This window comes from Kribbella sp. NPDC043289, from assembly GCF_056436705.1.
In genome coordinates this window covers 1,286,846-1,344,516 of record NZ_JBWKCB010000002.1, presented here as the reverse complement: position 1 = coordinate 1,344,516, position 57,671 = coordinate 1,286,846, and the positions used below count along the sequence as shown (strand labels likewise).

Genomic DNA, 57,671 nt, shown 5'->3' with positions numbered 1-57,671 from the left:
GCAGCGCGGTAGGTGGCGGGATCTGGTCGGCCGAGCGGGCGAGCGCAACCTCGACTGGCCCGGCCAGGTCAGCCGGGATCCGCACCGCGGGGGGCTCAGTTCGGCGACGAGCCAGAGGCATCCCCGCTCCACGGCCTCCGAGGGCCGAACGGCGGCCACACCACCGTCACGACACGCCGCACAGTGACCGAGGTGTCGCGGTGCGGGCAAAACCGATGGACTGGCAACGAGTACCTATTTGAAGTGTGCGGTATTCCCTCACTCCTGGGGCGATCGGAGCTCGAGGTAGGACGGCATCAGGTCCGGGCGGATCGGGACGAACCTCATCGCGTAGCAGTTGCTGAGCCGGGTCACGTGGTGGAGTTCCTGCGCGTCGACCCCGCGCCCGAGAATCACTCCCGCCTCCATGCTGCTGATTGGACCTTAGCGCCAGGTATCTCCAGGGGTCCGGACGTAGCGGCGCCAGGTGTAGCGCCAAGGGATGACGGCCAGGACGACGACGGCGAAGGAGCAGTTGAAAAGCACGTCGCGCGCTTCGGCGTTCAGGTTGTTGGAAACCAGGCGGGGAATCGCGACGGCGCCGACCCAGATGACCTTCCAAGCCACCTCGAACAGCAGGATCGGCAGCATCCGCACCGGGTATCTGAGCCCGAGGAATGCCAGTAACGACATGGCTGTCAGCAGGCAGGCAACAACGCCTTCCATCACCGGGAGCGATCGAGCGTCCTGAACCACAACCGGCCACTTGACCAGCACCAGCCCCACCCCCATGAATGCGTACCCGAACCGCATGACATTCAGCCGACGGGTGGTCAGCTCCCGATCGTGGCGCGGGCTGGATGTTCGTTCGTCGCGGACGGTAGTGGTGGTGTGTGCGCTCATGGCGTGCAGTCCTTTTCTAGTGGTTGCGTCAGAAGGCGTCGGCGCAGCCGGTGCAGCTGCGGCATCAGCCCGTAGATCACGATCGGTACGGCGATGGTCGCGAGGACGAACGTCCGCTCGACCGGCGTCAGCGTGCCGAGCCAGTCGCCGAGGGCGAGGTTGAGCGGTGAGGGTCGGGAACACGGCCAGCCAAATCATCAGGGCCAACTGGTGCTTGGTCGGCGGTCCAAGTACAGCGGGCCGCGACGTCGGGACGGGCTTGGAGTCCGACACTGTTGTGGTCATGTACCAAGGCTGGCGGCGGGTGGGGCGTTCGGCTACGAAGGTTGCGGTTTGTGGGAAATGAGCGTCAGATGAGCTGGTGGAAGACGCCTCAGCGGCGGAGATTGCCGCAGTGCTCGAAGGGGTCGGAGGACGGCTCAAGCGAGTGCGCGCGCAGCGCCGAATGACGCTCACGGCTGTTGCGACGGCTACGGGGATCTCGAAGAGCACGATGTCGCGGCTCGAGACCGGACAGCGGCGGCCGACCCTGGAACTGCTGCTGGCGTTGTCGCATGTGTATCGGGTGCCGCTCGACGACCTCGTCGCCGCGCCGGTGCAAGGCGATCCACGCATCCGGCTCAAGCCCAGTCGCGTCAAGGGCCGGATGGTGATCCCGCTGACGCAGCAGCCAGATGGCACGCAGGCGTGGAAGATCGTCATTCCGACCAACAAAATCACCCCGGAGCTGAGGGCGCACGACGGCCACGAATGGATCTACGTGCTGTCCGGCCACCTGCGGCTCGTCTTCGGCGACGAGGACTGGGTGCTCGGTCCCGGCGAGGTCGCCGAGTTCAGCACCGACAAGCCGCACTGGTTCGGCAGCACCGGCAGCGAGCCCGCCGAGATCCTCAGCATCTTCAGCCGCCCCGGCGAACGGATGAATGTCCGAGGAACGACTCCGCATGCGTAGCGAAGGTCGGGGCGCATGAAGAGGACCTGGTCGAAGACCTTGTCGCCGGGATCGCGCAGCGGGGATTGGTAACGGGCTCGAATTCGAAGTGTCCGGACGTCACGGGACCAATCTCGCCGCGCACCTCGAGGTCAGTGGCCGCCGCCGTGCCCGCCACCATGACCGCCACCATCCGAGCCGTGCCCGCCGCCCTCGTGACCGCCCGCGCCGTGTCCACCCTGCCCGTGTCCGCCGCCGCCGTCGTGGCCGCCGCCTCCGTGGCCCCCGCCCCAGCTGTCGCCCCAGGCGCCATGGCCGCCCGACTGGCCATCAAAGCCGGACAGCGGAATGAAACTCGCGCCATCCCCGCCGCTGGCGAAGTAGCCCTGACCGTATGGGGCGAAGGCCCGGCCGGCTTCCCAGTACGGCACCCGACGCGAGCCGAGCTGCACATAGCGGATCTCGGGCTGCTCACCCGCACCGACGCGGGCGGCGTCCTGAGCACAGGCCGGAACTGTGCGGGTGCCGTGCCGGGGCCGGGTCCACATAACGTCGCTGGTCGACGGACCGTGCTGAGGATTGAAGAAGCAAGGCACTCGCCGCACGGGGACGGCAACGCCCGCGACCCGGGCGCGAACACAGGTCACGGCATAGCGGCCGGTCGCCAACGTGTCGGTGATCATGCTGATCGCCTCGGCGGACCGCAGGCTCTTGACGGTCAGCTGGGCGGAGTCGTAAGCATCGAGCGCGGACTGATAATCGCGTCGGGTCGCGGCGTCGAGCTCGTGGCCCGACACGTCCACACCGAGCCGCGACAACTCCTCCCCGAGCAGCGTGATGTCCTCGTCGGCGACCTTCTTGATCTGGCGCAGATCGACAACATCCTCACGGCGTGCCGCGCGACGATCCCACACCCGTCGGGCGGCGAGCGCGATACCGCCGCCGATCGCCGCGAACAACAACCACTCCATTCCTTGACGGTACGCCGGATACGCCCAGCCGGCGCGACGAGCGGCCCGGTCTTCGCGCCGACACGTTCCCACGTTCTGACCGGTCCACGCGCGACAGCGCAGAGAAGGTTCCGCTTACCCTGCGCAGTGTTGCATTTGATGCAATTCCTCCCGTTTGACTGGAAAGGAGTACATATTCGAAGTGTGCGCTCTTCGTCGGTTCTGCGTTGAGCTCGGCTAGTGTCCTGCTTCTGAAATCCGTGACATAAGTTGATCGCGGGCGGTTTGCCCGGTGATGCGTTGGAGGTAGCGGCTGAGGGAGTCCAGGATTTCCTCGGCGGTCTTCTTCCAGATGAACGGTTTCGGGTCGTCGTTCCAGGATTTCACCCAGGCGCGGATGTCGGCTTCCAGTGCCTGGACGCTCTTGTGGGCTCCGCGGCGGATCTTCTGATCGGTGAGGTAGGCGACCAGCGTTCGACCTGGTTCAGCCACGACGAGCCGGTCGGGGTCAAGTGCATGTGGAAGCGGGGGTGTTTGGGCAGCCAGGCCTTGATCGCGGGGGTTTTGTGGTGCCGTAGTTGTCGGCCACGATGTAGACAGCACTAGCGCACCCTCGGCGCCGCTCTTTGTGCCAGAATCGCTCGCCCCCGGGGAGTTGCGCGTCGAGAGCCGACTGATTCGGCTGGGGGTGCAACTAACCGCTGGTGAGCGAGCTCGCGAGACCGTCGAGGACGATGCCGAGCCCGAACTCGAACTCTCCGCCGAAGTCGTAGCCGGGTTGCATGATGTGCTCGACGGAGAACTCGACGAGGTGTGGGTAGTCGTCGGCGGCGTACTGCGCCATCATCTGCTCAGCGACCTCGGGGATGGTGTCTGGGCCGTTGATGGGCCGCCGTTGGTTCGGCGGTGACGAGGTTCGCGGTCGGGGATGAGGTCTACGGCATGTCCCGGGTTCGTTCGCTGAGTACGCGGCGGTGCTACAAGACAAACCTGCCCACAAACCGGCCGGGCTGTCGTTCGAGCAGGCTGCCGTCGTTCCGATCTCAGCAGCTACCGCCATCCAGGCCCTGTGCGACGCCGGCCAGGTCCAGCCCGGGCAGAAGGTGCTGATCCTCGGGGCGTCCGGAGGGGTCGGCAGCTACGCCGTGCAACTGGCCAAGGCTGTCGGAGCCGAGGTCACCGGCGTGGCAGGCACCGCGAAGCTCGAAACGTGTCCAAGAACCAGGGTCGGGGCCCTTGTTAGGTCAGGCTTGCCTCATTTATGCTTCGCACGCTTCTTTCCTGTCACCCATCGGAGTGCGCAATGTCCAGCCCGCAGATCGCCCTGCTCGGCGCTATTGCCGGATTCACCATCTATCTCGGCCTGCCGATCGGGCGGTTGCGTAGTCCCGCGCCCCGGCTGAGGGCAGGTCTGAACGCGGTCGCTGTCGGCGTCCTGATCTTCCTGTTCTGGGACATCCTCCAGCACGCATGGGAGCCGATCGACGGATCGCTGGCCGACAAGCGCTGGGGGGCGACGCTAGGCAACGGCGTGGTGCTCAGCGCGGGCCTGGCTGTCGGGCTGCTCGGGCTGGTGTACTACGACCGCTGGATCGCCCGCCGCCGTACGGTCCGAGCCAGCCTCGGGCCGGGAGCCGCCGCGAAGACCGATCCCGCGCTGGCCCCGCGGATGACATCGTCCGCGGCCGGGGGCCTTGCGGTGATGATCGCGACCGGTATCGGTTTGCACAACTTCGCAGAAGGGCTGGCGATCGGCAACTCGGCTGCCGCGGGTGAGATGTCACTGGCCGTGCTCTTGATCATCGGCTTCGGGCTGCACAACGCCACCGAGGGATTCGGCATCGTCGCGCCGCTGGCCGCCGCAGGCGTGCGGCCATCCTGGTCGGCGCTCGCATTGCTAGGGCTGCTCGGCGGCGGTCCGACGTTCGTCGGAACACTGGTCGGGCAGCGGTTTGTCAATGAGACGGTGTCAGTGGCGTTCCTCGGCCTGGCCGCGGGCTCGATCCTGTACGTCGTGATCGAGCTGCTCGCCGTGGCTCGCAAGGCCGGATTCAAGGAGCTCACCACCTGGTGCGTCCTGTGCGGCCTGCTGGCTGGTTTCGCGACGGACGCGGTTGTGACGGCAGCCGGCGCGTAGAACAGCGACTAGCCTGCTACTCCCGAAGTGACTTGGGTCTGCTGCACGAGTAGGTGACAGTTTCGGTCACGCGATCTGACTGGCCAGCGTGGTCATGATTGCTTCGTATTCGACGGGGGTCAATCGGCCGAGTGCGGCTTGTCGCCTGCGGCGGTGGTAGGTCCGTTCGATCCAGCCCACGATCGCGATCCGGAGCTGTTCGCGGGTATTCCAGGGCTAATGCCGAAACCCAGGCGCCTCATCGGCTCCCGCAGCGCCTCCGGCCTCGCTGGCGTCGTGGCTCCATGCAACCCAGTTGTGCACTCCTCATGGACGGCCGCGATCCGCATCGCCCTGTGGCCAGGAGGCGATCGAGACCCGAGACTGCCCGAGCAGTCTCACTCCAGGTGGCGAGACTACTTGGGCCGCTCTATCGAGGCCGGCACCAGAATTGTTTACACCTTTTTACGCACCCCAATCGGCGCGAGAGGACGGTCAGCGACGTGCGCGGCAACCTCGTCCTCTGCAACGGCGAGGACGCGAGCGTAGCTGCGTCGAGCGTCCGCACGCTTACTGTGGGGCATGGCGCTACCTCCATTCTTGCCAAAACGGCGTGGCTGCCGTGTCGTACTCCAGCAGCAGGACAACCCATTCCGCTTCTGAGGTCCTACGACTGGCAATCATGGACCGGTCAGTCCATTATAGGTACTCTGAGTGTGTGTCGCGTCCACGTCAGTTCGATGAACAGCGCGTCCTGGCGGCCGTGCAGGCGGCGTTCTGGGACAACGGGTACGCGGGCACATCACTCGAAGACCTCCTGGCAGCCAGCGGGCTGGGCAAAGGAAGTCTGTACGGGGCGTTCGGGGACAAGCGGACCTTGTTCCTGCGCGTGCTGCGGCAGTACGACGAGGCCAACGATCGGATGCTGCGCACGTGGCTGGAGCAGGCCGACCACGCTATCGATGTGATTCGCGGTTTCGTGACCGGACCCGTCAGCGATCCTGGCGGCGAACAGGCCCGTCGGGGTTGCTTGCTCGCCAATACAGCGATGGAGCTCTCCGTGAGCACCTCCGAGGTGGCGGCTGAGGCTCGGCGCAGCTACGCCGCGACCACTTCTGTGCTGGTGGACGCGATACAGCGAGCGCAGCGCGAGGGAGACATCGCGCCCCATGTCGACCCGGACGGCGCCGCCCATGCGGTGCTGGCGGGTCAGCTCGGACTGATCGTCCTCGGTCGGGTCGGCCAGGATCCGGCTGCCCTGTTGATCATGGCCGAGACCCTGCTCGATGGTCTATTGCCCAAGTCTTGAGCGTTTCCGGAGGGGGCATGAGGTAGATCACCGACCAAGTTCTTGACCGATCAGTCCATATCGGATGATATGGACTGATCGGTCAAGAATCTAGGGAGATGGGAAGCCACCATGAAGGTTCTGGAAGACAAAGTCGCGGTCGTGACCGGAGGTAACGCGGGCATCGGACTGGCGATCGCGCGGGCTTATCTCGACGAGGGTGCCCGGGTGTTCGTCGCCGGCCGTCGCCAGGCGCAGCTCGACGAGGTCGAGGCCGACCTCGGTCCCGGGGTGACCGGGGTCCGCTGTGACGTGGGCAGGCTCGAGGACCTCGACGTGCTCTATGCGACGGTCGCCGAGCAGGCGGGTCGGATCGATGTCCTGGTCGCCAACGCCGGGATCGGGATCGTGGCGCCGTTGGGCGAGATCACCGAGGAGCAGTTCGACGCCATGTTCACCACCAACGTCAAGGGCTCGCTGTTCACTGTGCAGAAGGCGCTCCCGCTGCTTTCGTCGAGGGCGTCGATCATCCTCACCGGATCGACGGCGGCCTCGCGGCCCGAGCCGTACCTGCCCGTGTACGGGGCCACCAAGGCCGCCCTCCGTAATCTGGTGCGCGGGTTCGCCCACGATGCGGGGGAACGTCAGTACCGGATCAACATGCTCTCCCCGGGCGGCACTCACACACAGGGTTTGGTCGACCTGATCTCAGCTGAGACGGTCGCCACCGCTGGGGCGTCGGTTCCACTGGGTCGGTTGGCCGAGCCCGAAGAGATTGCCGCGGCGGCCGTCTTCCTCGCCTCGGATGCGTCCAGCTACGTCAACGGTTCCGAGCTTGCTGTGGACGGCGGCGCCGCCCAGATCTGAGCCGTGCAGGCGCATCCCGCCCGGCCGGCAGGAGCTGTGGAATGCCCGAGTGAACGGCACTGCTCGCCAACGAGCCGGAAGGAGCGGGTCCGAGACAGAAGCATTGCCCGATTCCGGTGGCGCTGAGTGTCAGGTTCTGAACGGACACCGCGGGACGGCCACTGCGGGACATCGGAGGCAATGGCTGTGATCTGCTCGTACCTGACCGGCCTGGAATCCGCCTACCTGTAGGACGTCAAGTCGCGACACGCATCGACCGGCAGCTTCTCGACGGCGGTGACCCGAGGCCGCTGCATCAGGACCACGAAGGGCGACAGTGCTCTCCAGCAGCCAGACCTTCGGGAGCATGAGCACAGAGGGCGAGGAGTTGGCGTACGACGTTCAGGCGTTGAGACCCGCCATCTTGATCGGCGACACGACCGGGAAGGCGCCCACCCTAGACGCTCGAGATGGCCGACGTTCGGGAGGCGAGGAGCCCAATGGCGTCCAGTGTGCGAAACGCTCGGCGAGCCAGACCAGCTGGCCGACCGGCGAATCGGTCAGGGCGTGACCGATAGTCTGCGGGGTGAGCGCTTGCAGAGCCTGGCACGGCGGACGATTCGCGATCAGCTGCCTGATCTTGTCCAGCGGGCTTCGTCGATCGCGCGGCGTGAGCTCCAGCCGCGCTCGCGGGTCGGCCCGGAGAGCAAAGTGAATGTTCTGACTCTCGATCTCCGTAGTGACGTCCCCAACGTCGCTTGATGAGGCACTAGGTCGCCTGAGCGGGCTCCTCGAACGCACGAGCCCCAGGTCGCCACGGTGGTCAACCTCGTCACGGATCCACACCGAACGCGGCGTTGGAACGCCGCTGCTGGTGCTCCTCGGCAACGAATCGGGTCACCAGTCAGGGCTCCAAGTCCCAGAGCGCGCTGATCGGCATGGCGCGCAGTTTGGGCCCGAACGGGAGAGTGTGCTGGCCCGTGTGCAGGACCAGACCGGCGATGAAGTCATCGCCAAGTCGATCCTGGAGATGCCGCAGGCCGCGGAAGTCGTCGGAGCGTGGGGTCGATGACGCCTTGATTTCGATTCCCACCACCCGGCCGCGGCGGTTCTCCAGGACGGCGTCGACCTCGACCTGGTCGCGGGTGCGGTAGTGATACAGGTCAACACGCGTGTCGTTCCAGCCCTGCTGCCTGGCGAGTTCCATCAACACAAAGCCTTCGAGCAGCGGCCCAAACGCGCTCCCCGGCCGCTTGAACTGGGCTGTGTCGGCTCCCACTAGGTTCGCCGCGATCCCCGAGTCGGTCACGGCGACCTTCGGAGTGCCGGTGACTCTGGTGCTGAGGTTGCGCGACCAGGCAGGGATCAGCTTGATCAAGAAGATCTCCTGCAGCAGGCTCACATAGCGCGCGACGGTGTGATTCGCCAGGCCCGCCTTGCCGGCCAGCTCATTGATCACCAACTGTCCGCCGGAACGTGCGGCGATCAACCGGACGAGCTTCTGCATCTCGCCGACCTTCTCAATCTCGCCGACCTGGCTGACATCGCGCGTGATGAGATTGCTGACATAGGAGTCGAAGAACCTCTGCCGCCGGCGCGGCTGATCACGCGCCACCGCCTCCGGAAAACCACCCCGAACCACACGATCGGCATAATCGGCACGCTCGAGATCAGACGCGTGCCGCAGGTCCGGGCCGTGGGTGAAGATCGCATCGATGAACCGATCCGGTCTGCCGTCGATCTCACCTTGCGCGAACGGCCACAACTCGATCGTCTCCATCCGCCCAGGCAGCGCATCCGGCAACGTCCGCAGACCCAGAACCCGCGCCGACCCCGTCAACAGAAACTGACCAGGCACCGGCCGCTCGTCAACCCGCGCCTTGATCGAAAGAAGCAGCTCCGGCAGGCGCTGGATCTCGTCAATGATCATCGGCTTCGAGCCCGCCACGAACTCCCGGGGATCCTCGCGGGCCGCCTCACGAATATCGGTCTCATCGAAGGTGTACCACTCCGCGTCCACCGCGGCCCCGACCAGCCGCACGAGCGTGCTCTTGCCGCTCTGCCGCGCACCATTCACCAGAACAACCCGGGTATCGGCCATCGCCTCGTCTATCAGCGCACGCGCATGGCGTGGCAGGACGCGCCCCAACGGCGACTCGGGCTCGGCCCGGGGTTCCAGATCATCGCTCACCCTGCGAGTATGCCACTGACTGCAAATCTGCCGCCACCTCATCTGCAAATCTGCCGATGGCTGGTTGCAAATATGCCGACAGCCTGGCTGCAGATCTGCCGCTCCTGGGCCCCAGCGTGCCGGGGAGGCAAGACGCGAGTCACGCCACTTCCGGGGCAGGTGTCGCCCCGGATCCGACGAATTGTGTGAGACTCTCGGCAGCGGATGCGGGGGACGCGATGCCTCCTGGAGGAGCGGCAATGGATATCGGGGACGTGGCCCGGTCCGGAGCCGCGAGTACGACGTGCGCATGGCCAATTGGAAGCGGCTGGGCGCCTACTAGCAGACCGATCACGAAGAGTCGGCGGCCGCGATCGTGTTCCAGCTCCTCATTCGTGTGGGGGTCGCTGAGTGGAATGGCAGCGGGCGCAATGGGCGACCAGCATCCACGACCCAGCGGGTCTCGAACAGATCATCGGTCTGCCCGTGGCCGATCCTCTCGCGCAGACCGAGTGGTTCGAGCTCGACGCGGATCAGCTCGTCTCGCCGGAAGGCACGACGATGATCTCGAGTACGCCTGCCGGACGACACCGATGACCGTTCCGCCGTCGAACGACGGTCGCCGAGGATCCAGGAGCTGCTGCGCGGACCGCGTGCACGCGAGGTCTCCATCGTCATCCCCACACCGGTCATCGCGCAGATTGTCTGGTAGGGCGGACGGCAACCCGACCGTCGGCGCTTCCTGGCCGACTCGTACCTGCTCCATTGGCCTCGAGATCGGAGCCCTGCTCAGCCGGAGCGGCACCGCGAACGCGGTCGATGCCTGTGTCGCGATCTGCACCCGCACCTGGACCACTGCCCGTGGTGACGTCCGATCCGGACGACCCGCGAGAGCTCGATCCCACCCTCCCTCTCGTCACGATCTCCGCGCCTCCGACTCACGAACTGAGTCAACTGCTCGACGCTGACGACCGCTTGTCACCCGTTGGCCCGGTCTAAGGTTCGAGCAAGGACTGAGGTCTCCGCCAGTTGCAGTATGGCGCTGAAGCCTCCGTCCACCGCGGCGGCCCCCACCGGCCTCCGGCTAGCTCGTCAGCAATCGATGCACCCACCGCTCGTCCAGCCGATGCCCACACTCGTCGTCCATCCTCAGCGCACGCCGACGACACGACCGGACGAGGCCGCAAGCTGGCTGGAGTGACGTGGAGTGGTCGCGGACCGTATGCTCGACGGGATGGCTGAGGGTCATGAGTTGCCGGAGGGCGCCGAGGGGGCCGATCCGTGGTCGGCTGTTCTGCCCGGGCAGGAGCTGGTGCCGGCGTACCTTACGTCTCCACTCGCCGCGCAGTACCGGGCGATCGTCGAGGTTCTCCTCACGGAGCAGGACACCAGCTTGACGGGCTTGTCGTACGACATGGTAGATGAGGGAGTACGTGCCTACCTTGCCGAGCGAGTTGCCGCTGACGTTGCCGGCCGGCTGCTGGATCCCGCCATACTGCACCTCGATGCCCGCCTCGAGCGGCTGGAACAGTGGCAGGTCATCACCCGCTGGCAGGAGCCGGCCCGCAGCGGTGAGGATTTCCTGCGGCGACGCGACCGATACCAGCTCACGCCCCGAGCGGCGAGCCTGCACACGTTCTGGGCCTCGGCCGATGACGTCGAAGAGACGGCCGGCGATCTGACGCTCGCGCCGCGGGCGATCCACGACCGGCTGATCGCGTTCGCCGGTGCAGTGCGGCGTGAGGTCTACACAGAGGCGGCCACCGAGTTCCAGCAGATCTCCGCGCTGCACCTCGCGATGGCAACGGCAGCTCGCAGCTGGCAACGCACGCTCGCCCACGCCCTGTCCGGTGGACCTGATCCGGCCAAGCAGGATCTGCTGTGGAACACGTTGCGCGCGTACGTCGGCATGTGGGGCGAGCAGGTCGACGTCCACAGCCCGGGCATCGCGGAGCAGATGCACCAGGTTCGTCCGCTGCTCACACCCGAGGTTTGGCGAGCCTGCGTCCGCGCGGCCATCGACACCGACGTCGACGATCAGGTCGTCGCGGATCAGGCGCAGCGGTGGGCGCACACCTGGGACGCACTCTCGGTATGGTTCAGCGGCGAGCACAGCCAGGCCCGCCGCCTCCGCCGGCAGCTCCGCAACCTGGTTGCCCCCTGGGCGCGGAACATGAACATCCTCCTCGACACCGGTGGCGCGGTAACCCGCCGGGCCGAGCTGCTGCAACTCGCGGCAGCGATCGAGCGAGCGCCGGACGACGAGGCCGCCTGGCAGATCTGGGACACCGCGGCCGGGCTCTTCTCTGCTCGGCACCTGCTCCTGATGCCCGAGTCCGCCGATGACCACGGCCTGAGCTGGCTCGACGCTCCAGCCGCGCCGGTCACCGCGCGGTTCCGCGAGCACGGACAGCGAGCCGCGGTGGGACAACGCACGAAGGTCCCGAACTACGAGTTGGGCAAGAAGGCTGCCCGGCGTGCGCGGCTCGCGGCTCTGGCCGCTCGCAGCGCGGCCGAAGCCTCACTGCGGCAGCGTTCCGGAACGAGCTTGTCGACGTGGGGCGAGATCAGCGAAGCGGAACTCGATCTGCTGCTGGAGTACGTCGGTGTCGCGCGGCGATCTCCGGCGAACGTCTCAATAACCGGTGACGGCCGCTGGCGGATCAGCCTGCGCAAACCACCAGAGCCCGCGGACACCACGGTGATCCTGTCGGCGAGCGGCCGCCTCGCCACGCTCGACTGGCACTTCGAGATGGACCCGGCATGATCCGCGACAGTACGGCGAGACAGGCCGCCTTCACGTCATTGCTCCGTTCCCCGGTGCTCGACCGGCGTACGCACCCGGAGATCTGGCCACTTGTCCGCGCGAACCGGAACACTCTGACCGAATGGTTCGCACACCGGCTCGGCTACCGACTCGTGGTGACCGACTCCGCCGCCCGGCTGTTCCGCCTGCCGCTGGACGGAAGCGTGCTCGCCCCCAACCGCTTCCGGCCGCCACCACGCCGAGTACTCGTACTGGCGATCCTCGCCGCGGCCGCCGCGGAGGACGCCGAGGACATCACCACCACCCAGGACCTGTCCGATCGAGCGCGCGCACTCGCCGCCCACGACGACGTGGCGCTCCAGCCGTACGATCCGGACCGGTTCGCCGAACGGATGCTGTTCATCAAGGCCGTACACATCCTGGTAGACGCGGGCGCCCTGCGGCCGACCAACCGCGATGACGAGGAGCAGCGCGAGGGCTGGGCACACCACAAGAACTCGGTCGGCGGCGCGTACGAAGTACGGCGCGAACTCCTGCTCCGCATGGTTGATCCTGAGTCCCTGCGAGCAGCACTCGGTAATGAGATTGGAGTACCCAACGAATCCGGTGCGCGATTCGGTCTGATGCGCAGACTGGTCGAGCTCCCGGTTCTGCTGTACGACGACCTGACCGAGGCGGAGCGCATCTACCTGAACAGTCAACGCCATCGAGTGCTGGCGTGGTGTACGGAGATGACCGGTTGGACCGCGGAACAGCGAGCCGAAGGCATTGCGCTCGTGGCGGCCGGCGAGGACGAGACCGATCTTGCGTTTCCGGGACTGCGCGCAACAGACTTCTTCGCGCTCGTGGTGCTCGACGAGCTCGTCCGGCGGCACGGCATCGGCACGCGGTTCGATGAGGGCGACCTCACGACGGCCGCCGAAGATGTCAGGACGCGTTTCCCCAAAGCCCTCACGAACGAGCTCAAGCCGCCCGGCGCGGTCGAGGCGACAACCTTGGAGATCCTCCTCGCCCTGGATCTGGTCCGCAGCGCGGAGACATCTTGGTTCTTGGCACCACCCGCCGCGAGGTTCCGCGACCCGACGATCGTCGCAGTGACAGCGCGGCTCGACGATGGAGGTACGGAGTGACGTTCGACGGCCAGAGCGGCGCGCGTTGGCTCAGTGCCGCATTGTCCGGCGACCTGCCCAGCCCAACGCGAGAGCGCTGGCAACCGCTGCGCGTCGGAATCGTCAACCTGTGGGAGTACGACGATGCGGAGTTCTGGTTCGCCGACGGGCGGCTGGTGCTGCGCGGTGGCAACGGCGCCGGCAAGACCAAGGTGCTCGAACTCACGACTCTCATGCTCTTGCGCGGCGAGATCCAGCCGTCTGTCCTCGATCCGTTCGGCTCGCAACACCGCACGATGCGGTTCAACCTGCTGCCCAGCGATGACGACGACGATCCGCGACCGCCCTCCGACGCAGGTCTCGGATACGCGTGGGTCGAGTACGGCCGCATCGACGAGTCCGGCCAGCAGGCGTACTTCGTCTGCGGACTCGGTCTGAGCCTTCGGCGCGGGAGCGGTACGTCGTCCCCTGCCCGCTGGCACTTCGCCACCGAACTGCGCCCGGGTCAGGACTTCCGGTTCGTCACCGGGCAGCGGCCGCTGGACAGGAAGGATCTACTCAAGATCCGCGGCATCGAGTATCTCGACAGCGCGACGAAGTACCGGGCCAAGCTTGCCACCGAGCTGTTCGGTCTCGGCCCCGACGGCTTCGACAACCTCACCGAACTGCTCAAGCAGCTCCGTCGGCCGAAGCTCGGCGAGAGGCTGAACCCGGTAAGCCTGGCCGAGACGCTGCGGGCCGCGTTGCCGCCGTTGGCGAACACCGAGATCACCCAGCTCGCCGACGGCTGGGACAACCTCGAGAAGCTGCGGAAGTCGGTCGAGGAGATCCGTACGGCGGCCACCCGGGTCGCAACGTTCACCCGCACCGGTTGGCTCCCGTGGGCGCGTACGGTGGTGCGGCTCCGCGCGGATGCGTTCACATCGGCCACCACCAAGCTGGACAACACGACAAGAGCGCGACGTTCAGCCGAGCAAGCACTCGAGGAGGCGCGGAAGCTCGTAGGTGACCTGAACGAGGAGCTCGACAAGACGAAGCGCCGACGGACGGACCTGTCGACGGAGCTTCGCGAACTGCAGGACAGCCAGGCCTATCAGGACGCGGTCAGCGCAGCCGATCGGGTGCGCTCACTCCGCTCGAGCCTCGGTTCGATCAACGAGCAACAGACCGTCGTCGACAGCCGTCGGGAGGACGAAGAGGGTGAGCTGGCCGAGCAGGCGGAGGTTGCGGCGGAGGCAACCGGTAAGGCCGAGAAGGCCGAGGGCGCGGTCGACGAGGCAGCCGCCGGGGTCGCGGCCCTGGGCCGGCCGATCGGGCTGCAGGACTCCGCCGGACGCCATCTGCCCGCCCGTGACCTGGCCGGACTGCGTTCGGATCTGACGGTTCGATCCGAACGGTTCGGCAGACTGCGAGCCTTGGGCAACAAACATGCCAAGGCCGAGAGCGATGTCGATCAGGCCGCCGAGCTGCTGGAGAGCCGACTGAAAGACGTTGGCGAGGCCAACGACGCACTAGTGGAGGCGCAACAAGAGCTGGACAACGCTGTGGACGCGCTCCGCACGCAGATCCGGGACTGGAATCTCGGCACCACCATCAGCACAGCAACCGACGAAGAGGCCGAGGATTGGTGCGATCTGGTGTCCCAACTGGTCGACTCCGGCGACAAGGTGACACCGGCGACCGCCATCAGGCGGCATCTCGACGAGGCCAGGGAGACAATCCGTGGGCGACGGACAAGCCTCCTGCACCAGCGCACCGGTCTCGTCGACGAACAGGCCAAACTGAACAGCGACCTCTCGAAGGCACTCGAGAACGTCGAAAATCCGCCGAACCCGCCCGCGCTCTGGCAACGACGCGAGCGCCCCGACACCCAGCAAGGCGCTCCGCTCTGGAAGTGCGTACAGCCTCGAGCCGACTTCGATTCCCATCAACTCGACCGGCTGGAAGCAACGCTCGCCGCGGCTGGTTTGCTCGACGCCTGGCTGCTGCCCGATGGAAGCCTGCTGTCCCCCGACGGCATCCCGACGGACACCGTGCTGCTCGCCGGTCCAGAGCCGGGCACTTCCAACCTCGGCCAGATCCTCGAACCCACACCAACGGGCGGCGTGACGGAATCAGCTGTCAACAAGGTGCTGGCAGGTATCGGTTGGTTGCCAACGGCCCCCTCTGATGAAGATGTGACGCGGACCTGGCTCGCTGCGGACGGCACCTGGCGCTGGGCATCGCTCGCCGGCCGCGCCGAGCCGATCCAACCGGCGTCCTATCTCGGAGCCACGGCCCGCGAAGCCGCCCGGCAGCGTGAGATCGCCCGGGTCGAGGCACGGCTGGGTGAGCTCGACGTACTTCTGACCGCGATCGACGAGCAGCTTGGAACAATCGCCACAGAGCTGTCGACCTTGCAGGCCGAGGCGGACCGGATTCCGCCAGAGCTTCCAGTCACCAACGCAGCTGAACGGGTCCGTGAGCGCGAGCGGCGGGTCGCTGACTGCGATCAGAAGGCAGACGGAGCCCGACGCCAGCACGAGAAGAAGCAAGTCGATCGTGACGGTGCCTGGGCGGAGTTCACCAGGTACGCCGGAGACCACGCGTTTCCGGTGCACCACCTGGACAGCTTCGCCGAGCATCTGAGCGGCTACCGCACCGCTGTGGACAGCCTGGCCGCGAAGGTCGAGGTTCTAGGTGTCCTGCAGGAGCAGCGGAATCGTGCCGACGCAGCTGTCGGCACAGCGCAGCGGCGGCTCGAAGGAACCCAGAAGGAACTTAACGGTTTGCGCGACCGGCTGAGACAGATAGAGGTCAGGCTGCGCACCGCAGAGGAGGCGTTGGGACTCGACGCAAGAGCGCAGCTCGCCCGCCGGGACGAGCTCGACGAGTTGCTGACCAAGGCCGAAAACCTGGTCGACGAGATCAACACCCGGGTCGCGGACGCGCGGGTCGAGGCAACCCAAGCCGAAGAGACCCTCAATCGGCATGAGGAGAACCGGCAGGCCGCGGAACAGGTACGCGACGCCGGCATGGCGGCGTGGTGGGAGACGTACGACGCCGGCCTCGCGGGCCCTGCCGGGTTGCCCGAACCCGAACGCCGAACCGTCGAATCTGCGCGTGAATCCACCAGAGCAGCGGTGCGCGAGCTGAGCGTCGCCGGCGACCCAGACCGAGCCTGGCGTTCGTGCGACCGTGCACTCGACGCGCTTCGGCAGGACCTGCTCCCCAACCGTGACGCGCGGGTGATGGAGTCCGACGTCGACGGCGCTCTACCGCGGGTCATGATCCTGGCCGACAGCAGCTCGAGCTGGCAGGAACCATTCGCGGCCGCGGATCTGCTGGCAGACCAGGTACGGCGGCAGGAGGAGTCCTTCGACGCCGAACAGCAGCGCGTACTCGCTACGCTGCTCGGCTCGACGTTCATCGAGCACCTCAAGGACCGGCTCGACTACACCGCGCGGACCTTCACCAGCATCAACAGACAGCTCGCGAGCCACCCGACCCGGCATGGCAACGCCGTACAGCTCAAGTGGGATCCGGACCCGAGTGACCAGGACACCGGGAAGGTGGTGGAGGCGCTCACCCAGGGGTACCACCTTTTGACCCCCGAGAAGCAAAACGACGTACGGGCGTTCCTCGCACGGAAGATCGACGAGGCCCGGGACGACGCGTCAGCCGACGGTACGGCGGACTGGCGGGAGCAACTGTCTGCCGCGCTGGACTATCGGAGCTGGCTGCGGATCTCGTTGCAGTACAGACCTGGCGTGACCAGCAAGTGGATGCCGTTCGATGCAGCCAAGCACGGAGCGAAGTCCGGTGGTGAGAAGGTCGTACTCCTTTCCCAGCCGTTGTTCGCAGCGGCAGTCGTCGCCTACAACGCCGCAGCAGATCACGCGCCACGCTCCGTCTGGCTGGACGAGGCGATGACCGGCGTCGACGAGGAGATCAAGGCCTCGTTCATGGGGCTGACGGTGAGCTTCGACCTGGACGTGATGCTCACGGCGCACGACGAGTGGTGCAAGTACCCGACCGTAGCCGCGGTCGCCGTCTACGACCTCGCGCGTCACAAGGGACTGCCTGGCGTCGACGCGATCCCGTATCTGTGGTGCGGTGGCGAGTGGACAGCTGTCGACGTCGGTACGGCCGATCCTGCCGCGGACGAGCTGTTGGTCGAGGACGGGCTGTTCGCGGACGTGGACGATTGATGAAACCGCTACCTGCCGCGCTCGCCGACTGGGTACGCCGTCCCGGACCGGCCGCCGTACTGAGCGCGATCGTCGTCAGGGCCCGACGCGGTTTCAAAACCGAGGAAGGCTCTCTCGGCACCGTCGTCCTGACCGAGACGGAACGCCGCGACGTCGCTCTTCTCCTCGGCACGCCATGGGAGGTGTCGGGACGACCGGTCCGCCTTCAGGATCTGGCGGCGCGGCTGGGCGAGCACGGTCTGTCGGTGCGTGAGCTCGCGGAGGCATCCCAAGGCGGGGCCATCGAGCCGGACAGTGCGGGACGGGAGCGTGCAGCCTCCGCGGCGCGGCGGGAACGCTCAGCGGCCACGTCGATCCTGGCGGACGCCGGAGTCGATCCATCGATCATCGACCAGTGGCTGGACGACCGAGGCCTGCCGAGACCGGGGACCGGCGATCTGCTCGCCCTCGCAGAACAGGTTGTCGCCGTCCTTGCGCAGATCCGGCGTTCCGGCCGCCGAGTCTGGCTGGCGCAACTGGCAGCGGATGTCTTCAACAATGCGCACAAACTCGACGCCGACGAACCCATCGGCCGAGCTGTCGCACGCCTCGCCGCCATCATCCACGAGCTTCCCCGTCCCCAACGCGCGGGCCGCGACTGGCGTGCCGCCTGGGCGAGCATCGGAGTGACGTGCGACGCGATCTCCTCCCGGGTGCTGGTACTCAATTTGCCCCTCGAGGGCGATTCCTCCGCGGCGCAGCTCGCCGCCGGCGAGCCGAGCTGGCTGACGCTTCGCGCACTGACAAGCGACTGGCGCGTACGACGTACACCAACCGTCTTCGTCTGCGAGAACGTCACCATCGCCCAAGCCGCCGCCGACGAACTCGGCCGCAACTGCCCACCCCTGGTCTGCACCGACGGAATCGCCTCCGGAGCCGCCCTCGACCTCCTCGCCGGCCTCTCCACGTGCGGCTGCATCATCAAAGCCCGAGCCGACTTCGACCAAGCCGGCTTCACGATCGCCGACCAAGTCCTGTCCGTCGCCCCCAAGGCACAGTCCTGGAGGTACGACGCCGAGACGTACGCAACTGCCTGCGGCCACCCCCAGCAGCCGTCGACAGCCCAAGATCTCGCCGCGACACTGCCCGGACTCCGCGCCCGCTACGACGAGCTCCGAATCAAGATCCACGAGGAACGCCTGCTGTCCGGCCTGTTGACGGACCTCGCCGCGGCCAAGTCAGCTCAAAGCTGAGGCGGTCGCGCGACGTACTACGCACGGCGATCGCGGGGTGCGCTCGATCTCGCCCAGAGCCGTGCAGCACCCTGCCTGCGGGTGATCTGGAGGACCCTACGCGCGTTCGACGCCGGCCCCCCAGTCGCATCGTACGGGCACTCAACGCACCTCCCTACGCACCTCAATCAGCGCGAGAAGATGGTAAGCGGTGAGCACCGGTGCGCACGACACCACCCATGAATCCATTACCAGCAAGGGGCGTCGCGCATCATCGGCAAACGGTGATCAGCCTCAGCTGGAATTCAGCGGGTTCGGGGTTCGAGTCCCTGGCGGCGCACAACAGCCCAGGTCACCAAGGTGTCCTGGGCTTCTTCATGTCTGTAGGTCGACCTTTTGCCAGAACCGATCGTCAAGGCGAATCCGGACCGCCAACCTGCGACCTTCATCTGATCGTGACTGTGCGTCACATCACATCTGTTCGCATCGTTCCCGAGATCCCAAGTTCTCCGCGGTGTGCACCGTTGAGCAGCCAACCGTCATCCCGGTTGGAGGCATAGATGTCCAGACCGCCACTACGGCCGCCGAGCAAGCCTTGCTCAAGAAGTTTCGGGACCGGACCAGGACCAGTCAGTCCGGCGAGCGGCTTCGGCCGCGGCGTACTCGCGGCCGGCCTGGTCGGTGCGGGTCCGGAGCTCGGTACGGCGCCGCTTGGCGGCGGCTGCGGTCTGCGGGCGCGTGGTGGCCTTACGTGCTCGTGGGGTGATGGCTTGTGGGGTGGCGGGTTGGGTGCTGCGTACGACGCGGGGTTTGACGGGTGCGAGTTGGGCGGGTTCGCCGTACTCGTCGACGACCCCGAATCCGACGTGCCGCAGGGCGCTGGTGAGCTCCCGCACCGTGCGGCCGTCACCGGCGTCTTTGGCCTGTTGGCGACCCGGTTGCGGGCTTTGGTGAACTCCTCGGGTGGCGCACAGATCATCCGGCCTCTTCAGCAGTTCGTCCACGGGTGAAGGGATTCGAGAACAGCATCTCCTCGAACTCGTTGAGGGCGAGACGCACCGCTCCCACGGCGGCCGCGCTCTCGCCCAGAGGTGAGACGACGACGCGCGGTTCGAACATGCACACGCGGGCGAGTCTCGAGCGGATCGCCTCCGCCGCGATGTCACCGGCGACGACCACGCCACCGCCGACGACCACCACCTCGGGATCGACGGTGATCACGAGGCCTTCGATGGCCTCGGCGAACTCGTCCGCGAAGTCGACGACCGCCTTGCGGGCGTCGGCCTCTCCTCGCTGTGCCGACTCGAAGACTGTCAGCGGATCGATCCCGAGCATTTCGTCGCGCGGGAGTTTGTCGACTCGTACCCCGGTGAAGCTCACGAGCTTGCGGTAGGCATCGACCAGCCGGCGCCCGGACTCCGGCGGAATCTCCCCCGCGGCCCCGTGATGCCCCAGCGGTGAGACCCCATCGATGAGGTACGACGATCCGATGCGTCGCCCCACGTGGAGGTACACGGCACTGCTGCAGCCCACAGCTGCGCCGGTCCAGTACTCGGCGAGGACAGCAGCGCGCATGTCGTTCGCGACACGGACCGGGACGGGGACGAACGCTCCCAGCATCTCGGCGATACTGCGCCCCTCCATCTGCGGGATGGTGGAGCGCACCACCTGACCGTCGGCGCGCGCGATGCCGACCGTCGCAGCGGCCGCGGCGAGGATCTGTGCAGGACCCCGATCGGCAAGGCGTAGCGCTTCGGTGATCGTGGTGCGTGCCCCAGCGCTGCGCTCCGCCGCGCTCGCGCCGTCAGCCACGGGATAGTCCGCGCGCCCGATCACTCGTCCCGCCAGATCCGACACGAGCGCTCGCACCCAATGCCGGGCGAGATCGACCCCGACCACACATCCGGCCTGGGAGTCGAACGTTATCGTCCGAGCGGGACGGCCGGCCGAACGACGGCCGGGCGCCGCCGGCTTCGGTGCCGCGGCAACCAGCCACCCGTGCTCGACCAGAGCGTCCACCACGTCCTCGGCGGTCGGACGCGAGATACCTACCGTCTGCGCGATCTCGGTCACCGTGTACCGGTCGCCCGCGGTGACCTCGCCAGATCCGGCCGCACCGCTCGCCTGCGCGGCGTAGAGCAGCCGCAGCACGGCGGCGACGTTCAGCTTCCGCAGCGCGGAGGGGTCCCCCGCGTGCCCGCCACCGACACGTTTGATCGACATAACCAATCTCATTTCTGAATCGCCCAAGCGCTCACGATCGCCCAAGGATAGAGGAAAGAGCGAAGGGTTGACAGCACCTCAGGCCGTTGCCAGACTACTTCAACCGCCCATTATTAAACTTTTTTGGATAATCGTCGCGCACTGTGTCGCGCCGACGGGCACGCCGCAACCCCACTCAAGAAATGAGACATCCGTGCGTACACAACGGCGTAGAACGCGGTACCTGGTCCTGGGCACCCTTGCCGCGGCTGCCATCGCACTCACCGGCTGCACGGCCGGCGCACCTGCCTCGTCCGATTCCGGCGGCGACGTCACGCTGACGTTCCTCGTCTCGGAGTCACCGAACCTGACCCCGCAGTACTGGGACGCCGCCATCGCCCGGGCGTCGAAGGCAGTCCCCGGCGTCAAGATCAAGAAGGTCGTCGGCGAGAACACCCCGGCGTACGCACAGCAACTGTTCGCGTCCGGGCAAGCACCCGACATCTTTGCCGCCGGCATCGCGAATGGCCTTGCGCAGAAGGGCAAACTCGCCGAGTACAAGCGCGACGAGCTGGAAGCCGCCGGCATCACCGACTTCAGCTCGGGCACCATCAACGGCAAGTTCTACGGCATCCCCACCGGCGCGCAGGCGATTCCGCTCGTCTACTACAACAAGGACCTCTTCACGAAGGCCGGTATCAGCGGACCGCCGAAGACCTACGCGGAGCTGCTCGAGGACTGCACGAAGCTGAAGGCCGCCGGCATCTCCCCGTTCGAGATCGGGGGTGGCGGCAAGGACACCTGGGCGACGTCGTTCGCGCTCAACGCCACCGTCTCGGCCGATGTCCTCGTCGCCGATCCGGCCTGGTTCCTCAAGCGCGAGAAGGACGAGGTGAAGTTCAGCGATCCGGCGTTCGTCGGCGCCGCGGAGAAGGTCGCGAAGCTCATGAAGAACGGTTTCACCGACCCGGACGGCATGACCCGCACCTACGCCGACCTCGAGCAGGCTTTCCTCGCCGGCAAGGCGGCGATGTATCCGATGGGATCGTGGTTCACCGCCGCGGCTGACGGCAAGAAGCAGACCAACATCGGCGTGTTCGGCTGGCCAGGCGACAACGGCAAGCTGGCGTACCCGGTCGTGACGGGCGCGGGCATGAACGTGAACGCGAGTTCGAAGAACGTCGATCTCGCCAAGAAATGGGCACTGGCGTTCGCGACCGACAAGCAGAACCTGGACTCCTCGGTGACGACCGACGGCGCGATCGTGACGGTGAAGGACTACACGATCCCCGCCGGCGTGGGGGCGCTCTACAAGGAGATGGCAACCGGCTACGACGCGGCCGTCGCCGCGAAGGCGACCGTCCCCGCGTGGGGGAACATCACCGGCGACGGCGCGCTCCCGCCGGGCTTCAGCGACAAGATGATCGCGGCGAACGTCGACCTTCTCACGGGCAAGACAACGCCCGAGAAGTTCGCGAAGTACCTCGACGACCAGTACGCCGCCGCCCAGAAGTAGGCGCAGCCCGCCTCGGGACGGGACGGACTCCGACCGGAGCCGTCCCGTCCCGTCCCGAACGAGATCATCGAGAGGCGAGGACCGCCATGAACACACATCCGAAGCGCAGGAAGATCATGCGCGATCCGCTCCACTTCCTCTTGTTCGCGCTGCCCGGCGCCGCGCTCTACGCGGTGTTCGTGCTCTGGCCGCTGCTGGTCGCGTTCGGGTCGAGCCTCACGAACGAAGACACCTACCGGGTCACCACCTCGTTCGTGTGGCTCGACAACTACGCGCGGCTGCTCTCCGATCCGGCCTACCTGCAGACCTTGGGCAACACCGTGATCCTCACGATCATCTGCATCGTCGTGCCGAACGCGATCGGGCTCGGGATCGCGATCCTCCTCGACCGGAGCGGATGGGTCTTCAACGCGATGCGAGCGGTGTTCTTCGTGCCGGTCATCCTCTCGTCCGTCGTCGTGGCGGTGATCTGGCAGCTGATGCTGAAGGACGACGGCCTGATCAACTCGGCCCTGCACTCCTTCATGCCCCATCCACCGGGCTGGCTGTCCGATCCCTCTCTCGCTCTCTACAGCGTCGGTGCGATCGTCGCGTGGCAGTCCGTCGGTGTGTGCGTGGTGTTGTACCTCGCGGGCCTGCAGAGCGTTCCCAAGGAGCTCCTGGAAGCGGCAGCCATCGACGGCGCCGGTCCCGTGCGTCAGTTCAGGGCAGTGACCTGGCCGCTGCTGGCGCCTTCGGTCACCATCATGACCGTGCTGTCGATGATCGGTGGCTTCAAGATCTACGACCAGGTGAAGGTGATGACCAACGGCGGACCCGGCGTCGGCACGACATCGACCCTCGCGTTCGACGTCGTCCACACCGGCCTCGACGCAGGCGCTGTGGGGTACGCCGCCGCCAAAGCCGCCGTGATGTTCCTCATCATCGCCGTGATCTCGCTGTTCTCGATCCGGCTGATGCGCAAGCGGGAGGTGGACCTGTGATCATCGAAGAGTCGCCCGATGTCGTCGAAGGCACGGCGAAGGGCACGGCGAAAGGCACCCCGGACCACGCTCGCCGCCGCAGGAATCGTCGGCGCGGTGTGCAGACAAGCGGTGCCGGACCGGTTCGCACAGGTGTCGCGCTGGTCGTGACCGCGATCTTCATCTACCCCATATACCTGGTCGTGCTGAACGCGTTCAAGACGCAGGACGACATCTACAAGTATCCCGGGCTTCCGGTGCTACCGCTCACGGTGCAGAACTTCATCGACGTGTTCACGCGTCCCGACGCGCTGTTCTGGACCGGCCTGATCAACAGCGTCCAGATCACCCTGATCGGCACCGTCGTCTCCACCGTCGTCGCCGCCATGATGGCGCACTACATGGTGCGGTCGTCCAGCTGGTTCGCGAAGCTGATGTGGATCACCATCCCACTCGGGCTGATGATCCCTCAGGCGACGACCCTGTTGCCGCTGCTGCACATGCTGCGGGACTTCGGGCTGATCGGCTCGGTGTTCGGCCTGATCATCGTGTACGTCGCGGGGAACCTGCCCTTCGGGGTGCTGGTCTTCACGGGGTTCATGCGGACCATCCCGAAGGGGATCGAGGAGGCTGCCGCAATCGACGGCGCGGGTCCCGTCCGCACGTTCTGGGCGATAGTGTTCCCGCTGCTGCGGCCGGCAGGAGCAAGCGTCGTCATCTTCCTCGCGGTCGGGCTGTGGAACGACTTCATCACTCCACTGATCATCCTCGGACCGGCCAGCGGAAGCACGGTCACGGTCGGCATGTACCGCCAGATCAGCGAGCACGTGTCCAACTACGGAGCCGTGTTCGCCTACATGGTGCTCGCGACGATCCCGATCGTCATCCTGTTCGTCTTCTTGCAGAAGTACTTCGTGAAAGGTCTGCTCAGTGGTGCAGCAAAGGGATGACACCGTTGCCGGCAGCACGCGGGACATTCGGCTGGCCGTGGTCGGCGCCGGAATGCGCGGGCATGCGTACGCGACGGAGGCCGCCGGGCTTCCGGGCGTCGAGGTCGTCGCGGTCGCCGACCGGAACCCGACGACGCTCGACCGCTTCGCCGGCCGCTTCCCGGACGCGCAGACGTTCGACGACTGGCGCGACCTCGCCGCGCTACCGCGGCTCGCCGATGCGGTCATCGTGGCGCTGCCCGACGAGCATCACCGCGACGCGAGCGTAGCCTTCGCCGAGGCGGGCTACCACATCCTCCTGGAGAAGCCGATCGCGACCAGTCCGGAGGACTGCGACGACATCGAGAACGCAGCGAAGGCGAACGGCGTCAGCATCACCGTGTGCCATGTCCTGCGGTACACGGCGTACACGAAGCAGTTGCGCAGGCTCCTCGATGCCGGCGCCATCGGCGAGGTCATGCAGATCGAGCACCTCGAGCCGATCGGCCACCTCCACTTCGCGCACTCGTTCGTCCGCGGGAACTGGGCGAGTTCCGCCACCAGCCACAGCCTGCTGCTCGCGAAGTCGTGCCACGACATCGACTGGCTGCTGTACATCATGGGACGTCCGGTGCAACGGGTCACGTCCTTCGGCTCGCTTGGGTACTTCCGCCCCGAATCGCAGCCGTCCGGTGCGTCCGAGCGCTGCGTGACCTGTGCGGTGGAGTCCTCGTGCGCGTACTCCGCGGTGCGGTTCTATCGCAGCGGCCTGAACAACCCCGGCTCCGCGGAGGAGTACAACGCTCTGGTCATGGCTGGTGAGGTAACACCGGAGGCCATCGACCGTGCTCTGGAGACCGGTCCGTGGGGCCGGTGCGCGTACCTCTGCGACAACGACGTGGTCGACCACCAGACTGTGCAGCTCGAGTTCAGCGACGGGCGCCTCGCGAGCTTCAGCCTCGCGGCCTTCACCGAAGGCAGCAACCGCAGGACCCGCCTGTTCGGCACTGCCGGACAGATCACCGGCGACGGGCGGACGATCAGCGTCTATGACTTCCGCACGCTCCGGACGACCGTGTACGACACCGACGAACTCGGCTTCGATGCCGCAGCGGGTCACGGCGGCGGCGACCGGCAACTGGTCGAGACGTTCGTCGCAGCGCTCCGCGACGACTCCCCCGATCGTCTCAGCACGAGTATTGCCGAGAGCATGGCCAGTCACCGCGTGGTGTTCGCCGCCGAGCACGCCCGCCGCACAGGCAGCGTCGTATCCCTGGCTCCTACCCTCGCGTGACCAGCTCCTGTCGCCCCGGGCATTCGGGGGGAGCAATGATCGCAACCGGACGCCCCCAGCCGGCCTGTAGACGGAGCCTGGCATCTGCCCTCAGGCTGCCGATGCCAGGCTGCTGCGTCACGAGGACCGGCCACCCAGGTTGACTGCCGGATCGCCGGTCAGCCGCCGGCGGGTGCTGGTCGCAGCAATCATCCACCCCGGTGGTGCGTCGCCGGGTGGCCTTGTCGACCACGGCCGCCGCGACAAGGCCACCCAGTTGTCGATCGGTGCGACGCACAGCCACGGCTTACGTGATCGGCGGACGTCGGTGCGGCTGGAATCCGCAGCGCAGGCTCGGCGCGCGAGGAGGTTCGCAGAGCTGTCCGATGAGCGTCTGGTCTTTGGGTCGGCCGGGTAGCTCGATCGTCCGCGGACGCCAACAGAGGCGTCTGCGGTGGCGGGAGCAGTCGCCGCATCGGGGTAGGTCGGCGTCAGGTCGAGCTCTCCGAACCTCAGGAGTTGAGCGTGACGCGCTGCGGGCCGAGGCGCGTGTACTGCCGCGGCCGGCAGTACACGCGCCCAATCCCCGGTGTTACCTTGCGATCGTCAGCGGTCCACGACGTTGATGACGGCGAGCGGCTTGACCGGCGTTCCCGCGACCGTGCCGGTCACTGTGAACCACCCTGGCTTCGCGACCTGGTCCGGGGCGACCGGGTCCCAGGTCACGTCGACCGGGGTGGAAGTGCCGTCGCTGTAGACCGCGTTGGTCTGTACCGGCAGCACCGGGAGCACGCCGGGCTTGGTATCGACCGCAACCGGCTTGAAGTCCACGATCGCCTTCGCCTTCGGCGCCGTGTACACACCGAACTCGGCCAGCCCGCATTCCGCTCCGCTCGGGTTGTAGTAGACGTTGTCGGGATCGATCGTGAACTTCACCCAACTGGTCGTCACCGGAGCGTCGAGCTTCACGATGTTGTCCGGCTGTCCGTCCCACTGGATGCCGGTCACCCGCTTGCTGCCGCCGTCCCATTCCAGGAGGCCGGCCACGATCTGGTTGACCTCGTGGCCACGGTCTACGAGGTTCACATGGTCGATCGTGACCGGAGCCGGGAACTGCAGCTTGATCCACGGGCTGCGGTCGGTCTGCTTGGCTGCCCAGGACGTCGCCTTGCTGCCGTCCGTCGCCTTCGGCCCCAGGTAACGGTCGTCCTGATCGTTGCCGTCCGGTACGCCGCTCCGGTCGCGGACCGAGGAAACGGTGACGCTTGCCGTACTCGCGATGTTGTCGCCGAGCGCGGTGAGTGCGACCGGGTTCGATTCGACCGGTACGCCGTCCAGAGTCACGACCGCCTTCGCAGTGGCCTGGAACGCGCTGGCGATCGGATCCTTCAGCACGATCGTGTTACTGCCCGGCACCGCTTGGAGCCGGCTGTCGCTGAGGACGTACTCGGTCTTGGCCTGCGACAGGTTCGCCTTCTCGCCGGTGTTGAGCGTTCCCCCGATCGTGCCGATCGTCGGCTCGTTCACCTTCACCGAACTGTTGCTCAGCGCAAGCTTCACCTGCTTCAGGAACGTCGGGAAGGACATCCGTCCCGACGCATCCACAGCTGCGTAGAAGTAGTCCTCGGCCCGGTACCCGCCCAGCTCCGCCGCCACAGTGACCCGTGCCTTCCCGGCCGTGCCGGACGACAGGACCCGATCGGCGCCCACAGCCACGACGGCAGGGTTGTCGCTGGTGACCCTCAGGTCCGCGCCCCGCAGGTCGAGAGGTGCTCCTAGGAAGGACGAGCCCTTGACATCGACCGTCGCCGTACGGCCGTCCGTTCCGGCCTGAGGCTGAAGCTTGATGCTGCCGAGGGCGGTCAGGTCCCGCAGTGAGTACACCCGGACATCCAGTACGTCGACGGGACTGCCACCTTGCCCGCCGCCGGGGAACGAGACCCGGACATAGCGGGCACGCACGCTCGGCCTGGTGGGATCGACCGGGTAGTTGTAGTAAAGGCCGTCCTGCTCCCAGCCGTAAAGCGTCGTGTCGCTTCCGGGTACGGCCAGTGTGTTCCGGGCGGTCGGCAGGCCGCCGCCGGACACGGTGTTCGTCTCGTTGCCGGCGGTCCAGTGCTCGCCGTCCTCGCTGTACTCGATCTTCACCTTCTTCGGCACGTTGTAGTACGTGACGTTGTCCGCGTTCGGCATGTGGTGGTTGAAGTAGACGTTCACCCGTGACAGGTCCTGCATCTTGCCGAGGTCGTAGGTGATGGCCGCGTTGTCGTCACCCGCCGGCGCCGACCACTTGGCCAGGTTCCCGCCAGTCCGGTCGTTGATCACCCCGTCGGACAAGAGCTTGGCGTGCGCACTGTCGGCGGTCACCTTCGGCGTGATGCCCGCGGCAACGTCGGCGTCGGGGAGCAACGTGAGATAGTTCCGCGTCGAGGTGTACGTCTTCCCGTCTACGATGACGTCGGCCCAGTAGCTGTACATCGTCGGCGCCGACACCTTGCCGGTGAACCGCATCTCCTTGCCAGCAACAACGAACGGTGACTGGTCGGCCGGGATCTCCGTGACCGTGATCTTGCCCGCGGAGTTGTCCCGACGGCCGTCCACGGTCGCGTAGTGGAACTTGACGTTCGACGCGTCGAGGATGTCGACGTCGCCCCCCTTGCGGGTGTAGCCCTTGAACGCCACCGGGATGTCCCTGTCGGTGCCGAACTGCCCCCAGAACTGCGCGCCGTCCGTCAGCAGGTTCACGCCAACCAGCGGAAGCGCCGCGGAGATCGCCCGGTTCCGGACCTCGACCGGGTAGCTGTCCGTCATCACCTGCGGGCGGTTGACGCCGTCGTCGTACGTCGCGGTCACGGTGATGGCCGTCGAACCGTCGCGATGAGCCCGGACCACGCCGGTCGACGCGCTGACCGTTGCCACGCGCGGGTTACTGGTCGTGTACTTGAGCTTCGCAGGCGCGAACACGTTGGTGTAGTTGTTCATGTAGCTCTCAGCCCGCAACTGGAGGCTGTCCGGCTCGGTCTGACTGCTGAAGAGCTTGACGCTCGTCATCTTGTACTTCCGGACCGGGCTGGCGGTCTGGATCTTGATGATGGTGTCGATGGGATCGGTCGTTACATCGGAGGTGTCGATCGTGACGTAGTACCTGCCGTTCGACGTCTCCGTGGTGAACGGGAGCGAGCTGCCATGGTTCAGCCACTGGACCTTCTGGACCGGGTAGTCGAACGGGCCGATGTGGCTCATCGTGGTCTGCCCGGTGAAGCCGACCTTTGCAGTGCCCCCGATCTGGTTCCTCACCATGTGCATGTACACGTACTGGTCGCGGGACATCGCGTAACCCCACTCGGGACCCTGGCCGTGGGCGATCGCCTTCTGCGGGTCGGTGTACCAGCCGGGCTGCACTGTGTAGTCCATGGTGTACGGCGTCGTACCGTACAGCGACTCCCGCAGATCGGGCCCACCCCCATTGTCGATCCACTTCACAATCGACGAACGCATGTCCGAGAGTTGCTGCGAGGAGATCGGGACCATCGAGAAGATGTTGGTGTTGTCCAGGTTGCTGCTCAGGTTGTCCATGCCGCGGCTCACGGTGATGGAGGAGTCGTAGTTCATCACATAACCGTGGCCGTACTGGTTGATCAGTTCTTTGGTCGCCTCGGCCCAGTCGTCGCGTTCGTTACCCTTGGCGTACTGCGTCCAGACGTCGAGTGCGGTCGTGTACGGGTCGTTCCACTCCTCGTGGGCGACCTTCCGGCCTTGCGGCTTGATTCCGGTGATCCAGCCACCGTCGGTGTACGGCTCGCTGTTCCAGAACGGGCGCTCGTGCAGTGTGATGTCCTGGTCGCCGGTCTGCGCGTTCGGGTTGGCGTCGACCAGCACCCGGTCGTTGTAGTTCCGCGCGGAGCTCCAGGCGACGTCCGGGTTCGAGTAGCTCTCGGGTCCGCCGTCGGCGAAGACGTACCAGGGGTTGTACCGCGCCACCAGGTTCTGGATATCGCTCTCGAGGATCTGGGAGCCTTCGTACAGTGAGGAAACGTAGACGCCGAACTTCAGGCCGTAACGCTCGGCGGCTTGCTTGGCCTGCTCGACACGGTCTTTGACGTGCCAACTGCCGTCCGCGGACTGGTACAGGGCGTTGTACTTGTAGAGTTTGTTGGAGTTGTCCGGGGTCAGGTTCGCGTTCGGCGAGGGCCAGAAGTAGATGGTGTTCTGCAGGCTCTCGGTCGAGAGCATGGTCATGCCCATCTCTTTGGCGGTCTGCGCCCACTCGTCGTAGTTGAAGTTCGGGTCGTACAGGTTCGGCATCGTTCCGGTCGTGTGGGACAGCGCGGCCATCTTGCCGTCGATGAACCAGTTGACCGGGTTCGTCTTGACGGTGATGGTGTACAGCTTCGTCGTCGTGGCGCCGTTCGCGTCGGTCGCCTTCACGGTGAAGGTGTAGTCCTTGCGAGCGCCACCATCGGCGCCTTTGGCAACCGTGCCCTCGATGTGGCCGTCCGACGCCAGCGTCAGACCGGGCGGCAACTGACCGTCCGCGACGGTCCAGGTGTAGCCAGGGCTTCCGCCGCCCGCTTGGAAGGTGAACGGCGCCGCCTGCGGGGCGATACTCGATGTGTTCCGGTTCCCGTCGATCGTGGCGACCATGCCCACATACGGGTTCTCGTCGTACGCGTACGGCAGCGTGTTCGACGGATAGTCGTTGGCCGGAACATCCGCGTTCCGCATGGCGAATGCCTTCCGGTCGACGTCCAGGCCTTCGGTCACGATGCTGAGCCGGTTGTCCGCGGTATTCGGCCCGGTGACGGAGTAGGTGAGGCCGGCTACGACGTTGCCGCCGCCGTCGCTGATCCGCGTGTAGAAGCCAAGGAAGTTCTTGTTCTTACCGGGGTTCTTGTGCTGGATCTCGATGACCAGCTTGTTCCATCCCTGGTTCAGCTGAATCGGGTACTTCGTGCCGTCCTTGCTGATCCGGCTCGCGACCTGCGTCTGCTGCCCGACCGCGGCATCGTTGGCCAGCAGCCGGTAGAGGCCAGATCCCCCGACCTGCCACTGCACGCTCTGCGCGGTGGGGCTGTAGACGTAGGTCGCGGCCGCGACCCACTTGTCGAGCGTCGACTGCCCTTGCTTGACGTCGAAGTAGCCCATCAGGTCGTTGTAGTCGTCGTAGTTCCGGTTGAAGATCCGGTCGTCGAAGTACTGCCAGCCGGACGTGTCCTTGCCGATCGCGTCCGAATCGGCGTAGGGCCCGGACACCACCCATTGGTTCAGGTAGGGCGCGGTTCCTCCCGTCTGCGCCGCCTGTGCTTGCGGTTGGGCGAGCACGCTCGCACCGGCCGCCAGCGCAACCGCGGTCAGGGCCGCGAGTACGCCGTACCGGATCCTCCGTAACCCCTTCATGGGTGCCTCCACCTTCGAATCGGTCGTGACTAGGAACCGGAACCTGGTGTCGTCGTCGAACCACATCGGGAAGTTCGTGTTCCCCACGGTGTTGTGCAGGGCCGATACAGATGCCGTCGTCCGGTTCGACGACGCGGACCGGCCTCGGGCAGCGACCGGCCCCGTCGATGGCCAGCCGTGGAAGCCCTCACCATCAGTCCTCCCTCTGGTAGCCGATACCGGGCTCTGTAGGAGCGCGCACCAGGCCGTCCGGTCCGACGGCCGGTTCGCGAACGATCGGGTTGGTGTGGACGAGGGACTCGTAGTACGAGGTGTTCGGAATGGCCATGCAGAGGTGGGCGTTGACGATGTCGGATCCGTGCACCTCGGCGCGGAGCTGGAAGCTGTCGGCGAGGTGCGCGATCCGCATCGCGCCGGTAATGCCGCCCTTGTACTGTGCGCTGGTCCGGACGTAGCCCGCCGTACCGGCGGTGATGAAGTCCGCGACGTTCATGTGCGCGCCGTCGGAGGTCTCGGCGACCAGCAGCGGTACGTCGACGCGCTCGGCGAGGCGGCGGTACGCGGTGACGCCGAACTCACGCATCGGCTCCTCGTACCAGGTATATCCGACCTCGGACAGGGCCCTTCCGACGTACACGGCGTCAGTGAGATCGAAGCCTGCGGAGCCGTCGTACATCAGCGGGACGTCGTCGCCGACATGGGCGCGCAGTTTGTGGCACAGGTCCGCGTCGGCGCGCGCGTCGCCCCAGGCATGCAGCTTGATCGCCTTGTACCCGGCCTCGAGGCACTGGTCGGCGATGTCGAGATACTCCTCCACCGACCCGAACGTCACCGTGCTCGCGTATGCCGGGATCGCGTCCCGGAAGGTACCGAGGAGCCGGTGAACCGGGAGGCCTGCCGCCTTTCCGGCGAGGTCCCACAACGCGATATCGACCAGGCCGAGCGCGTAGATCGGAAGCTCCTCGATCCGGTCCAGCTCCCACAGGCGATGCCACAACAGCTCCCGCCAGAGGGGGTCGCCGCCGATCAGGTCCGCCCGGATCCGGCGCTCGACGAGGTCGGCGACGATGCGCCCGCGGCGAGTCCGCGCCTCGCCCGTCAGTCCCTCGTCGGTGTGGATCCGCAGGATGCCGCCGACGACCGGTCCCTCCGATCCCGGCAGCCCGGCACGCCACCGGAACGGCGGCTGCGCCGGCAGGTCGACCAGGTCCAGGGTCACGTCTGTGATTCGCATGTCGTCCTTCAGATCGGGAAGAGCGGTACCCGCCACGCTGGATGCTTCTGATCTATTTGGTCAGCGCTCGGTCATTAGAGCAGATCCATAGGGTTGACGCAACGCATCGCCGTGGACATACTCAGTCCACTTCGAACGCCTACTGCAGCGACGATGCGACGGCTGATCAAGAAGTCCATCGCTAGGCCGGGACCCCAATCACCTCACAAAGAATCAGATCTATTCTGTCTAGGAGATCGATAGTGAGACGTAGAAGAACCACCGCGCTGGCAGCCCTCGCGGCGATACTCGCCGCCTCATTCCTCGTCGTACCGCCCAAATTGACGGCGTATGCGCAGCAGGCGACCGGCGGCGCTCCGTTCATCAACTCGTGGCTGGTGTCGGGTCCGTTCGACGCGCCGGTGGCCGACAAGGTGTACGAGTGCGAGGTCCCGGAGCAGGTCAACTACGCCCAGCGTGCATCGTCGATCACGGCGTCTTCGTCAACGCTGACAGTGAACCCCGTGTCCAATCTGGTCGACGGAAGCACCAGCAAGCAGTGGGTGACGGAGAACGACTCGAGTCCGTGGGTGAACTTCAGTTGGAACACCCCGATCTCGCTGAACGAAGTACGCATCGCGCAGTGGGGCGACGGCCGGCACGTGAACAACTGGTACCAACTCACGTTCACCCTCGCGGATGGAAGCTCCATCGAATCGGGTCGGCTGAACAGCACCTCGTCCAGCCCGTCATCGCCGACGATGTACTCCGCCGATCCCGGACTCACGAACGTGGTCGGGATGAAGATCGAGATCGACAAGGGCCGTACGCCGTACCCGTCGATCACCGGGATCTCCGAGGTCGAGGTCTACAACCGACCGGTGCCGGTCGACGGGAAGACGCCGATCACGCCTCAGCTGGGCGCGGCCTTCGGCGCCGGGAGTGAGCACCACAACTGGGAGTACTTCGACGATCGGCTCTACAACCGCAACTACGACGACTACCAGGACCTGTACGGGTACTACGCGGTCAAGAAGGGCGTCGACACCCGGAACAAGTACGTCTACGCGAGTACCTACGTCTACAGCCCGGCGGCCGAGGACGCGTACTTCGACGTCGGCGCCAGCGGGTCGTATCGGGTCTACGTGAACGACCGCTGCATGACGCCGCCGAGCACCCCGGTCGAAGTACAGAAGGACCTCACCAAACAAGCGGTCCACCTGCAACAAGGCTGGAACAAGCTGCTGCTCCAGATCAAGCACACCTACACCGAAGACGTGAACGCGAACGGCGTGCCGATCGCCAAGGATCAGAACGTCGCCTACCTCGGGTTCTACGGAAGGGTCGCCGATCAGAACGGCAACGCGGTCGGCGGACTGACGAGCTCGGTCGCCGGGCCGGCATCCACGCTCCAGATCGTCTCGGGCAGCCTGTCGACCGGCGACCCACTCAAGATCCCGTTCCCACGGAACAACATGCCGACCGGTTACCGGGAATGGCCGTACGTGTGGAACAAGTCCACGTCGACGGCGAACCACGGGGTCGCAGCGTCGGCGTTCCAGTTCATGGCCGGCGGGGGCGCCCCGGGTTACAGCTGGAAGATCGTCGACGGCCAGCTGCCGGACGGACTGGAACTCAACCCTGACGGCACGATCGCGGACGGCCTCGTCAACGGAAAGGCCGACCTCAACAGCACGAAGGGCATCATCAGCGGTACCGCGCCGACGGGCGACTACGACTTCACCGTCCAGGTCACCGACAGCGCCGGCGCGACGGCGACGAAGACGTTCACCACCGCGGTGCAGGAACGCCCGAACAAGTGGTTCGAGCAGGGCCGGGTCAGCGCCCTGACGCACGCCACGCCGACGTACAACTACTTCGTCGACCCCAACTACTCGGTCGATCTCTGGGCCGCGAGAGCGAAACGCGAAGGACACTCCCTGGTTTCGGTCGAGGCACTGCAACAGAACTACTTCTGGCCGTCGAAGTTCGCCGACCCGAAGCACATCAGGCAGCTCTACCTGCCCAAGGACGCCAACGGTCAGGTGGTCGACGGCTTGAAGCAGTACGAGCAAGCTGTGAAGCGGTACGGGATGAAGTTCGGGTTGTACTACGCGACCGAGGGCGGCGGCCTGCAGCACTACTCGACCGATGTGTTCGTGCAGAACGTCGAAGACTTGATCGGTCGCTACGACCCGGCATACCTGTACTTCGACGGTCCGCAGGCGATGCCCAACGCGAACTACGACGTCATGTACAGCGCCGTCCGCGACCACAGCAACGACATCGTCATCGACTCGAACGCCTGGGGCGAGGAGTACGGCGACCCCGACCTGCGTACCGGTGAGGCGTCCGGCATCTACTCCAACGCCGCCCCGAATCACCTGGTGAAGCGGACCCCGATGGAGCCGTGGAAGATGATTCGCACGAAGAATCAAGTGTCGCCGTACTACGGCCAGCGCGACGACTTCCGGCAGGTCGCCCAAGAGATGATCATGAACGCGGGGCGCGGGTACGTCGACAACAACGACCAGACCGTGATCGACAGTCGCGGCCCCAACTGGGACTCCCCCACCGAGATCGCCACCAGATACCCGAAGGGCGTGCAGGAGTTCATCGACGTCCGGGAGAACCTGGCCGATTGGTTCGCGCCTGCCGGCCTCCCGGAGCGGCACGAAGCCACCACCGGTACGACGCCGTACTTCCTGGCGGGCTACGGCTATCAGGACGACGGTCGCGGCAACTACGACAAGTTCGCCTTCCCGAACAGCACGACCGGGCCGCGGTGGGGATACGCGACCGCGCGCGACAACGACATCTACCTCCATGTCCTCAAGGGACCGGACAACAAGGTGGGCTTCGACGCGATCCCCGGCCGGACACTCACCATCAGCCCGGTCAAGGACCGGGTGACGTCGGTGATCTGGCTCAACCGGAATCTCCCGGTCACCTCGTTCAGCCAGACCGGCGACAGCCTGACGATCAAGCTCGCCGGAGTCCAGGAGGACCCGATCGACACGATCGTCAAGATCGTCACCGACAACCCGGCGCGGACGTACAAGCTCACGAACGTCGTCGCCACCGGCGAGCAACTCTCACCGCGGGTCCTGCGGATCCGCCCAGAGGGGTATATGACGTACCCGGCCCTGAAGGCCAGCCTCTCAGCGGTCCGCTACACGAGTGCGGCTCCCGGCATCGCGAAGGTGGAGCCCTCCGGAGTCGTGACCGGTGTCTCGAACGGCACCACCACGATCACGGTCACAGGTACTCACGAGGGCGTCACCAAGTCGGACACCTTGAAGGTGTCGGTCAAGGACGGCGTGGCCTCGGTCGGCGAGGACATGATCGGCGCGTCCCTGCTGGTCGGCGGCAAGGAGGCGTACGGCGAGTTCGGCCTGAACGGCGGGCTCTCGTACCAGCTCGAAGGCCGTTCCGCGAAGGGCGGCGCGATCGGGCTCGACGCTGCTCGGATCACCTGGCGCGGTGGGATCGTCGATCTTGCCGGCGGCAACAACTACACACCCGTCGCGATCAAGGAAGGCGGCTTCACGTTCACGAAGAACAAGATCGTCACACCACCGGTCGACAGCCTCACCAGAGGAGCCGTGTGGGCAGAGGTCACGCTCAACGGCAAGACCGTCACCACGAACCGGGTCTTCCTCGACCTGCAGCCCTACCGAAACCTCGCGAAGGCGGCACAGATCACTGCAGGCACCGACCAGACCGGTGTGGACACGCTGATCGACGGAAAGACCATCGATGCGACGCATTTCGACAGCCTCAAATGGTCCGCTCCGACCGGCACACCCACCTGGATCCAGTTCGAACTACCGGCGACGTCCGAGCTGTCGAATCTCCAGCTGACCTTCAACACACGAGATCAGCGATACCTGAACACGCCGAAGACGATGACCATCCGGACCAGCGTCGACGGGGCGACCTGGAACGACGTCAGTACCGTCAACGGGCCGACCGGCAAGGCCTACTTCGGTGTCGACAACCAGTACCCGTTGAACGTGCGGGGCAAGTATGTCCGGCTGACGTTCGACGGAGCCGCGAACGGTACGGCGATCGACCTGCTCGAGGCGTCCATCAACGGTAAGTAGGTTTGCGTCGGGGTGCCTTGTCCGGCCGGGACAAGGCACCCGGACATTTCACTTGGCGCTGTCGGCGGAGAACATGCGGGTGTGGATCTCCTCCTTGAACTGCGCCAGCGTCGTGTCGACGTGCTCGATCATCAGCGACACCGCCCGCTGCTCGTCTCCCGACCCGATCGCCGCGGCGATCGCCGCGTGCTGGTCCGCCGCCACCACGGTCGAGCCACCTGCCATCCCCGCGAGCCCGATCACGCTGATCTGCCGCTGCAGCCGCTGGACGGAGTCGACACTCGCCGACAGGAACATGTTCGCTGAGGCGTCCCCGATGGCGCCGTGGAACTTCTCGTCGGCCCGGTTGAACGCCTCCAGGTCCCCCGCCGCTGCGGCATCCACCGTCAACTGTGCCGCCTCGCGCAACGCCTTCACCTGCGCCGGAGTCGCACGCCGCGCGGCCAGTTCCGTCGTCTTGGTCTCCACGAACCGGCGAAACTCGAAGATCTCCTCGACCTGACCGAGGTCGGTCGGCAGAAAATGCGACAACGACTCCCGCCAGAGCGCACCCTCGGGCTGGGCCACGTAGATTCCCCGCCCCATCTGCACCGAGATCCGCCCGAGCGCGGACAGGATCTTCACGGCCTCCCGGACGATCGTCCGGGACATCCCGACCGCCTCCGCCAGATCCTTCTCGGTCGGCAATCGGTCACCAGGCTCCAGGCGCGCCCGGACGATGTACTCCAGGATCCGCTCCGCCGCGATCTCGTACCCCGGGCGGTAGCCACCCTCGGCAGCGCCATGCTGCTCCGCAGACAACTGCTCGGACCGGCCCGGCATCACGTCCCCAATCTCCCGCTGACACACCGGATCCCAAGATACTTCACATCCACACGCCCGCAGGCGACCGATCAATCCGATCGATGACTAGCGCCGGATGAGGCCGAGGGCCGTGGCGGTCGCGACGGCGGCTGTGCGGGAGTCGACTCCGAGCTTGGCGTAAACGCGAGCAAGATGGGACTTCACGGTGCCCTCTGTCAGGTGCAGACGCTCGGCGATGGCCTGGTTCGACAGTCCCTGTGACACGAGAGCGAGAACTTCCGTCTCACGACGGGTCAGGGTCGTCGCGGGTGTCCGCAGCCGGGTCATCAAACGGTCCGCGACCGTCGGCGCCAGCGCGGTGCGGCCTTCGGCGGCGGTACGCACGGCGGCAGCCAGGTCCTCCGGCGGGGCGTCCTTCAGCACATAGCCGGTCGCACCGGCCTCGATGGCAGGCAGGATGTCGGAGTCGGTGTCGTACGTGGTCACGATCAGCACCCGCGGCGCGTCGGCAGGGCCGGTGATGGCGGCGGTGGCCTCCGCGCCGTTCATACCTTTGCCGAACTGGATGTCCATCAGCACGACGTCGACGTCGCCGCGGCCGGCCCGGGTGACGGCCTCTTCGGCGGTCGCTGCCTCGGCGACTACCTCGATGCCGGGTTCCATCGCCAGTACGGCGCGCAGTCCGGCCCGGACGACGGGGTGATCGTCGGCCAGGAGCACCCGGATGGGCGTGCCGGTCACGGACGGGCCTCGGCGCTACGGTCGATCCCCAGATCGGCAAGGACGCTTGTGCCCTGACCGAGACCCGACCTGATCGTCAGCGTCCCGCCGAGCTCCTGCAGGCGCGACTGCATCGCGGTGAGCCCGAATCCGCCGCCGTCCACGGTCCGATCGGGCAGCTTGTCCGGGTCGAAGCCGCGTCCGTCGTCGGTGATTCTCACGAAGACATGATCCCCGGAGTAGCCGAGAGTGACGTCGGCGACCGTGGCCTCAGCATGCTGGACGACGTTCGCGAGTGCGGACTGGGCGACCCGCAGCAGCGCGACCTCTCTTGCCGTCGACAACGGAACCGGGGCGCCGTCGAGCTGGAATCGTGCGGCGATCCCGTCCCGGGCGCTTGCCGTGGCACACAACCGTTCCAACGCGCCGGTCAAGGTGACGCCGTCCAGGGAGGGTGGTGTGAGAGCTGCGACGAGCCGCCGTGCCTCGGCCAGGTTGTCCGCCGCGGTCTGCCGGGCTTGTTCGACGTACTCGGCGGTGCTCTGCGGGTTGTCCGGCAGGGATCGTCCGGCGGCGCGAAGCAGCAACTGGATGCTGGACAGCCCCTGGGCGAGGGTGTCGTGGATCTCCCGCGCCAGACGCTCACGTTCTGCCGCCACCCCGGCGGCGTGTTGCGCGCTCGCCAGGTCGCTGCGCGTCGCGGTCAGTTCCTCGATCAGGAGCCGGCGTTTCTCGCTCTCGCGGTACAGCGCCTGGTAGCCCCACACCACGGCCACCGCCACGGCAGCGCCAAGGACCGGTCCGATGGCGATCGCGACGCTGAACGAGCCCTGATGAACGGCGAACGCGACGATCGCCGCAACCGTGGTCGCGACGACGGCAACCAAACCGGTACGCCGAGGCGCCAAGTGCAACTCCAAGAAGTACAGCGGAAACGCCAGCCACACGCCGTCGGCGGACAGCACCAGCACGACAATCCACGCCGCACCGAGGACTCCGAGCCACACGAGAGCATGGCGCTGCGAACGCCGTACGCCGGGCAGCGCCGGACCGACTCCGTAGACCACCGCGCAGATCGCGGCCACGACCACGACCAGTCCCGCGTTGGGACGCCCGTCGGCCACGGCTCGGACAGCCGTCAGTGCCAGCAGGGCGACGACCAGCAGGTGCAGACACCACGCCAGCCCTCGCGCCGTCGGGGCCAGGACAAGAGATCTCACAGTGCTCCCAGGCTAAGCGCAAACCAGCGGCCGGACGTCTATCGAAAGTAGGAACCGGCCTGCATCCGTTCGGCACGCGAAGTGTCGCCCCGTGCCAGATGTTCCGCGGCGGTGCGGCCGACACCCTGGAGGTATCCCACTTCCACGTCATGAAAGCGAAGGGCTGTCCGCCGTGTTCGTCGCCTGGAGAGACCTGAGATTCGCCAAAGGGCGCTTCGCCCTGATGGGGACCGTCATCGTCCTGATCACCCTGCTCGTCGGACTGCTGTCCGGCCTGACCGCCGGCCTCGGCCGGCAGAACGTGTCCGCGATCACGGGACTCCCCGTCAGCAAGATCGCCTTCGACAGACCGACCGACGGCCAGGGGCCGTCGTACTCGAACTCGACGGTCACCGAGACGCAGTGGCAGCAGTGGGCCAAGACGCCGGCAGTCCGCAGCGCCGAGCCGCTCGGCATCACCTTGACCAAGGCGACCGCCGGAGCCAAGAGCGCCGGCGTGGCCGCGTTCGGCGTACGGCCCGGCTCGGGCCTCGCCCCACGCACGATCGACGACCGTACGACTGTCCTGTCGAAAGCAGCCGCGGACGACCTCGGCGTGACCGCAGGCGACACCGTCACACTCGCCGGCCGCGAGCTGATCGTCCGGGCCGTCAACGGCGACGCCTCGTTCAGCCACGCACCGGTGATCTGGATCAGCCTGCACACCTGGCAACAGATCGCGCCGCCAACTGGCGGCCCAGATGGGCCTACAGCCACCGTCATCGCCTTGAACACGACCTCCGCAGCAGACCTTCGTGCCGCCGACGAGGCCGCCGGCACCCAAACGGTGACCAAAGCCGCGTCGCTGTCGGCGATCGGCTCGTACCGTTCCGAGAACGGCTCGCTGCAGCTCATGCGCGGGCTCCTGTTCGCCATCTCCGCCCTGGTAATCGGCGCGTTCTTCACCGTGTGGACCATCCAGCGCAGCGGCGACATCGCCGTCCTCAAGGCACTTGGCGCGTCCACGGCCGGCCTGCTGGGGGACGCGCTCGGCCAGGCCCTCGTCCTGCTGGCCGGCGGCACAATGATCGGCACCGCTCTCACCGCAGCGCTCGGCGCCCTCATCCGCGGCTTGGCCGTACCGTTCGTCCTCACACCCGCCGTCGTCGTTGTCCCGGCCGCCGTGATGATCGTCCTCGGCACGCTCGGCGCCGCCCTGTCCGTCCGTCGCATCACCTCTGTCGACCCACTGACCGCCTTGGGGAGCACCCGATGAGCTTGCGCCTGTCCGACGTCACTCTGACCTACCCGGACGGTGACACCCGCCTGACAGCACTCGACCGCGTCAACCTCGACGTACCCCCGGGCACCCTCACGGCCGTCATCGGTCCCTCCGGATCCGGCAAATCCAGCCTTCTCGCGGTCGCCGCCACCCTCATCGCGCCCGACGCCGGCACCGTGACCATCGACGGCACCACGACCACCGGCCTCGCCCGCGCCGAACTAGCGGAACTCCGCCGCCGCAAGATCGGCATCGTGTTCCAGCAACCGAACCTGCTGCCGTCCCTCACCGCCTCCGAACAGCTCCAGGTCATGGCCGACATCGACGGCCGCAAACCACGCACAGCCGCAACCAAAGCCGTCGAACTGCTGGACGCCGTCGGCCTCGCCGGCCAGGCCGACCGGCGGCCGCACCAACTGTCCGGCGGCCAACGCCAGCGCATCAACATCGCCCGCGCCCTCATGAACGACCCCACTCTGCTCCTTGTCGACGAACCCACCAGCGCCCTCGACCACGAACGTGGCGGCGCAGTCCTCGACCTCATCACCCGCCTCACCCACGAACACTCCACCGCAACCGTCCTCGTCACCCACGACCGCACCCACCTCACCGCCGCCGACCAACTCACCGAAGTCCACGACGGCCGCCTCGCGATCCCCAGCGCGCACTAACCCGACGCTTGCGAGAGGATGGTGAACGATGAGAACCGATGCGCATGAGATCACCACCGAATCCCTTGTCAGTAAGACCTTTTCGCGCATCATCGGCAAACGGTAATCAGTCTCAGCTGGCAATCAGCGGGCTCGGGGTTCGAGTCTGAAATCCACATCACGCCTGGGGACGTGAAGCTTGAGGTTGCTCTCGAGGTTCAGTTCATGTGGTCTTGAGTTGGGCGCAGGTGACGCAGGTGCGAGCTGTGGGTCTGGCTTGTAGGCGGGCCGGGGGGATGGGTTGGGCGCAGTGTTCGCACAGGCCGTAGGTGCCGGCTGACAGTCGGTCGAAGGCTGCCTCGATCTCCGCCAGTTGCTTCCGGACCTGTTGCACGAGCGACGTGACCTGGGATCTCTCGAAGGCGATCGTGGCGCCCTCGGGGTCGTGTTCGTCGTCGGCGTTGGAGTCTCGTGAGGCGGCGACCACCTCGTCAAAGTCGCCCGTCAGGCTCGCCAGCCGTGCCAGCGCTTGCCGGCGTTGCGCCTCCAGCAGGTCGCGAGCTTCCTCCATCTGTCCATCGTGGCACGGTGCGTAGCAACGGCGGTCGTCCCAGCCACACCAGACGGCCGCCTCACCCTCATCCGCGCGCCGCCGCGGTGCGGCCCTCGGGGATCATCAGGAGGGAGGCGACGAGGAAGCAGACGGCGCCGAGGAAGGTGCCGCCGTTGGCGAGTTGGACGTTGGACAGTTCGCCGGCGGAGGTGACATGGGCGCCGATCGCGGACAGGCCGAAGAAGACCGAGCCCCACAAGTTGAGTGCGGTGATGTGCCAGTCGCGTTGGCCGGGCCGCCACGACCACCAGCGGTGCCCAGCCTCCGCGAACGCGATCGCCGACGACACCAGGAAGCACACCGAGCCGATCGCGTCCGGCCGCCAGACGATCCGGTTCTCCAGATCGGACGGTACGTCGAACAGCCCGGCGAACGTGGTCACGTTGAAGTAGAGCGTGCCGACCAGCTGGATCGCACACGCCCAGAACCCCGGACTGCGCGGCGCCCATGCGAACCAGCGATGGCCGGTCTGCCGCACCACCTGCAGGTAGGACAGGTACGCGCCAGACGTGAAGAACAGCGAGCCGACGAAGTACGTGAGCGCGTCGAGGTGCCCGCCCACGGCCTTCGCGTACGCCGGGATCGGTCCCACGACGAAACACGTCGATCCGATGGCGAACAACAGTCCCGCCCACCACGTCGTACCGAATCCGTGCGCACCGGCTGCCTTCCGGCGTGCTCGTGCCTCCCACCGCACCACGCGGCCGTCGGCACGCCGGTACCGCACGCGGGTGACGAACGGGCGCGGGCCTTCGACCACCAAGTCGGTCGCGTCCGGCGGCACGTCGACCGGCAGCTTGGTCACGGTCGACCTCGTCACGATCTGCCTGGTCGCGATCTGCCTGGTCAGTGGCCGGAGCCGACCACCATCTTCTTGCGCTCCGACTCGTGCGCCCCGCCCGTCTTCTCGAGCGTGCGGCACGCCTCTTCGATGTCCCGCGCCAGGGTGTCGACATGCTCGCGGCTCAGCGTCTGCTTGACCAGCGCCCGCATGATCGTCACGTCCTGCGCGTTCGGCGGCATCGTGTACGCCGGGACCATCCAGCCGCGTTCGGCGGACAACTGCCAGGCGACGTCGAACTCGTCGTACGCATGCCCCTCGGTCAGCTTGAACGCGACCAGCGGAAGCTGCTCGTGCTCGCGCCCGATCACGCGGAAGTCGCCCATCTTCTCGAGCTTGTCGGCGAGCACCTCGGCGTTCCGCTGCATGTTCTGCATGATGTAGGTGTAGCCGGGGTGGCCGTAGCGGACGAAGTTGTAGTACTGCGCGACCACCATCGCCGATCCGGTCGAGAAGTTCAGGGTGAACGTCGAGTCGGTCTTGCCGAGGTAGTTCTCCTTGAACACCAGGTCGGGGTTGAGGTCGTCCTTGGTCCGGAAGATCAGCCAGCCGATGCCCGGGTACACCAGGCCGAACTTGTGACCGGACGCGTTGATCGACCGCACCTGCTCGAGTCGGAAGTCCCACTCGGAGTGCGGATACAGGAACGGCCAGACGAACGCGCCGCTGGCGCCGTCCACGTGCAGCGGTACGTCGAGTTTCCGCTCCTTCTTGATGCGGACGAGGAGGTCGTTGATGCCGCCGATGTCGTCCTTGTGGCCGGTGAACGTCGTACCGAGGACGGCCGCGACGCCGATCGTGTTCTCGTCGATGTGCGGCTCGACGTCCTCGGGGCCGATCGTGTACTTGCCGGGCTGGAGCGGGACGATCCGCGGTTCGACGTCGAAGTACCGGCAGAACTTCTCCCAGACCACGTGGACGTCGCCTCCGAAGACGAGGTTCGGGTTGTCGGTCGGCAGTCCCGCGTCGCGGCGGCGCTGGCGCCAGTTCCACTTCAGTGACAGCGCGCCGAGCATGATCGCCTCGGACGAACCCTGCGTCCGCGCGCCCGTCGTCTCGCCGGGTGCGTGGAAGAGATCGGCCAGCATCCGGATGCAGCGCTGCTCGAGCTCGGCCGTCCGCGGGTACTCAGCGTGATCGATGAAGTTCCGGTGCAGGTTGACCGCGATCAGCCGCTGCGCCTCCGGCTCCATCCAGGTCGTCACGAACGTGGCGAGGTTCCGCACCGGCAGCCCCTCGAGCGCCAGGTCCTCGCCCACCAGCCGCATCGCGTCGACAGCAGTCAGGCCCGACGAAGGAAACTCACGCGTCGGCACCTCCCGGACCACGAAACTGCTGCCGAACAACTCGGCGCTCTTCTCGTACGACCGTTCCGTCTCACTCACGACGACTCCTTTGCCGCGCCCCACCTGCTGACCTGCCATCATCAGCACCTCGGCTCCGACCGAACATCCCCCCAGTGGGGTGAGCACACGCCGTGGCGCTACCGGTGACGGAACCCACTTTGCCGGTTCACGGCAGCAGAACGCCCTGCGTTTGCAACAAGGTGCAATTGCGGCGCGTTCTGTCCCCGGCGCGCGTTATGCTCGCGCACGATCTCGAGCTCATCGAGGTCGCTCATGTCCTGAGGGGGACTCTCAGTATGAAACTGCAGCGCTTCGCGCTCGCCCTGGCCGGGGTCGGCATGCTCGCCGCCACGGCCGCCGCCGGCCCCGCCACCGCCGCCGTCGGGTCCAACCCGACGCCCGCGATCGCCAACCCGGCCAAGGGCAACCTGAAGACCACGCCGAACACCAAGCTCGCCTCCGGGGGCTGCGTGCAGGACGTGGGCTTCAACACCCCGAAACCCGGGATCAGCGACGTCCTGGTCACGCCGGGCAAACCGCCGCGGGGTGAGTTCTACGCCGAGTTCCCGTTCGTCGGCACCCGTCTCAACACGACCTGGTACGGCGTGCAGACGGACGCGCACTTCTACTACCACGGCCTGTTCGTGCAGAACGGCACGCTGTACCGCGGTGTCACGTACTTCGACACCGACAACGCGCGGCCGACGTACGCACGGATCGGCTCCGGCTGGACCAGCTTCACCCAGCTCGTGACGTCGAACTACGCGATCACCGCGCCGAACCGCTCGTACCTGTACGGGCTGAGCACCAACGGCAGCCTGTACCGCTACGCGGCGTCGGGTGCCACCTTCCGGGCGCTCGGCCACTTCCCGGGATTCAGCGGCTTCAAGGCGATGACCGTGATCTCCGAGACCCCGACGTACGACACGCTCCTGATGACCACGAAGGCGGGCGCGCTCTGGACGGTCCGGATCCCGGCCGCGGCCTCGACCAAGCCGATCCTGAAGCTGGTCCGGAGCTCGGGCTTCGCGGCGTACGAGTCGCTGGCCGCCCGGGAGTGCGGTGCCGGCACGCTGGTGACCGGTTTCGACAACGAGACCGACTCGGCGTACCAGTACGCGATGAGCAAGTTCAACGGCTCGAAGACCGCAGTCACGTCCTACGGCCGGGTCCCAGGCGGCACCATCCCGGGCACCGGCATCTTCTCGGTCACCGGCCACTGGAACCAGCTCGTGGGCGAGTGACCTTTCACCACTAACAACCGGGGGCGCCGCTGCTGCGGCGCCCCCTTCTTACGCCCCTGCTAGCCGGAGGCTGGGCTCTCACCTAACGCCGCGCCGTTTCGGGGGCCGGTTCGGGAGCTGTCCGTTGGCTAGGTTGGACCGACCTACCGACTCCCTCTTGCCTCGAAGGGATCGACCACTCGACTGGCCGAGAGGGGCTGAAGTTGTGCGGGCAATACTCCTGAGCGGCACGCTGGCGGTGCTGTGCTCGCTGCTGGGGACCCGGTTCGCGGTCAGATGGTTCTCCCGGCGCGGCTTCGGCCAGCCGATCCGGCGCGACGGCCCGACGACGCATCAGGTCAAACGGGGTACGCCGACCATGGGCGGTCTCGTGATCCTGCTGAGTGCCACCGCGGCGTACTTGGTGGCGACGCTCTTGACCCGCGGGTGGCCGAGTGCCAGCGCTTGGCTCCTGATGGCGCTGTTCCTCGGCTGCGGGGTGATCGGGTTCCTCGACGACTTCATCAAGGTCTACACGCAGGACAACCGGGGGCTGAGCGGCCGGGCCAAGATGGCTGGTCAGACGCTGATCGCGCTCGCTTTCGGGATCCTGGCCACGCAGTTCTTCGCCGACGAGCGCGGCGTCCGGCCCGCATCGCAGTACCTCTCCACCACTCATGACATATGGATCAAGCTGCCGCTGGTCGTCGTACTGCTGCTGATCTGGTTCATCGTCGCCGCGACGTCCAATGGCGCCAACCTCACCGACGGCGCCGACGGGCTGCTCGCCGGCTCGTCGGCGCTGATCTTCGGCGCGTACACCATCGTGAACATCTGGCAGAACAACCAGCTGTGCGACTCCGGGCGCGCGAACGTCGTGGAGTCGCAGTGCTACCAGGTGCGCGACCCTCTCGACCTCGCGGTGTTCTCCGCCGCCATCGCCGCGGCCTGCGTCGGCTTCCTCTGGTGGAACGCCAAACCCGCACGGATCATCATGGGCGACGTCGGCTCCCTCGCGATCGGCGGCGCCTTGGCCGGTCTCGCGATCATGTCCCGCACCGAACTCCTGATGGCCGTCATCGCCGGCCTGTTCGTCCTCGAGACCCTGTCCGTCCTGGTCCAGATGACCGGCTTCAAACTGACCAGACGCCTCACCGGCACGGGCCGCCGCCTCTTCCGCATCACCCCCATCCACCACCACTTCGAACACGCCGGCTGGGACGAGGTCACCGTAGTCATCCGCTTCTGGATCGTCGCCGGCATCTCCGTAGCAGCCGGCCTAGGAATCTTCTACGCCTCCTGGCTGACCTGAGCCGGGCGAGATCGGCTACTAGTCGCGGTTGGGCCAGATGGGGGCCTGGTCGCTCCAGATGACGCCCTTGTTGTGGCACAGGCAGAAGGGGTGGCCGACTGGGTCGGCGTAAACACGGAAGCCGTAGCCGTCTTCGCCGATGTGGTCCCGGAGCAGGGTCGCGCCGAGGCCCACGACGCGACGCTGTTCGGCCTCGATGTCGTCGACCTCGAAGTCGAGGTGGAACTGCTTCGGATGCTCGCTGTCGGGCCACTGCGGCGCGCGGTAGTCCTCCACCGGAACGAAGGCCAGTTCGATCTCACCGAACCGCACACCTGCCCAGTTCTCGTTACTACCTTCCTTGACCGGAAGCCCCGTCACCTCGGAGTAGAACGCCGCCAACTCCATCGCATCCGGACAGTCAATGATGAAGTCGGTAAGTTTCAGCACCCCGCGATACTCCCACACGACCAGGCAAAAACGCGGCTGGCGAGTTATTCGCCTGTGGCGCCGTCGATGCGTTCGCGGAGGAAGTCTGCGTGGCCGTTGTGACGTGCGTACTCCTCGATCATGTGCAGACAGAGTATGGGTGGGGTACGGGCAGTGGGGTGACTGGAGTTGTTCGTAAGGTCGCGCAGGTTCGGCGCGTGTCTCCGGGGTTGGAGTTCGCGTGCTCGGGGTTGTTTCTTGAGAGGCGCAAAGTGAAGAAGTTGACTCAGGCTGTTGCTGCGACGCTGTCGTTTGTGGCTGCGCTGGCCGGCGGGAGTGTTGCCGCGACACAGCAGAGTGATGCGGTGACCTATCTGGTGCAGGGTGCGAACTACTGGTTCTCGGACAACATCGGTGCGGTCCAGAGCTTCAGCGGGACCGGTGGGGTGATCAAGGTGTCCTACTACGCGTCGTGCACCCACGGCGTGAAAGCCGGTGGGTACTGGGAGGCGCGGCTGCAGAAGAAGACCTCCAACGGCGACTGGAAGGTTGCGGACCAGACGGCCGACGTCGCCTGCTCGACGACCAAGAAGGTCGGAACGCTGTCCTTCGGAACTGTTGCTCGGGGCACCTACCGGCTTCAGTTCAAGAAGCTCAGTGGGCGCGGCATCGTGACGATCCACTCGTTCGGGGCGTACCGCGCCTGACGACAGCCCTGGGAACGGCGCCGCGCTGAGCGCGGCGCCATCCACGGCATCTACACGGCCCTGTGGGTGAGTCCCACGAGACCAGGTCACGCGAGTGACCTGGTCTGTTCGTTTTCTGGATGTGCTCGCTACAGGAGGGTGGTCCAGTAGGGCCAGAAGCGTTGGGTGATCAGCGCGAGGATGGCGACGTACCAGGAGGTCAGTAGTACGGCGTGGTAGGTCAGCCTGCGTAGGTTGTGCTGGGTTACGTAGTAGAAGATCGGGATCGTTACGGCCCAGACGATCAGGCAGTACGGGCAGAGGGCGCCGATTTGGTAGAGGCTTTGGTAGATCAGCCAGTGGACGAAGAGGACGCCGAAGGTGACGCCCAGCTGGAGGGCCGTCCAAAACCAGCGTGCGAAGGTGGCGCCGGCTAGTAGGGCGGCGCCGATTGTGGTGACGGTCGCGAAGCCTGCGATGCCTAGGAGTGGGTTGGGTACGCCGAACGCCTCGGCCTGTGGTGTGGACATCACTGAGCCGCACGACAGGACCGGGTTGATGCTGCAGGACGGCACGTACGACGGGTCGCGTAGCAGCTGCATTTTCTCGATGGTGAGAACGATCGCGGCGGCCAGCCCGGCCGCGCCACCGAGCAGCAGCAGCCAGGCCAACGACCGCGGCGCACCCCGTGCCGAGCCGGCGCGCGCCGACGTTCCGTACATCCGGTTACTCGAGGGCGGCATCGATGCTTGCAGTTAGGTCGTCGGCGGACTCGGGCTCGAGCTTCTTGCCGTTCAGGAAGAACGTCGGGGTGCCGGTGACGCCGAGCGCCTGACCGTCGGCCACGTCCTTCTTGATCCGCTCGAGCGTGGCGGGATCGTTGTAGAGCTTGTCCCACGCAGCCACATCGAGCCCGAGCGCTTCGGCGTACCCGCGGAAGCGCGCGTCCGCCGGCACCTGCTGCTCGCCCCACTCGGACTGGGTCTCGTACATCTTCTGGTACATCGCCTCGAACTTGCCCTGCGCGGCCGCTGCCTCGACGGCCCGCGCGGCGCGTTCGGCGTTGAAGTGGCTCGGGATCGGGAAGTACCGCACCACGAAGGTGACCTTCCCGGCGTAGTCCTTGCGCAGCTTCTCCACGACCGGGTACGCCGCTCTGCAGGCCTCGCACTCGAAGTCGAGGAACTCCACGAACGTCACCTTGCCGTCCGTCGCCGTCCCGAGCCGATGACTGTCCGCGCGAACCAGCTGATCCGACGACTCGGTCATGCTCGCGTTGCCGGCGTCGTCCGAGCGGTTGCTGACGGCAAGTAGTACTGCGACCACGACAGCGAACGCGGCCGCGATTCCGATCGAGATCCTGGCGTTGGTACTCATGTTCGGTCCTTACTGGGAGAAGAGCAGGAGGAGGCCGCCGGTGGTGTAGGCGACCATGACGATCAGCAGCGGGAGCTGCCCGGCGAGCGCGCGAGCACGCGGGAAGAGAGCCACCGCGCGGTCGTGGGCCGAGACGACGCCGAGCAGGTGGCCAACCACGACGGCGCCGACCTGAATGGTGGCGATCGCGCCCGAGAGGCTCACGATGTCGCTGTTCACACCGAGCAGCCCGGTGCCGAAAACGTTCGCGCCGTTGCTCAACGGGTCGCTGAGCAGGATGAGCGTGCGCTGGCCTTCGAGCCACAACAACGTGAAGTAGTGCGCCACGACGTACCCGATCACGATCGGCACCACGGAGTGCGCGAACAGGCCCGGCAATGCCGTCCGTGAACTGCCCGATAGCCGCCCGGCCAGCACGGTCGCGCTGCTGTACGTGATCAGCACGAACAAGACGAACGCGAACAGCGCGAGCGTGCCGAGCAGTGTCATCGAGCGACCCGAGTTCTGCGTCCACGCGATCCAGAACGTCGAGTTCGAGAAGCCGTCGTACGCCGTCGAGCCGAGCAACGCCGACACCAACGCCACGACGCCGGGGCGTGGAGTGAGGCTGTCGAGGTTCTCCAACGGCCGGCGTACGACGATGACGCCGTCGCGCCGGCCCCACGGGGAGACCTTCGCGATCAGGGTCGCGTACGCCTCGAACGGGTCAGCCGCGGCGAACCACGACCGGCCGAACAGGACCGCGCCGAAGCCCGTGATCACGACGTACAGCGCGAGCCAGGCCTGGACGACGACCAACGTCGCGCGATCCGGCGCGACCAGCTCGAGCCAGGCGAAGCTCAGGATGCCGCCGGCCGCGGGCCAGACACCGACGCGCGGGGACAGCGTGAACAGGCCACGATCCGGGTCCTGGCGCAACACCCTGCAGGCCAGCAGATGCAGCGTGCGCAGAGGGTTCAGCGTGCGCCAGATCGGGCCGAGGGCCAGCGACAGCGGGACCAGTCCGACCCAGACCAGGATGTAGAAGAAGCCGAAGATCGGGTTGGTCAGCCGGTCCGCGCCGAACAGTAGCGCGACACCGGCGTACCCGAAGATCGCCAGACCGACGGTCCGCACGACCCACCGGAACCAGCCCGCGTCGATCGTGCGGCCGACCGCAGCCGGGAGCGCCCGGCCGGCTGCGGCGCCGTGGTACCTCGGGCTGCGCCAGGCCAGCCCGAGTACGACGAAGGACAGTGTGATCGCGATCGCGGCGCCACCGACCGCGAGGTCGAGTGGTACCGGTAAGTCCTGGCGGCCGCCGATCCCATGGAGACCGATCACGAGACCTGGAGGCGGAACGCGAGCTTGCCGCTCTCGTGCGTCTCCACCTCGAACGATCCCTTGACGTCGGCCGTGAACTGCAGCGACACGGTCTTGCCGGGCGTCAGCTCGAGGGTCTTGTCATACCCGTGAACGTGCAGCGAGTCCGCCACGTCGCTGGTCGCGACGACGCGGACGGTCTGGCCGGCCTTGGCCTTCACCACCGTTCCACCGGTCGCCGAGATCTTGCCGCCCTTGATCGTCACCTCCGCAAGCACGTCGGCGGCAGGAGCGGTGGGCTTCACAGCAGGCGTCGAGGCTCTGGCGATCGGGGTGGACGCCGGAGCGGTCGGAGTGGACGCCGCGACGGCGCTCGGCGGTGTGGCGGTCATGCTGGACGTCGGAGCTGCGGGCGTGTTGTCTCCCCCGCAGCCGGCCAGCAACAGGCCGGCCACTGCGGTCATGACAAGGGTTCGTACGACGGACATAGGTCTCCTCTGAATGCGGCTGATTCCGGTACGGCGAAGTGGTGGCGAGCCCGGTCGGGCTGCCACTCACGACGTACGCCGGATCACGTCCGCAGTACGCAGAGTCGATTCAGAGAAGGAGCTGTCGCCCACGGCGGATCAGTCACCAACAAGCGGCCAGGCAGACGCCACAGGTCACCGATGGCATACGCGACCGACGGCCGCGCGACGAAGGCAAGCAGCAGCCCACCGAGCATGAACACCACGAACAGATGCGTGTGATGGTCCTCATCCGGAACGGCCGACGGGACCTCGCTCAGGTCCACATGCAGCGGACCGACCAGATCGGACGCAGCCGGCGCGACGACCTGCGCGACCACCAGCGGCGAGTCCACCGGCTCCGACGCGGAACTATGGAACGCCGACACGGCGACGAGCGCAGCAACCAGCGCCAGCCCGCGCAGCATCCACCGCCGCAGCACTCCAGATCCGCCCATGGTGGCGCCCAGCGTAGCCAACGACGCCACAAGCGATATCATCGCCACATGGCGATGCCAACGAGAGATCAAGAACCACGCGTCGACGAGACCGCGGCACTGTCGGTGGCCGCCTGTCTGTTCCATGGATTCAGCGATGCGTCGCGGCTCGCGATCGTGCGACACCTGGCGCTCGGCGAGCACCGGGTGGTGGAGCTGACCGAGCACCTCGGGCTGGCCCAGTCGACGGTGTCCAAACACCTGGCCTGTCTTCGGGACTGCGGGTTGGTGGACTCCAGGCCGCAAGGCCGGGCGTCGCTGTTCCGGCTGACGCACCCGGAAGCCACCCTGGACCTGCTGTCTTCTGCCGAGCAACTCCTCGGGCTCACCGGTGATGCCGTCGCGCTCTGCCCGGTCTACGGAATCGCCGCCCAGGAGGACCAGTCGTGAGCGACTCACAGAACCCGACCGGCCACCTTCAGATCGAGCCGCTGAGCACCTGGACCGCCGACCCGGAACAGCGACGGAAGCTGAGCCGCCGGGCACAGTTGCTGGCCGGCGCATCGGTCACCTACAACGTCGTCGAGGCGATCGTCGCCATCTCCGCCGGTGCGGCCGCCGGTTCGGTCGCGCTGGTCGGCTTCGGCCTGGACTCGGTCGTGGAGGTGTCCAGCGGTCTGATCATCCTGTGGCAGTTCCGCCATCGCCTGCCGGAGACCCGCGAGCGTCAGGCGCTGCGGCTGCTGGCGTTCTCGTTCTTCGGCTTGGCCGCGTACGTGACCTTCGAGTCGCTGCGGTCGCTCATCATCGGTAGCCACGCTGAAACGTCTCCCGTCGGCATCGGCCTCGCGATCGCCTCGCTGGTCGTGATGCCGTTCCTGTCCTGGGCACAACGCCGTACCGGCAAGGCTCTTGGCTCGAACGCGGTGGTTGCTGACGGCACCCAAACGCTGCTGTGCACCTACTTGTCCGCGGTGCTTCTCGTCGGCCTCGTGCTCAACGCGACCCTCGGCTGGAGCTGGGCCGACCCGATCGCTGGCCTCGTCATCGCCGCGGTCGCCGTCCGCGAAGGCCTCGAAGCCTGGCAGGGCAAGGGCTGCTGCGCCCCCACCGCCGGCCAGAACACCTGCGGGTGCACCGACGGGACCTGCACGGACGGCTGCTGACGGCATACCGCGGCCCCGGAGCCGGGGCCGGGGCCGCGATATCAGTGAGTGGACCTCAGCCGACCTTGACGAAGATCGGGTTCGAGTAGAACCACAGGTCGTCCCACGGGCTTTCCTTGCCGTCGGCGGCCGGCTCGGCCTCGTCGGTGCTGGTGCCGCGGACGCGGAGGTAGCTGCTGGCGGTGACGTCGCGCAGGGTGTGGCGGATGACGTACTCGCCACCGACCCGGCGGAAGTCGCTCTTGCCGTAGCGGGCGACCACCTTGGTCGTCGGGTTCGTCGCAGCGTCGCGGTCGGACACCGGACCGGTGATCTCGCCGACGATCAGGTCGACCCGGTTGACCTCGGGCCGGTCCCCGTTAGCGTTCTGCCCGGCGAGCGGCCGGAACCGGAGCTCGACGGTGACGTCGTTGGTACGGCGATCCGTCACCGTGAGCTGCTGCCCGACAGTGGCGACCTGGCGTCCGTTCGCCGCGGCGAGGTCGAGACCGGTGACGAGATCCCCCGTCGTGACGAAGATCCGCCCGGTCCGCAGACCGTCCATGACGTCGGCGTAGTCCTGACGGGCGTTCACGTAGGTCTTCGAGTACTCGCCCGGCCAGAAGTCCGAACCGCCACGAGTCCAGTGCACGTGCGAGTCCGAGGTCGCGGTGATCCACCACTTGCGGCCCTCCCCCAGCAAGGAGTCCCACAAGCCGCCGACGATGGCGGTCATCTGGTCGTAGCCGCCGTGCGTCGGGTAGCTGCCGTAGCCGCCACGAGCCCCACCGTTCAACGGCCCGGCCTGGTGGCCCGGCGCGCCTTCGAAGCCGACGTACACGTCCGGCGCGGTGTCCTGGTTGTTCCGGAACTCGTGCGGAGTGTCCTGACCCCAGACGCCCAGCCCGGTCGCCGACCGTGCGGCGTGGTGGGCGATCACCAGCGGCTTGGCGCTCAGGTTCTTGGCGTAGTTGAGGAACTCGACCATCTTCGACTCGGTGTCGCGCGAGGGGTCGGCCAGGAACGGATCGTTCTTCGCGAACCGCGACTCCAGGTCGTACAGCAGCTGCGCCTCGTTGTCGCGGCGCGGAATCATCAGCGTGTGATGGTCCATCGCCGGCGCGTCGAACTCCATCCCCCAGAACTGCAGAACCTCGGGAACCAGCCGACGCGACTTCAGCAGATCGGGGTACGCCAGCTCGAGGTTCACCTTGGAGTGCGTCGGACCACCGTGGTCGGTGCACATCACCCAGGACAGCCCGAAGCTCTTCGCCATGATCGCGTTGGTGACGATCGGGTACACCGCGTCCGCGCCCTTGGTGAACACCGGCGGGTTCTTCGTGGTGTCGAACCGGCCGGAGTACTCCGAGTGGATGTGATGATCGCCCGCCCGCCAGGTCCGGCCACGACCCGCCCCGCCGGGCTGGGTCCCGTACGACGCCTCCGCAGCGAACGCCGTACCAGGAAGAGCCGTCGCCGCGGCCAACGTCGCACCGACGCCGCCGACCTTCATCAACTGCCGGCGCGAAAGACCGGTCGCAGCACCGTCGGCGGGGTCAGCCGCATCGAAATCGACGTGCTCGTGGGTGTGATCATGATCGTGCATGCAGCTCTCCTACGCAGACGGACGGGATGCCCGCCATCCCAGCCAGCACGGGTGAACGCCGCCCGAACGACGCCCAGCCACAACCCGAACGCCTTACCAGCACAAAGGGCGCACGACGCTGAAGTGCCCTGGCGACACAGTTGCTTTCTCACGATCCGGGAAGACCACGTCTGCAGTGGAACCGGGCGGCACGTCGACGGTGAGCTGGAACTTGTCGTTCTCGATCTGCCACGCGACCTCGATGGTCCCCTGAGGGCTCTCGAAACGACCTCGTGCCCAAGGGATGTCGGGATGTGGCAACGGCGCGACCACGAACGACTCCCACCCAACCGATCCGGCGGCCTGCCGTAAGCCGAGTACGTGCGTGTGCAGGAAGTGGACGACAGCGCCCTTGCTGTAATGGTTGAGGGAGTCGTGCGGGTTCCCCTCGTCGTCGACGCCGTCCCAGTCCTCCCAGATCGTCGTCGCGCCGCGGTCCAGCATCCCCAACCAGGACGGGGATGTCCGCTGGAACAACAGGTCGTACGCGATATCGGCGTACCCGTTGTCCGCGAGCACGGGCAGTAGCTCGCCGGTAGACAGGAAGCCGGTTCCGAGATGGTTGCCCGCGGCCCAGATCAGCTCGGCGAGCCGGCGTACGGCGGCCTCGTGCAACTGCGGCGGCACGAGGCCGAACGCCAGTGCGCGCACGTAGCCCGCCTGGGTGTCGCCGGTCGTCCGGCCGGATTGGTCGAGGAATTCCGTGCGCCAGGCGTCGCGCACCTGATCCGCGATCTCGGCGTACCGGGCAGCCTCGGAGGATCGGCCCAGGATCTCCGCGATCCGCGCGAGGGAGGCACTGGATCGGTAGAGGTACGCCGTCCCGACCTCGCCCTTGTCGGACTCGTGCCACGCCGCCCACCCGGCCGGATCGCTCAACGGCGGATCGATGTTCGGCTCCGCCCACTCCCCCCAGTGATACGTACCGTCCCAGATGAACCGCTCGTGCGGCAGCGGTACGGCGGATCGCTGGGCGCGCGACGGATGCCGATGCTCTCGGGCGGCGTCGAGTGCCCACTCCACCCAGCGCACCATCGCATCCCAGTTCTCGGCCAGCACCTCGCGGTCGCCGTACGTCTCGTACAGCTCCAGCGGTACCGCGACGATCGCGTCGCCCCACCCGGCCGATCCGGTGGACTTGGCCAACCGGTCTTCGAGGTTCAGCTTGGTACGCCTGCCGTCGGGCGAGAAGTTCGCGATCCGGCCGTCGGGCAGTTGGTCGTCGCGGACCGAGCGCAGCCACTTCCGGCTGAATCCATGGACGTCGTACAGCCGCGCCGCAGCGGGTGCGAAGACTTGGTAGTCGCCGGTCCAGCCGAGGCGCTCCCGCGTCGGGCAGTCGGTGGGTACGTCGACCGCGTTGCCACGGAAGCTCCAGACCGCCGCGTCGTGCAGACGGTTGAGGTCAGCGTTGCCGCACTCGAACGTCGCGGTCCGGGTGAGATCCGAGTGCACCACGTGCATCGTCACACTGGCTGGGTCGATCGCGGCACCGTCTCGCCGCAAGCGGACGTACTGGAACCCATGGACAGTGTGTCGCGGCTCGAAGACCTCCCCCGCACCGGCAGAGACGACCTCATCGCGTTGCACGAACGGCACGTACAGCTGCCCTGGGAGCACGGAGTCGAGGTGGTCGGTACTCAGGTCGCCGTCCGGTCCGACGAATTCGCCGTGGTCGATGACCGTGCGGGTGCCGGCCGGACCGAGGTCGCCGAGCGAGATCCAGCCCGAGGCGTTCTGGCCGAAGTCCGCGACCCAGGTCCCGGCGTCGACCTGCCGCAGCGACGCGGGCGGGCGGGACTCGATGCGTCGTACCGGTGGCGCGGGCGACCAGTCGATGCGGGGCGCGGTGACCCGGTCGACCAGGACCGCGTCACGTCGACCGGACCGGGCCACGAGATCGACCGACTGACCGTCCATCAGGTCGGCGCGGGTGATTGTCGATCGGGAGCTCGTCCACTCCTCGCCACTGCGAATCACGGAGCGCGTGCCGTCTCGGTGCCACACGTGGAGCTCCAGCTTGGCCGCGGTCGTCGTACCCCATCCGGAGGGCAGGCGGAAGCCGCCGGTCTTGCCGCGATACCAACCGTCGGACAGCAGGACCTCGAGTTCGTTGCCGCCTCGGCGCAGCGAGTCCGTGACGTCCATCGCCTGCGCGTAGAGCGTGTTGTCGTACGACGTCGAGCCGGGCGTGAGCTCCGCGGTACCGGCACGACGCCCGTTCACGAACGCCTCGTAGACGCCGAGCGCAGTGGCGTAAAGCCGTGCGGACGCCACGTCGGACGTCAGATCGAAGCGGGTCGACAACGCGTAGGCGGGCCGGTTGCCGTACCCCTCGTCGGCCCTCTCGAACGGAGAAACCCAGCGCGCGGTCCAGTCGTCGTCGAGGAGTCCGACCTCGAACCCGTTCGGCTCGGACCAGCCCGAGAAGCCCCGGTCGCCACGCACCCGGACGCGCCACGTCACACGCTGGCAGCTCTGGAGCGGTGCCCACGGCCAGGGGACGAAGAGGTGCTCTGTCGACGTTCGGGTGACGCGGGCGAGCGGCGTACCGTCAACAGTCGCATCGAGCTCGTACGCCGCTTGCTCGGACGGCACCCGCCACGAGAGCCGCGGCGTCCGCCCGGACACGGTGAACTGATCGCCACCACTGTCGATCCGCAGCCGGTCAGGGGTTCGACTCATGTGTTCCTCACTCTGTGCGCAGGCATGCTTCGAAGACCCGGCCGCCATCGACCGAGTCGCGTTCTGGAGATGCTGCTGCCGTCAGCGTCGAGGTCGACGCGCAGATGTCTTGCGAGATGCTGTGCTGGCGCGAATGACCAGCTGATGCGGCAGGACTGTTCTCCGCGCTGCTGTCTCGCCGTTGACTTGCAGCATGAGCTGCGCGACGGCTTGTCGTCCGTACTCGGCGTCGTCGACCCTGACGGTTGTCAGCGGGGGTCGGAAATAGTCCGAACCCGGCGCATCGTCGTACCCCGCGACGCTGACATCTTCCGGAACCCTCAGGCCGGACTCGATCAGTCCGTAAACGACTCCGAGGGCCATCTCGTCGTTGGCCGCGAAGATCGCTGTCACGGACGGGTCCTGAGCAAGCCGTCGACCGGCCTCGTAACCGGATCCAGCGGTCCAGTCGCCGGCCAACGGTTCCGGCAGGTCCGCGCCGGCCCGACGCAGCGCGCGCTCCCAGCCGGTTCGGCGGAGCTGGCTGGAGATCCAGTTGAGCGGACCGGCAACATGGTGGACGGTCGAGTGCCCGAGCGACAGCAGATGATCGACGACATCCCCGGCCGCCTGCGCCGCGTCGGCATGGACAGCAGGACCGTCGTACTCCGGAACCTCACTGGTGGACAGCAACGGCAACGAGGTGTCCAGTCCCCGGAGGGTCTTCGCGGCGGAGTCCCACGGGGCCATGAAGATCACGCCGTCACAGCCGGCCCGGGCCAGTCGGTCGATGCCGTCCTGAACAGTCGCTCGATCGAAGTTCCCGAACGTGGCGACGCTGACGCCGAGGCCGAGCTCGGCAGCGGCCTGTTCGACACCGATCATGATCGAGATCGCGCCCAGGCCCATCTGCCGGTCGGTCAGCTGATGGGTGAGCAGTCCGACGCTGAGCCCGCGCCCCGAGGTCAACGCCCGGGCGATCGGGTCCGGCCGATAGCCGAGAGTCTTGATCACGCGCCGAACTCGAGCCGCCGTCCGGGCGTTCACGTTCTCGCCCCCACGGGCGACCCGGGACGCCGTCTGCCGGGAGACCCCCGCCGCACGGGCGACGTCGGTGAGCGTGGCCCGCACCACCGGACCTCGTTTCTCGGACGGCACCTCGTTCAACTCTTCCCCGCCTCCCTCCGGATCATGGCAGCCTACTTGACCGCTCCGCTGCTGATACCTTGCACGACCTGCCGCTGCGCGAAGACGTAGAACACAACCACCGGCAGCACCGAGATCGCGGTCGCGGCCAGCAGGATGTTCTGGACCGGTGTCTCCGCCGACACGAAGTTCATCAGTCCACGCTGCACCGGCATCAACGCGTCGTCGTCGAACAACACCAGCGCCAGCAGGTACTCGTTCCACACCGACAGTCCCTGGATCACCGCGACCGCGATCAGACCTGGGC

The 57,671-nt window shown here is 66.7% G+C and carries 46 protein-coding genes, 1 tRNA gene and 3 pseudogenes (1 of these 50 cut by a window edge); 22 read left to right on the top strand and 28 right to left on the bottom strand.

Annotated elements, in window-relative coordinates:
• Positions 1 to 258: 258 nt before the first annotated feature.
• Together AC0662_RS18220 and AC0662_RS18215 are read right to left on the bottom strand one after the other, a co-directional pair.
• Positions 259 to 408, bottom strand: a complete 150-nt coding sequence (locus AC0662_RS18220) for a hypothetical protein (RefSeq protein WP_478301857.1) — start codon at positions 406 to 408, stop codon at positions 259 to 261.
• A 15-nt stretch (positions 409 to 423) separates the two neighbouring features.
• Entirely contained in the window at positions 424 to 882 is a 459-nt protein-coding gene (locus AC0662_RS18215) for a hypothetical protein (RefSeq protein ID WP_452195461.1), read from the bottom strand.
• A 361-nt stretch (positions 883 to 1,243) separates the two neighbouring features.
• Here AC0662_RS18215 and AC0662_RS18210 point away from each other — a divergent pair, with 361 nt between their 5' ends.
• Complete coding sequence (locus AC0662_RS18210; protein WP_452195459.1) at positions 1,244 to 1,834, top strand: helix-turn-helix domain-containing protein; 591 nt, start codon at positions 1,244 to 1,246, stop codon at positions 1,832 to 1,834.
• Between the two features lie 131 nt (positions 1,835 to 1,965).
• Here the strand turns inward: AC0662_RS18210 and AC0662_RS18205 are convergent, their stop codons facing one another.
• The 3 genes and pseudogenes from AC0662_RS18205 to AC0662_RS18195 all read right to left on the bottom strand — a co-directional run bounded on the left by AC0662_RS18205 (position 1,966) and on the right by AC0662_RS18195 (position 3,610).
• Positions 1,966 to 2,784, bottom strand: a complete 819-nt coding sequence (locus tag AC0662_RS18205) for a hypothetical protein (protein WP_452195457.1) — start codon at positions 2,782 to 2,784, stop codon at positions 1,966 to 1,968.
• 216 nt (positions 2,785 to 3,000) lie between these two features.
• Positions 3,001 to 3,332, bottom strand: a pseudogene (locus tag AC0662_RS18200) (hypothetical protein); the annotation flags it as partial.
• A gap of 125 nt (positions 3,333 to 3,457) precedes the next feature.
• Positions 3,458 to 3,610 carry a hypothetical protein gene (locus AC0662_RS18195; protein WP_452195456.1) on the bottom strand — a complete coding sequence of 51 codons (153 nt, stop codon included), beginning with the start codon at positions 3,608 to 3,610 and terminating at the stop codon, positions 3,458 to 3,460.
• Positions 3,611 to 4,066: 456 nt separating this feature from the next.
• Between AC0662_RS18195 and AC0662_RS18190 the strand changes: the two genes are divergently transcribed.
• Positions 4,067 to 4,900 (top strand): ZIP family metal transporter, encoded by an 834-nt coding sequence (locus tag AC0662_RS18190; RefSeq protein WP_452195454.1) that lies wholly within the window; start codon positions 4,067 to 4,069, stop codon positions 4,898 to 4,900.
• Positions 4,901 to 4,966: 66 nt separating this feature from the next.
• Here the strand turns inward: AC0662_RS18190 and AC0662_RS18185 are convergent.
• Positions 4,967 to 5,113 (bottom strand): annotated as a pseudogene (locus tag AC0662_RS18185) (IS3 family transposase); the annotation flags it as partial.
• Positions 5,114 to 5,597: 484 nt separating this feature from the next.
• On the opposite strand from AC0662_RS18185, the gene AC0662_RS18180 reads away from it, so the two are divergent.
• Both AC0662_RS18180 and AC0662_RS18175 read left to right on the top strand, forming a co-directional pair.
• Positions 5,598 to 6,188 carry a TetR/AcrR family transcriptional regulator gene (locus AC0662_RS18180; protein ID WP_478301854.1) on the top strand — a complete coding sequence of 197 codons (591 nt, stop codon included), beginning with the start codon at positions 5,598 to 5,600 and terminating at the stop codon, positions 6,186 to 6,188.
• Positions 6,189 to 6,299: 111 nt separating this feature from the next.
• Complete coding sequence (locus AC0662_RS18175; RefSeq protein WP_478301852.1) at positions 6,300 to 7,034, top strand: SDR family NAD(P)-dependent oxidoreductase; 735 nt, start codon at positions 6,300 to 6,302, stop codon at positions 7,032 to 7,034.
• Positions 7,035 to 7,917: 883 nt separating this feature from the next.
• Here the strand turns inward: AC0662_RS18175 and AC0662_RS18170 are convergent.
• Positions 7,918 to 9,204 (bottom strand): ATP-binding protein, encoded by a 1,287-nt coding sequence (locus tag AC0662_RS18170; protein ID WP_478301850.1) that lies wholly within the window; start codon positions 9,202 to 9,204, stop codon positions 7,918 to 7,920.
• A gap of 390 nt (positions 9,205 to 9,594) precedes the next feature.
• On the opposite strand from AC0662_RS18170, the gene AC0662_RS18165 reads away from it, so the two are divergent.
• From AC0662_RS18165 to AC0662_RS18140, 6 genes are all read left to right on the top strand, one after another.
• A complete protein-coding gene (locus AC0662_RS18165; protein WP_452195447.1) occupies positions 9,595 to 9,780 on the top strand; it encodes a hypothetical protein in 186 nt (61 codons plus the stop codon).
• Between the two features lie 637 nt (positions 9,781 to 10,417).
• On the top strand, positions 10,418 to 11,950 hold the full coding sequence (locus tag AC0662_RS18160) for a DUF2397 domain-containing protein (protein WP_478301848.1): 1,533 nt from the start codon (positions 10,418 to 10,420) through the stop codon (positions 11,948 to 11,950).
• Complete coding sequence (locus AC0662_RS18155) at positions 11,947 to 13,080, top strand: DUF2398 family protein (RefSeq protein ID WP_478301846.1); 1,134 nt, start codon at positions 11,947 to 11,949, stop codon at positions 13,078 to 13,080. Before AC0662_RS18160 ends, AC0662_RS18155 begins: the two co-directional genes overlap by 4 nt.
• Positions 13,077 to 17,249 (top strand): TIGR02680 family protein, encoded by a 4,173-nt coding sequence (locus tag AC0662_RS18150; RefSeq protein ID WP_478301844.1) that lies wholly within the window; start codon positions 13,077 to 13,079, stop codon positions 17,247 to 17,249. The genes AC0662_RS18155 and AC0662_RS18150 overlap by 4 nt, the downstream gene beginning before the upstream one ends.
• The gene (locus tag AC0662_RS18145; protein WP_452195440.1) at positions 17,249 to 18,481 is read left to right on the top strand and encodes a DUF2399 domain-containing protein; all 1,233 of its coding nucleotides are present in this window, start codon (positions 17,249 to 17,251) and stop codon (positions 18,479 to 18,481) included. Before AC0662_RS18150 ends, AC0662_RS18145 begins: the two co-directional genes overlap by 1 nt.
• A gap of 240 nt (positions 18,482 to 18,721) precedes the next feature.
• Positions 18,722 to 18,800 (top strand) — tRNA-OTHER (locus tag AC0662_RS18140).
• Positions 18,801 to 19,059: 259 nt separating this feature from the next.
• Here AC0662_RS18140 and AC0662_RS18135 read toward each other — a convergent pair.
• Positions 19,060 to 19,356, bottom strand: coding sequence for a hypothetical protein (locus AC0662_RS18135; RefSeq protein WP_452195438.1), 297 nt, complete (start codon positions 19,354 to 19,356; stop codon positions 19,060 to 19,062).
• 79 nt (positions 19,357 to 19,435) lie between these two features.
• On the bottom strand, positions 19,436 to 20,683 hold the full coding sequence (locus tag AC0662_RS18130) for an ROK family protein (protein WP_452195436.1): 1,248 nt from the start codon (positions 20,681 to 20,683) through the stop codon (positions 19,436 to 19,438).
• A gap of 193 nt (positions 20,684 to 20,876) precedes the next feature.
• Here AC0662_RS18130 and AC0662_RS18125 point away from each other — a divergent pair, with 193 nt between their 5' ends.
• From AC0662_RS18125 to AC0662_RS18110, 4 genes are all read left to right on the top strand, one after another.
• Positions 20,877 to 22,178, top strand: a complete 1,302-nt coding sequence (locus tag AC0662_RS18125; protein WP_452195434.1) for an ABC transporter substrate-binding protein — start codon at positions 20,877 to 20,879, stop codon at positions 22,176 to 22,178.
• An 86-nt stretch (positions 22,179 to 22,264) separates the two neighbouring features.
• Complete coding sequence (locus AC0662_RS18120) at positions 22,265 to 23,161, top strand: carbohydrate ABC transporter permease (RefSeq protein WP_452195432.1); 897 nt, start codon at positions 22,265 to 22,267, stop codon at positions 23,159 to 23,161.
• Positions 23,158 to 24,090, top strand: a complete 933-nt coding sequence (locus AC0662_RS18115; protein WP_452195430.1) for a carbohydrate ABC transporter permease — start codon at positions 23,158 to 23,160, stop codon at positions 24,088 to 24,090. Before AC0662_RS18120 ends, AC0662_RS18115 begins: the two co-directional genes overlap by 4 nt.
• Positions 24,071 to 25,363, top strand: coding sequence for a Gfo/Idh/MocA family protein (locus tag AC0662_RS18110; RefSeq protein WP_452195429.1), 1,293 nt, complete (start codon positions 24,071 to 24,073; stop codon positions 25,361 to 25,363). Before AC0662_RS18115 ends, AC0662_RS18110 begins: the two co-directional genes overlap by 20 nt.
• A 585-nt stretch (positions 25,364 to 25,948) precedes the next feature.
• On the opposite strand, the gene AC0662_RS18105 is transcribed toward AC0662_RS18110, so the two are convergent.
• Both AC0662_RS18105 and AC0662_RS18100 read right to left on the bottom strand, forming a co-directional pair.
• Positions 25,949 to 30,739, bottom strand: coding sequence for a DUF7402 domain-containing protein (locus AC0662_RS18105; RefSeq protein ID WP_478301840.1), 4,791 nt, complete (start codon positions 30,737 to 30,739; stop codon positions 25,949 to 25,951).
• A 193-nt stretch (positions 30,740 to 30,932) separates the two neighbouring features.
• A complete protein-coding gene (locus tag AC0662_RS18100; RefSeq protein WP_478301838.1) occupies positions 30,933 to 31,973 on the bottom strand; it encodes an enolase C-terminal domain-like protein in 1,041 nt (346 codons plus the stop codon).
• Between the two features lie 242 nt (positions 31,974 to 32,215).
• On the opposite strand from AC0662_RS18100, the gene AC0662_RS18095 reads away from it, so the two are divergent.
• Positions 32,216 to 36,058, top strand: coding sequence for a discoidin domain-containing protein (locus AC0662_RS18095; RefSeq protein ID WP_478301836.1), 3,843 nt, complete (start codon positions 32,216 to 32,218; stop codon positions 36,056 to 36,058).
• A 48-nt stretch (positions 36,059 to 36,106) separates the two neighbouring features.
• Here AC0662_RS18095 and AC0662_RS18090 read toward each other — a convergent pair whose 3' ends face one another.
• The 3 genes from AC0662_RS18090 to AC0662_RS18080 form a co-directional block, all read right to left on the bottom strand.
• A complete protein-coding gene (locus AC0662_RS18090) occupies positions 36,107 to 36,880 on the bottom strand; it encodes a FadR/GntR family transcriptional regulator (RefSeq protein WP_478301934.1) in 774 nt (257 codons plus the stop codon).
• A gap of 87 nt (positions 36,881 to 36,967) precedes the next feature.
• The gene (locus tag AC0662_RS18085) at positions 36,968 to 37,603 is read right to left on the bottom strand and encodes a response regulator (RefSeq protein WP_452195418.1); all 636 of its coding nucleotides are present in this window, start codon (positions 37,601 to 37,603) and stop codon (positions 36,968 to 36,970) included.
• Positions 37,600 to 38,802 (bottom strand): sensor histidine kinase, encoded by a 1,203-nt coding sequence (locus AC0662_RS18080; RefSeq protein ID WP_478301834.1) that lies wholly within the window; start codon positions 38,800 to 38,802, stop codon positions 37,600 to 37,602. Before AC0662_RS18080 ends, AC0662_RS18085 begins: the two co-directional genes overlap by 4 nt.
• Before the next feature lie 223 nt (positions 38,803 to 39,025).
• Here AC0662_RS18080 and AC0662_RS18075 point away from each other — a divergent pair, with 223 nt between their 5' ends.
• Positions 39,026 to 40,057, top strand: coding sequence for an ABC transporter permease (locus AC0662_RS18075; protein WP_478301832.1), 1,032 nt, complete (start codon positions 39,026 to 39,028; stop codon positions 40,055 to 40,057).
• Complete coding sequence (locus AC0662_RS18070; protein ID WP_452195412.1) at positions 40,054 to 40,734, top strand: ABC transporter ATP-binding protein; 681 nt, start codon at positions 40,054 to 40,056, stop codon at positions 40,732 to 40,734. Before AC0662_RS18075 ends, AC0662_RS18070 begins: the two co-directional genes overlap by 4 nt.
• A 202-nt stretch (positions 40,735 to 40,936) precedes the next feature.
• Here the strand turns inward: AC0662_RS18070 and AC0662_RS18065 are convergent, their stop codons facing one another.
• From AC0662_RS18065 to gad, 3 genes are all read right to left on the bottom strand, one after another.
• Positions 40,937 to 41,284: a TraR/DksA family transcriptional regulator gene (locus AC0662_RS18065; RefSeq protein WP_478301830.1), complete on the bottom strand. Its 348-nt coding sequence runs from the start codon at positions 41,282 to 41,284 to the stop codon at positions 40,937 to 40,939.
• Positions 41,285 to 41,351: 67 nt separating this feature from the next.
• Positions 41,352 to 42,131 (bottom strand): hypothetical protein, encoded by a 780-nt coding sequence (locus AC0662_RS18060; RefSeq protein WP_478301828.1) that lies wholly within the window; start codon positions 42,129 to 42,131, stop codon positions 41,352 to 41,354.
• 41 nt (positions 42,132 to 42,172) lie between these two features.
• On the bottom strand, positions 42,173 to 43,552 hold the full coding sequence (gad, locus tag AC0662_RS18055) for a glutamate decarboxylase (protein ID WP_452195407.1): 1,380 nt from the start codon (positions 43,550 to 43,552) through the stop codon (positions 42,173 to 42,175).
• Positions 43,553 to 43,809: 257 nt separating this feature from the next.
• Here gad and AC0662_RS18050 point away from each other — a divergent pair, with 257 nt between their 5' ends.
• Together AC0662_RS18050 and mraY are read left to right on the top strand one after the other, a co-directional pair.
• On the top strand, positions 43,810 to 44,757 hold the full coding sequence (locus AC0662_RS18050) for a hypothetical protein (protein ID WP_452195405.1): 948 nt from the start codon (positions 43,810 to 43,812) through the stop codon (positions 44,755 to 44,757).
• Between the two features lie 205 nt (positions 44,758 to 44,962).
• Positions 44,963 to 46,048: a phospho-N-acetylmuramoyl-pentapeptide-transferase gene (mraY, locus tag AC0662_RS18045; RefSeq protein ID WP_452195403.1), complete on the top strand. Its 1,086-nt coding sequence runs from the start codon at positions 44,963 to 44,965 to the stop codon at positions 46,046 to 46,048.
• Positions 46,049 to 46,066: 18 nt separating this feature from the next.
• Here the strand turns inward: mraY and AC0662_RS18040 are convergent, their stop codons facing one another.
• Positions 46,067 to 46,477, bottom strand: a complete 411-nt coding sequence (locus AC0662_RS18040; RefSeq protein ID WP_478301825.1) for a VOC family protein — start codon at positions 46,475 to 46,477, stop codon at positions 46,067 to 46,069.
• A gap of 44 nt (positions 46,478 to 46,521) precedes the next feature.
• A pseudogene (locus AC0662_RS18035) lies at positions 46,522 to 46,611 on the bottom strand (mycothiol transferase); the annotation flags it as partial.
• 117 nt (positions 46,612 to 46,728) lie between these two features.
• On the opposite strand from AC0662_RS18035, the gene AC0662_RS18030 reads away from it, so the two are divergent.
• Positions 46,729 to 47,163: a hypothetical protein gene (locus AC0662_RS18030; protein ID WP_452195619.1), complete on the top strand. Its 435-nt coding sequence runs from the start codon at positions 46,729 to 46,731 to the stop codon at positions 47,161 to 47,163.
• A 128-nt stretch (positions 47,164 to 47,291) separates the two neighbouring features.
• On the opposite strand, the gene AC0662_RS18025 is transcribed toward AC0662_RS18030, so the two are convergent.
• From AC0662_RS18025 to AC0662_RS18005, 5 genes are all read right to left on the bottom strand, one after another.
• Positions 47,292 to 47,864, bottom strand: a complete 573-nt coding sequence (locus AC0662_RS18025; RefSeq protein ID WP_452195399.1) for a vitamin K epoxide reductase family protein — start codon at positions 47,862 to 47,864, stop codon at positions 47,292 to 47,294.
• 4 nt (positions 47,865 to 47,868) lie between these two features.
• Entirely contained in the window at positions 47,869 to 48,519 is a 651-nt protein-coding gene (locus AC0662_RS18020) for a DsbA family protein (protein ID WP_452195398.1), read from the bottom strand.
• Positions 48,520 to 48,528: 9 nt separating this feature from the next.
• The gene (locus AC0662_RS18015) at positions 48,529 to 49,842 is read right to left on the bottom strand and encodes a hypothetical protein (protein WP_478301823.1); all 1,314 of its coding nucleotides are present in this window, start codon (positions 49,840 to 49,842) and stop codon (positions 48,529 to 48,531) included.
• Entirely contained in the window at positions 49,839 to 50,309 is a 471-nt protein-coding gene (locus tag AC0662_RS18010; protein WP_452195394.1) for a cupredoxin domain-containing protein, read from the bottom strand. The genes AC0662_RS18015 and AC0662_RS18010 overlap by 4 nt, the downstream gene beginning before the upstream one ends.
• Positions 50,310 to 50,392: 83 nt before the next feature.
• On the bottom strand, positions 50,393 to 50,815 hold the full coding sequence (locus AC0662_RS18005) for a hypothetical protein (protein WP_478301821.1): 423 nt from the start codon (positions 50,813 to 50,815) through the stop codon (positions 50,393 to 50,395).
• Positions 50,816 to 50,833: 18 nt separating this feature from the next.
• Between AC0662_RS18005 and AC0662_RS18000 the strand changes: the two genes are divergently transcribed.
• Both AC0662_RS18000 and AC0662_RS17995 read left to right on the top strand, forming a co-directional pair.
• On the top strand, positions 50,834 to 51,214 hold the full coding sequence (locus tag AC0662_RS18000) for an ArsR/SmtB family transcription factor (protein WP_452195390.1): 381 nt from the start codon (positions 50,834 to 50,836) through the stop codon (positions 51,212 to 51,214).
• A complete protein-coding gene (locus AC0662_RS17995; RefSeq protein ID WP_452195388.1) occupies positions 51,211 to 51,930 on the top strand; it encodes a cation diffusion facilitator family transporter in 720 nt (239 codons plus the stop codon). Before AC0662_RS18000 ends, AC0662_RS17995 begins: the two co-directional genes overlap by 4 nt.
• A 55-nt stretch (positions 51,931 to 51,985) precedes the next feature.
• Here the strand turns inward: AC0662_RS17995 and AC0662_RS17990 are convergent, their stop codons facing one another.
• From AC0662_RS17990 to AC0662_RS17975, 4 genes are all read right to left on the bottom strand, one after another.
• Complete coding sequence (locus AC0662_RS17990; RefSeq protein WP_452195386.1) at positions 51,986 to 53,515, bottom strand: CehA/McbA family metallohydrolase domain-containing protein; 1,530 nt, start codon at positions 53,513 to 53,515, stop codon at positions 51,986 to 51,988.
• 93 nt (positions 53,516 to 53,608) lie between these two features.
• Positions 53,609 to 56,239: a family 78 glycoside hydrolase catalytic domain gene (locus AC0662_RS17985; RefSeq protein WP_478301819.1), complete on the bottom strand. Its 2,631-nt coding sequence runs from the start codon at positions 56,237 to 56,239 to the stop codon at positions 53,609 to 53,611.
• 81 nt (positions 56,240 to 56,320) lie between these two features.
• Complete coding sequence (locus AC0662_RS17980; RefSeq protein ID WP_452195613.1) at positions 56,321 to 57,376, bottom strand: LacI family DNA-binding transcriptional regulator; 1,056 nt, start codon at positions 57,374 to 57,376, stop codon at positions 56,321 to 56,323.
• A 41-nt stretch (positions 57,377 to 57,417) separates the two neighbouring features.
• Positions 57,418 to 57,671, bottom strand: the 3' portion of a protein-coding gene (locus AC0662_RS17975; RefSeq protein ID WP_478301817.1) for a carbohydrate ABC transporter permease. Its footprint extends 568 nt past the window's final position; only the last 254 of its 822 coding nucleotides appear in the window; its start codon lies off the right edge, out of view; the stop codon is at positions 57,418 to 57,420.

What these genes read in the sequence shown, in the direction of transcription:
- AC0662_RS18000 (WP_452195390.1), top strand. Translation starts at nt 50,834, where the DNA reads ATGGCGATGCCAACGAGAGATCAAGAACCACGCGTCGACGAGACCGCG.
- AC0662_RS18070 (WP_452195412.1), top strand. Translation starts at nt 40,054, where the DNA reads ATGAGCTTGCGCCTGTCCGACGTCACTCTGACCTACCCGGACGGTGAC.
- AC0662_RS17990 (WP_452195386.1), bottom strand. Translation starts at nt 53,515, where the DNA reads ATGCACGATCATGATCACACCCACGAGCACGTCGATTTCGATGCGGCT.
- AC0662_RS18050 (WP_452195405.1), top strand. Translation starts at nt 43,810, where the DNA reads ATGAAACTGCAGCGCTTCGCGCTCGCCCTGGCCGGGGTCGGCATGCTC.
- AC0662_RS18100 (WP_478301838.1), bottom strand. Translation starts at nt 31,973, where the DNA reads ATGCGAATCACAGACGTGACCCTGGACCTGGTCGACCTGCCGGCGCAG.
- AC0662_RS18220 (WP_478301857.1), bottom strand. Translation starts at nt 408, where the DNA reads ATGGAGGCGGGAGTGATTCTCGGGCGCGGGGTCGACGCGCAGGAACTC.
- AC0662_RS18190 (WP_452195454.1), top strand. Translation starts at nt 4,067, where the DNA reads ATGTCCAGCCCGCAGATCGCCCTGCTCGGCGCTATTGCCGGATTCACC.
- AC0662_RS18025 (WP_452195399.1), bottom strand. Translation starts at nt 47,864, where the DNA reads ATGTACGGAACGTCGGCGCGCGCCGGCTCGGCACGGGGTGCGCCGCGG.
- AC0662_RS18215 (WP_452195461.1), bottom strand. Translation starts at nt 882, where the DNA reads ATGAGCGCACACACCACCACTACCGTCCGCGACGAACGAACATCCAGC.
- AC0662_RS18090 (WP_478301934.1), bottom strand. Translation starts at nt 36,880, where the DNA reads ATGCCGGGCCGGTCCGAGCAGTTGTCTGCGGAGCAGCATGGCGCTGCC.
- AC0662_RS17985 (WP_478301819.1), bottom strand. Translation starts at nt 56,239, where the DNA reads ATGAGTCGAACCCCTGACCGGCTGCGGATCGACAGTGGTGGCGATCAG.
- AC0662_RS18195 (WP_452195456.1), bottom strand. Translation starts at nt 3,610, where the DNA reads ATGATGGCGCAGTACGCCGCCGACGACTACCCACACCTCGTCGAGTTC.
- AC0662_RS18175 (WP_478301852.1), top strand. Translation starts at nt 6,300, where the DNA reads ATGAAGGTTCTGGAAGACAAAGTCGCGGTCGTGACCGGAGGTAACGCG.
- AC0662_RS18120 (WP_452195432.1), top strand. Translation starts at nt 22,265, where the DNA reads ATGAACACACATCCGAAGCGCAGGAAGATCATGCGCGATCCGCTCCAC.
- AC0662_RS18130 (WP_452195436.1), bottom strand. Translation starts at nt 20,683, where the DNA reads ATGTCGATCAAACGTGTCGGTGGCGGGCACGCGGGGGACCCCTCCGCG.
- AC0662_RS18205 (WP_452195457.1), bottom strand. Translation starts at nt 2,784, where the DNA reads ATGGAGTGGTTGTTGTTCGCGGCGATCGGCGGCGGTATCGCGCTCGCC.
- AC0662_RS18065 (WP_478301830.1), bottom strand. Translation starts at nt 41,284, where the DNA reads ATGGAGGAAGCTCGCGACCTGCTGGAGGCGCAACGCCGGCAAGCGCTG.
- AC0662_RS18145 (WP_452195440.1), top strand. Translation starts at nt 17,249, where the DNA reads ATGAAACCGCTACCTGCCGCGCTCGCCGACTGGGTACGCCGTCCCGGA.
- AC0662_RS18020 (WP_452195398.1), bottom strand. Translation starts at nt 48,519, where the DNA reads ATGAGTACCAACGCCAGGATCTCGATCGGAATCGCGGCCGCGTTCGCT.
- AC0662_RS18075 (WP_478301832.1), top strand. Translation starts at nt 39,026, where the DNA reads ATGGGGACCGTCATCGTCCTGATCACCCTGCTCGTCGGACTGCTGTCC.
- AC0662_RS18155 (WP_478301846.1), top strand. Translation starts at nt 11,947, where the DNA reads ATGATCCGCGACAGTACGGCGAGACAGGCCGCCTTCACGTCATTGCTC.
- AC0662_RS18105 (WP_478301840.1), bottom strand. Translation starts at nt 30,739, where the DNA reads ATGAAGGGGTTACGGAGGATCCGGTACGGCGTACTCGCGGCCCTGACC.
- AC0662_RS18160 (WP_478301848.1), top strand. Translation starts at nt 10,418, where the DNA reads ATGGCTGAGGGTCATGAGTTGCCGGAGGGCGCCGAGGGGGCCGATCCG.
- AC0662_RS18010 (WP_452195394.1), bottom strand. Translation starts at nt 50,309, where the DNA reads ATGTCCGTCGTACGAACCCTTGTCATGACCGCAGTGGCCGGCCTGTTG.